Raw genomic sequence first — 55000 nt, forward strand, 5'->3', positions numbered from 1 at the left:
GATCGCGACGACGATCGGCGTGGGGTCGGTGGCGCACCTCGCCCTGCCCGAGTTGTCGCTCCCGGCCGCGCTCGTGCTGGGCGCGGTGGTGGCGCCGCCGGACGCGGTGGCGGCGGTGGCGATCGGGCGGCGGCTCAACCTGCCTCGGCGGACCATGACGTTGCTCACCGGGGAGAGCCTGATCAACGACGCGACCGCGCTGACCGTCTACAAGGTCGCGGTCGCGGCGACGCTCGGGGTCACGGCCACCTGGGTCGACGGGCTGCGGACGTTCGTGATCGGCGCGGGCGGCGGTGTGGTGATCGGGTTGGCCATCGGGATGGGGGTCCGGTGGGTCCGCGCCCGGCTCGACGACGGCGTGATGGAGAGCGCGCTGGGCATGTTGGTGCCCTTCGGCGCGTACCTGTTCGCCGAGGAACTGGGCTCGTCCGGTGTGCTCGCCGTGGTGGTGGCCGGGCTCTACATCGGTCACTACGCGCCGCGCAGCTCGTACTACACGCGCCTCCAGGACACGGCCGTGTGGCGCTCGGTCGACATCCTGCTGGAGTCGTTCGTGTTCGCCTTGATCGGTCTCCAGCTGAAGACGACCGTGGGCGATGTCGACGTGACCGCCGGGTTGGTCATCGCCGCCGCATGGATCCTCGCGGCCACGATCCTGGTCCGGTTCGTGTGGATGTACCCGGCCGCGTACATCCCGCGCTTCCTGTCCCCCCGCATCCGCGCCCGTGAGAAGGCACCGGGCTGGCGTGGGATCACCGTTTTGTCCTGGGCGGGGATGCGGGGTGTGGTGTCGTTGGCCGCCGCGGCCGCGTTGCCGCTCGATCTCCCCGGCCGGGACGTGATCGTGTTCTGCGCGTTCGTCGTGACGGTCGGCACGTTGCTGCTCCAAGGCCTCACCCTGCCGTGGGTCATCCGGAAGTTGGGCGTGCGGGGCGACGAGGAGCGCGAGGACGCCCTCGCGGAGGCGCAGGTGCAGCACGCCGCCGCGCAGGCCGCCGTGGACCGCCTGGACGAGCTGATCGGCGGGGGCGACAACACCCCCGACCACATCGTCGAACGGCTGCGCGTCATGGCCGAGCACCGCGGCAACGCGGCCTGGGAGCGCCTGGGCCGCCAGGAGGAGGAAAGCCCGGCCGCGTCCTACCGCCGACTCCGCCGGACCATGCTGGAAGCCGAGCGCCAGGTCTTCATCGAAGCCCGGGACAGCGGGCGGATCGACGACGAGGTCCTGTTCCGGGTGCTGCGCGAGTTGGACCTGGAGGAAGCGGCCATATCCCGTGAGTGACGACCCACCACGCGTTCACCGTGACGCCGCCTTCCCTTCACCCTACGGTGACCGGGAGGTCGCGGCGCGCAACGAGGCTGCGCCGCGTCTGGTTCGCGAACAGGGAGGTCGGCGATGGTGCGGACGAGGATCTTCGGAGCGGCGCTCGCGGCGCTCGCGGTGGCCGGGGTGGTGACCGTGTCGTCGGCGTCGGCGCAGAGCGACGTGGCCGGGGCGCACAAGCCGAAGGGGCCGATCGTCATCGGGCACCGGGGCGCGTCGGGCTACCGCCCGGAGCACACGCTGGCGGCCTACGAGCTGGCCGCGCGCATGGGTGCCGACTACATCGAGCCCGACTTGGTGTCCACAAAGGACGGTGTGCTGGTCGCCCGGCACGAGAACGAGATCGGCGGCACCACCGACGTCGGCGGCAAGCCGGAGTTCGCGGGCCGCAAGACCACCAAGGTCATCGACGGCTCGTCGATCACCGGCTGGTTCACCGAGGACTTCACGCTCGCCGAGCTGAAGACGTTGCGCGCCAAGGAGCGCATCCCGGAGATCCGCCCGCGCAACACCCTCTACGACGGCCGCTACGAGGTGCCGACGCTCCAAGAGGTCATCGACCTCTCCCGCCGGCTGTCCCGCGAGCTGGGCCGCGACATCGGCGTCTACCCGGAGACCAAGCACCCCACCTACTTCCAGGACATCAAGCTCGCCTTGGAGCCCGAGCTGGTCGACGTGCTCAACCGCAACGGCCTCAACCGGGCCAACGCCAAGGTCTACGTGCAGTCCTTCGAGGTGGCCAACCTCAAGGAGCTGCGCAAGTCGCTGCGCGTCCCGCTGGTGCAGCTGATCAACTCCTCCGGCGCGCCGTACGACTTCGTGAAGGCCGGCGACAAGCGCACCTACAGCGACCTGGTCACGCCGGACGGCCTGCGCGAGATCCGCACCTACGCCAACGGCATCGGCGCGGCCAAGGACCGGATCATCCCGCGCAACGCGGCGGGCTTCCTCCAGACCCCGACCACCCTGGTCCGCGACGCCCACACCCGCGGCCTGATCGTGCACGCCTGGACGTTCCGCAACGAGAACGCGTTCCTGCCGGCCGACTTCCGCACCTCGACCGACCCGGCCGCGTACGGCCGCGCGTTCGAGGAGTACGCGAAGTTCTACGCGACCGGCCTGGACGGCCTGTTCGCCGACAACCCGGACACCGCCGTCGAGGCCCGTTCAGCCCGCTGACGTGAGCACCGGCGCGGCCTGCCCGACCCCGAGCAGGCCGCGCCGCGCCAACTCCGGCCGGACCCCTTCGCCGAACCGGTAAGCCTCTTCCAGGTGCGGGTACCCGGACAGCACGAACTCCTCGACCCCCACCGCGTGGTACTCCTCGACCAGGCCCGCGACCTCGGCGTGGCTGCCCACCAGAGCCGTCCCCGCCCCGCCGGGCACCAGCCCGATCCCGGCCCACGGCCCCGGGGTGCACCTCCAGCCCGCGCACCCCGTCACCCAGCGACCCGCCGTGCAGGGCCGGCATCCGCCGCTGCCCCACGGACCGGCTCTCCCGAAGCTGAGCCCGCGCCCGCTCAAACCCGAGTTTTCGGCGTCCGCCGGGAGGCGTCAACGCGTCCCGGATGGTGGCGAACGGTCCGTCTGCGCCACAACCGGCCAGGTGGATCAGGCCAGCATGTCGTGGCGCACGATCGTCTGGTCGCGGCCCGGGCCCACGCCGATCGCCGAGATCCGGGCGCCCGAGATGGACTCCAGGTGCTCGACGTAGGCGCGCGCGTTGGCGGGCAGCTCCTCGAACGTGCGGCAGTGGCTGATGTCCTCGAACCAGCCCGGCAGCTCCTCGTACACCGGCACGGCGTGGTGCACGTCGGTCTGCGTCATCGGCATCTCGTCGACGTGCTCGCCGTCGATCGTGTAGCCCACGCACACCGGCACCTTCTCCAGGCCGGACAGCACGTCGAGCTTGGTGAGGAAGTAGTCGGTGATGCCGTTGACCCGCGAGGCGTAGCGGGCGATCACCGCGTCGAACCAGCCGGTGCGCCGCGAGCGGCCGGTGGTGACGCCGAACTCGCCGCCGGTCTTGCGCAGGTGCTCGCCCATGTCGTCGTTCAGCTCGGTCGGGAACGGGCCGGAGCCGACGCGGGTGGTGTAGGCCTTGAGGATGCCGATCACGGTGGTGATCCGGGTCGGGCCGATGCCCGAGCCCGCGCTCGCGCCGCCCGAGGTCGGGTTGGACGACGTGACGAACGGGTAGGTGCCGTGGTCGACGTCGAGCAGGGTGCCCTGCGAGCCCTCCAGCAGCACCGTCTCGCCGCGCTCCAGCGCGTTGTTGAGCAGCAGGCGGGTGTCGGCGATGCGGTCGGTGAACTTGGCGCCGTGCTCCAGCACCGCGTCCACGACCTGCTCGGGGTCCAGCGCCTTGCGGTTGTAGACCTTGACCAGCACCTGGTTCTTGAAGTCCAGGGCGGCCTCGACCTTCTGCCGCAGGATCTTCTCGTCCAGCAGGTCCTGCGCGCGGACGCCGACGCGGGCGATCTTGTCCTGGTAGCACGGGCCGATGCCGCGGCCGGTGGTGCCGATCTTGGCCTTGCCCAGGTAGCGCTCGGTGACCTTATCGATGGCCACGTGGTAGGGCATGATCAGGTGCGCGTCGGCGGAGACCAGCAGGCGCGAGGTGTCGACGCCCTGCTTCTCCAGGCCGTCCAGCTCCTCCAGCAGCACACCGGGGTCCACCACGACGCCGTTGCCGATGACGCTGGTCACACCCGGCGTGAGGATGCCGGAGGGGATCAGGTGCAGGGCGAACTTCTTGCCGTCGGGCAGCACGACGGTGTGACCGGCGTTGTTGCCGCCCTGGTAGCGGACGACCCACTGGACCCGTTCGCCGAGCAGGTCGGTCGCCTTGCCCTTGCCCTCATCGCCCCACTGGGCGCCGATCAGCACTACGGCCGGCATGTGAAACTCCAAGCGGTTCGACGGGTCAAGAGCGTGACGGGCCAGCCGTCACTTGCCGGTGGTTGAGGGTAGACCAGGAGATGAACGTGCGCGGAATCGTGTTGGCCTGCGGAAACTCGCAGTCGCCAATGATCACGGACGGTGACCGGTTCGAGGTGCGCGCGGTGGGTGCGCGCCCGGGAAAGGCCGAGGTAGACCCGGTTCTGGCCGAGTTGGGTGACCGTCGTCTCATCGTCCACGGTACGGACGCCGACCTCAACGCGGTCGTCCTGCGCCTGCTGCGGACCGAGCGGCTCGCCGAGGTCCCGGTGGCCTACGTGCCGGCGTCGCCGTCCTCGGACGTGGCCCGCCTGTGGAACCTGCCCACCGACCCGGGCCGCGCCCTCGACCTTGCCCTGTCGGGTGACGCCGACCGGGTGTCACTCGTCCGGGATGACGTCGGCGGGGTGCTCGTCGGTCTCGGGTCGCTGGGCCCGGTGCGCGGCGTCGGCTACGCGGACGACACGGTCGTGCTGCGCGGCCAGGCGAGCCGCATCGAGGTGGTCCCGGACAACGAATTGGGCCTCGCCGTGAGCGTCATCCACAAGCGCCTCTTCAGCAAGAAGGTGACCACGACGGCGGGCCGCGCGTTCCAACTCGGCTGCCTGCCCGTGCAGGTGAACCTCGACGGCATCGCGCACCCGCGCCCGATGAACAAGTGGACCTGGTACCGCCACACGGAGGATCTTCGCCTGGTGCGCGGATTGCAGTAACAAAGGGTTTTCCCTTCCGCCACAAGGGTGTCACTCGAAGGCATTGTGACAGCCGGATAATTGCCCCAAGGTAATTCCGACAGCTTCCAACTAGGAAGGTCGGAATTATGTCAACGGTCAACAAAGCCGCGCGTTTTTCGATCCCCCTGCTCCTGGCCGGCGCACTCACCCTCGGCCTGACCGCCCCCGCCCAGGCCACCCCGCCCGACATCCCCAGCGCCACCCAGGCAGGCGCCGAACTGGCCGCGCTCACGGTCGCGTCCGAGGGCTCCATGACCGGGTACTCGCGCGACAAGTTCCCGCACTGGATCACCATCTCCGGCACCTGCAACACCCGCGAGACGGTCCTCAAGCGCGACGGCTCGAACGTGGTGACCGACTCGTCCTGCGCCGCCGTCTCCGGCCGCTGGTACAGCCCGTACGACGGGGCGACGTGGTCGGCGGCGTCGGACGTCGACATCGACCACATCGTGCCGCTGGCCGAGGCGTGGCGCTCCGGCGCGTCGTCGTGGACCACGTCCCGCCGCCAGTCCTTCGCCAACGACCTGTCCGGCCCGCAGCTGATCGCGGTGACCGACAACGTCAACCAGGCGAAGGGCGACCAGGACCCGGCCCTGTGGAAGCCGCCGCTGACCTCGTACTGGTGCACGTACGCGAAGATGTGGGTACACACCAAGTACCGGTGGGGCCTGAAGGTGAACTCCGCCGAGAAGTCCGCTTTGCAGTCGATGCTCGGAAGGTGCTGATGGCCGACTACTCGTCCCCTTTCACCGCGGGCCCCGGCGGCGTGATGACCGATGAAGTCGGCGTCGTCACCGGCCAATTGGAATTGCGCACCACCTTCGCCAACGGGGTGGTCCGCGCGAAGGTCCGCTACGAAGGCGCAGACGAGTGGTACGCCATCACCGGCGCTTCCTGCCGCTTGGCCGACCAACGCGACCACGCGGCGGTCCACCAGGTCTTGTTGGGCGTGCTGAACCGCCCGCTCGGCTGACCGCGCCGGGGTCACCGTGGTGCCCCCGGCGCTTCAGCTCTCGCTCCTGCGGGTCAACGGGGGCAGCGCCTCGGCCGCCTCCGCCCGGGTCAACCCGGTGGCCTGCAACAGGTCCACCGCCACGGACCGCACCTGGGCCAGCACCACCTTGGTGGAGAACCCCTCGCCGCCCAGCTGCCGGGCCGTGGCCGCCGCCGCCGCGTCCCGCACCGCCGCCCGCGCCCGCCGGGGTTCCTCGCCCTTGGCCAGTTCGGCCCGCAAGATCTCCACCGCGGACGCGTACTGCCGCAAGACATCCGGCAGCACGACGGGCATCTTCTCGTTGTCCCGCAACGCCGCCAGCGCCCTTCGGGCGAGCACCCTGGTGTTGCGCAAGGCGTAGTCCACGGGTGCCGCGACGGCCTCGTACCGGGCCAGGTCGCCGCGACTGCGCCACCGGATCGGCGCGATGGTCGCGATCTCGCCCCCGGTCTGCAACGCGGTCTTGAAGTCGTCCACGGCCTCCTGGCTGCCGCGCAGCTTCGCCAGGACGCCCGCGGCCTGCACCGCGTCACCGTCGGCCACCGCGTCCGCGACCCCGCGCAACGCCGTCGCCAGCTCGCCGAACACGGCCTTCGACTGCCGGTGCGCCACGGTCAACGGGTTGGCCGGCAGCAGCGCCGTCACGGCCAACCCGACCAGCCCGCCGACCAGCGCGTCCACCATCCGGTCGAGCCCGCCGCCGGCGCTGGGCGGCAGCAGGGTGGCCACCAGCACGGCCGACGACCCCGACTGCAACGCGATCACCGCGCCGCCGTCGAGCAGCACCGCGGTCGACATGGCCAGCGCCACGACCAGCGCGATCTGCCACGGTCCGGAGCCGATCACGGAGATCAGGACGTCGCCGACGCCGACCCCGACCGACACGCCGACGACCAGTTCCACGACCCGCCGCAGCCGCTGCCCGAGCGACACGCCCAGGCACACCACGGCGGCGATGGGCGCGAAGAACGGGTGCGCGTGGCCGACCACGGACGTGGCGACCAGCCACGACAGCCCGGCGGCCAGCGCGGCCTGCACGATCGGCAACGCCGTGCTCTGCCACCGCTTCAGCCGCCGCACGACCTCCGCACGCACCCGCCCGCCGGACCCACCGGCAGCACCGCCCCCGGCCCTGCCGGCAGAACCACCGGACTTGCCGGCAGAACCACCGGACTTGCCGGCAGAACCACCGGACTTGCCGGCGGAACCACTACCGGACCCACCGGAAGACCCGCCGGGTGTCGGACCAGCCACGCGCCCGACCCGTCGTCAGGACAGGCCGAGGGCGGCCGGTGCGGCCGGATCGCTGTCGGCGAGGAACTTCTTGCAGCGCTCGTACTCCTCGGTCTCGCCGATCTCGTCGGCCGCCCGGGCCAGCGCCGCCAGCGCGCGCAGGAACCCCTGGTTGGCGCGGTGCGACCACGGCACGGGGCCGAAGCCCTTCCAGCCGGCGCGGCGCAGCTGGTCCAGGCCGCGGTGGTAGCCGGTGCGGGCGAAGGCGTAGCCGGCGATCGGGTCGCCGGTCTGCAGCGCGCGTTCGGCGAGCAGCGCCCACGCCTCGCTGAAGTCGGGGTAGGCACGGACGATCTTGGCCGGGTCGGTGCCCGCCTCGGCGGCGGCCTGCGCCTCGGGCCGGTCGGGCAGCAGCGTCGGGTCAGGACCGAGCAGGTTCTCCATGCGCTCAGGATAGGAATACCCGGGCCACGGCAGCGACCAGTGCCAGCACGAGCGCCGACACGACGACCGCGGCGACGACCTTCTTGCCCATCCCACCCACTCCTCGCGCTCTCAGCGAACTCTCAGGCCCGCACTGTTCCGTGTTACCCCGACCAGAGCAACGATCCTCACCCTTTCGCGCTAACCGAAGAGCGAACGTGCTGGTCGCCACCACCCCTTAGGGGACAAATCGGTAAAGACCAGGGTGGACCCCGCTTCCCGACCGTCCAGATGAGACGCATCATGTCCGGGTGAAAACGGGGGTTGTCGAACGCGTCGCGCGGTTCCGCGACCAGTACTGGGAGCGGGGCGAGCCGGGGCGCCGGACCCCGCCGGCGCTGGCCGCCGGCCTGTACCGGCTCTGGCTGTGGGGCCTGCTGTTCAAGCTCATCGGGTCGTCGTGGGACGTCGCCTGGCACTTCAAATGGCTGCGCGACGAGCTGGCCCCGCCGCACATGATCAACACGGTCGGCACGGTGATCGTGGTCGGCCTGACGATCTTCCACACCTACACCGGGTACGGCGCCGACAAGAACGCGCTGCGCCTGATGCAGTGGGGCACCGGGATCTTCCTGATCGCGCTGCCGATCGACCTGATCAACCACCGGATCAACGGCCTGGACATCACGTCGTGGAGCGGTTCGCACGCCCTGCTCTACCTGGGCACCGCGATCATGCTCGCGGGCGCGGTGCGCGGGTTCGCCCGGCAGACCGAGCCGGGCCGGTGGCGGCTGTTCGGCCTCACCGCGCTGTGGTTCTTCTTCCTGGAGAACGTGTGGTTCCCCAACCAGCACCAGGAGTACGGGGTGCTGGAGATCGCGTCGTGGGACCGCGGCGACCCGTACGCGGAGCCGATCCTGCTCCAGTTCGCCGCCGACCAGATCGGCCGGCCGGTGGACCGCGAGTCGATCGTGCAGTTCTCGCTGCCCATCCCGGACTGGGTGTACCCGGTGTGGGGCCTGATCGCCGCCGCCCTGGTGCTCGTGGTGGCGCGGCGCAGCATCGGTCGCCGGTGGGCCGCGACGGCGGTGGCCGCCGGGTACGTGGCGTACCGGTGCGTGATCTGGCCGCTGCTGGCGGGCGCGGACTTCCCGCTGTCGACGGTGCCGCTGTTCCTCGTGCTGGTCGGTCTCGCGGTGGACGCCGCGCACCTGGGCCGGGTGCCGGAACCGGTCGCGGCGGTGCTCGGCGCGGCGGCGGTCACCGGCCTGGGCTACGGCGGGATCTGGGCGCTGCAGCGGGTCGACGCGGCGCCGCCGATCCTGTTCCCGTCCGCGGCGGTGACGTTCGTGCTGCTCGCGGTGCTGTGGACGGCCGCGGGTCCGGCGGGCCGCAGGATCGGGGTGGGGCTGTCCCCACTGCGGTCCCGGGTGGCGGCCTGATTCTTCGCAGTCCCGAATCCCCCGAAGATCGTTCGTGTCGCAACCGACCGATCTTCGGGGGACTTCTTTCATGAGTGGACGTTTCCGCCGCCCGCTGCGCGCCGTGGTGGCCGCGGCCGTGGTGCTGGGCCTCGTCACCGCCACCGCTTCCACCGCCTCGGCCGCCACGTCGACCGCCGACGTGCACCGGGCCGCCCAGCGGTGGGTCGAGGCGGGCGCGCCGGGCGTGGCCGTGCGGATCGACGACGGCCGGCGGACCACCGAGCTGGTCCGCCAGAACTCGTGGTCGCGCCGGGACCACCGGCTCCGCCTCGGCGACGAGCACAAGTTCGCGTCGAACACCAAGGTCGTCACCGGTGTCCTGGTGCTCCAGCAGGTCCAGGAGGGCAGGCTGAGCCTGGACGGCCCGGCGAACAAGTGGCTGCCGCAGATCCCGGACGGCATCACCGTGCGGATGCTGCTCAACCGGACCAGCGGCCTGTTCGACTTCCTCAACGACCCGCGCCTGACGCCCATGCTGCTGGGCCGCGACCCCAAGCGCTGGTCGCCGCGGGACCTGCCGGCCGTCGCGTTCGAGCACCCGCCGCTGTTCCCGCCCGGTGAGCGGTGGAACTACAGCAACACCAACTACATCTCGCTCGGCGTGATCCTGGAAGCCGTGTCCGGCAAGCGTTACGCGGACCTGGTGCAGGAGCGGATCATCGACCGGCTGGGGATGGAGCACACGTACCTGAGCGACGCCAACGGTTTCCGCGGCCGGCACGCCCACGGCTACGAGCCCGACGCCGCGCACCTCGGCCCGCTGCTGCCGCCCGGCACGCCCGTCGGCGACGGCTTCGCCGGTCCGCAGCTGCACGAGCACGTGCAGACCGAGGGCATCGACTTGAGCGCTTCCTGGGCGGCCGGTGGCCTGATCTCCACCGCCGAGGAGTGGCCGAAGTTCCTGCGCGCCCTGTTCGGCGGGCGGCTGCTGCCCGCGGAGCTGCCGGCGGAGATGACAGAAGCCGTGCCGCAGGGCAACGGCGACGGCTACGGCTTGGGCCTGATGGAGATCAACACCCCGTGCGGCACGGTGTGGGGCCACTCGGGCGGCTTCCCCGGCTACCGCAGCCACAACTACGTCGACGCGACCGGAACCCGGACGGTGACTGTCCTGGCGACCACGACGTTCAAGCTCCACGCCCCGGAGGCCGCGAAGGCGCAGCGGGAGATGGTGAACACCGCCGTCTGCAAGCTGCACGGCCGGTGATCTCGTGAGGACGGCCCCTCCCGATTCACCCGGGAGGGGCCGTTGTTCACTCGGAAGCGTCAGCCGGCGATCATCCGACCGGAGGACTTCAGGTGCTCGCACGCCTGGGCGATGCGGGCGGCCATGCCCTGCTCGGCGGCCTTGAGGTAGGACCGCGGGTCGTAGGCCTTCTTGTTGCCCACCTCGCCGTCGACCTTCAGCACGCCGTCGTAGTTGGTGAACATGTGCGCCGCGATCGGGCGGGTGAACGCGTACTGCGTGTCGGTGTCGATGTTCATCTTGATCACGCCGTACGAGACCGCCTCGTGGATCTCCTCCAGCAGCGAGCCCGAGCCGCCGTGGAAGACCAGGTCGAACGGCTTGGAGCCGGCCGGCAGGCCCAGCTTCTCGGCCACGACCTCCTGGCCCTGCTTGAGGATCTCCGGGCGCAGCTTGACGTTGCCCGGCTTGTAGACGCCGTGCACGTTGCCGAAGGTCGCGGCGACCAGGTAGCGGCCCTTCTCACCGGCGCCGAGTGCGTCCACCGTCTTCAGGTAGTCCTCGGGGGTGGTGTAGAGCTTCTCGTTGATCTCGGCGACGACGCCGTCCTCCTCGCCGCCGACGACGCCCACCTCGATCTCGAGGATGATCTTCGCCTTGGCCGCGAGGTCGAGCAGCTCGGTCGCGATCTTGAGGTTCTCGTCCAGCGGCACCGCCGACCCGTCCCACATGTGGGACTGGAACAGCGGGTTCAGGCCGCGGTCGACGCGCTCCTGGCTGATGGCCACCAGGGGGCGGACGTAGCCGTCCAGCTTGTCCTTGGGGCAGTGGTCGGTGTGCAGCGCGATGTTCACCGGGTACTTCTCGGCGACGACGTGCGCGAACTCCGCGAGCGCCACCGCGCCGGTGACCATGTCCTTCACCTTGGTGCCCGAGGCGAACTCGGCGCCGCCGGTCGAGATCTGGATGATCCCGTCGCTCTCGGCCTCCGCGAAGCCGCGCAGCGCCGCGTTGAGCGTCTCGGACGAGGTGACGTTGATCGCGGGGTAGGCGAACTCGTTCGCCTTCGCCCGGTCAAGCATCTCGGCGTAGACCTCAGGGGTTGCGATGGGCATCGGTGGTCCTCCTCGGGTGCCCGGAACGCGGTGTCGGGGGCATCCTACGGCCACGCCCCGGTGGGAGAAGTTGATCACCGGCATAGTGGGGGCATGGCGATCGCACGGTGGAACGGCGAGATCATCGCCGAGAGTGACGACACGGAGATGGTGGAGGGGAACCACTACTTCCCCCTGGAGTCGGTGCACGCCCACTACCTGAGGCCGTCGGACACCACTTCGGTGTGTCCGTGGAAGGGCACCGCGAACTACTACAACCTGCACGTCAACGGCAAGGACAACCCGGACTCGGTCTGGTACTACGCCGAACCCAAGGAAGCGGCGGCCGGCATCAAGGGCCGCGTCGCCTTCTGGCGCGGCGTCGAGGTGACCGACTAGCCCGCCGGGGTCTGGGCGGCGGCTGCCCTCCGGCACGCCGACGCGCTCGTCGGTCCCGACCGGCGGATTCCGCTCTTCCGGTGGTCGACCGGCGGGTTCACGAGTGGTCAACCCGGTGGCGCGGGTCTTGCCCGATCGTGGGGTCGGGTTGGGCTGCGCCCCCGGTTTCCATTGTCCCACGAGGTACCGACAACCAGGGCCGAGCGCCCCCTGGGGCTCATTGTCCCAGGGGGCACCGACAATTCACCCGAACCGGGCGGTGGTCACCCGGAGCCGGCCGCCGTCAGCCGGAGTCGGCGGCGGTCATCCAGAGTCGGCCGCCGCCAGCCAGAGTCGGCCCCCGTCAGCCAAGAGTCGGCGGCGGTCATCCGGCGAAGGCGGCATCACCCGAAGCGGGCGGCGGTCACCCGAACCGGTCACCCGGCCAGGCCAGCGACCGCCCGGAGCGGTCACTTGGCGCGGGCGGTGGTCACCCGAAACGGGCCGCGACCGGTGGTCACTCGGACAGGGCGGCGGCGAGGTCCTTGAAGGCGGGGGAGGCGTCCTTGTTGTCGCCGAGGAGTTGGACCGAGACGTGGTCGGCGCCTGCGGCCACGTGGGCGCGGAGGCGGTCGGCCACGCGGTCGGCCGGGCCCCACGCCACCACCGCGTCCACCAGGCGGTCGCTGCCGCCGTCGCGGAAGTCGTCCTCGGTGAAGCCGTTGCGGAGCCAGTTGTTGGTGTAGTTCTCCAGCCGGAGGTAGAGGGCGAGGTTGCCGCGGGCCACCTCGCGCGCCTTGGCCGGGTCCTCCTCCAGCACGACGTGCTGCTCCGGGGCCAGGACGACGCCCGCCCCGACGACCTCCCGCGCCTGCGCGGTGTACTCCGGCGTGACCAGGTACGGGTGGGCGACGCTGGTCCGGGCGGCGGCCAGGCGCAGGACGCGCGGGCCGAGGGCGGCGAGGGCCAGGCGGTCGCGCGGGACGTCCAGTTCGTCGAGGTAGCGGACCAGCTTCCGGTACGGGCTGTGGTACACCTCACCCGCCTGCTCCCGGTGCCCCGCGCCCACGCCGACCAGGAAGCGGTCGGTCCAGGCCAGGTCGCGGTACCCGGCGTTGACGACGTCCGCCGGGGTCGTCCACACGTTGAGGATGCCGGTCGCGACGACGAGCCGGTCGGTCGCCTGGAGCAGCTCCCCGACGAGCCCGAGCACGCCGCCGTCCGGGGCCCCACCCAGCCACAACGTGCCGAAACCCAGCTCTTCCAGCCGTGCGGCGGCGTCCGCGCGGCCCTCCCAGCCGGTGTAGTGGCTCCAGACCCCGTAGCGCCCCAGCTCCACCGTCATTTCGACTCCTCTCGAAGACAACTCCGTCTGGGCCAACCGGCGCGTCCCACGATTTAGTCCTGGCTGTGAGATTCGCGGCCGGACCGGCGCGGCGGGTTGGGTTCGCGCCATGACGAACTTGGGAACCAGCGACCTCGACGTGTCCCGCCTGGCGCTGGGCGGGAACGTGTTCGGGTGGACGGCCGACGAGGAGTCGTCCTTCGCGGTGCTGGACGCGTACACGGCGGCCGGCGGCAACTTCGTGGACACGGCGGACGTGTACTCGGCCTGGGCGCCGGGGCACGCGGGTGGCGAGTCCGAGGCCGTGATCGGCCGGTGGCTGAAGTCGCGCGGCAACCGGGACCGCGTGGTCGTGGCGACGAAGGTCGGCATGTTGAGCGGCCTGGACGACCTGAGGGCGACCACCATCGCGACCGCGGCGGAGAACTCGCTCCGGCGGCTGGGCGTGGACCACATCGACCTGTACTACGCGCACAAGGACGATTTGGAGACCCCGCAGGAGGAGACGCTGGCGGCGTTCGACGCGCTGGTGCGGTCGGGCAAGGTCCGGTACATCGCCGCGTCGAACTTCACCGCCGAACGCCTCACCTCGGCCCTGGAGACGTCCGACCGCGAAGGCCTGTCCCGGTACGTGGCCCTCCAGCAGCACTACAACCTTGTTGAACGATCCTACGAGGGCGAACTGGCGGCGGCTGTCACGGCGGGCGGCCTGTCGACCGCGCCGTACTGGGCCTTGGCGAAGGGCTTCCTGACCGGCAAGTACCGACCGGGGGTCGAGGTCGAGAGCGTCCGCGCCGCCGCCGCGTCGAAGTACCTGGACGAGCGCGGCCTGCGCATCCTCGCGGCGTTGGACGAGGTCGCGGCGGCCCACGACACGACGGTCGCGGCGGCGGCCCTGGCGTGGCTCGCGGCGCAGCCGACGGTGACGGCACCGATCGCGAGCGCCCGGACCGTGGAGCAGTTGTCGGACCTGCTGCCGGCGCTCGAACTTGAGCTGAAGACGGACGAGGTCGAGCGCCTGACCGCGGCAAGCGCCTGACCAGCCGACCGACACTTAACTCTCCAGTAGCTTACTGGCGGTAAGTTGCGTTACGGTGGCCTCCGGAGAACCCGTTCGAGGAGGTCACCGTGGACGTTGCGGGCAAGGTTGTCCTGATCACCGGCGCGGCTCGGGGTATCGGCGCCGAAGTCGCCCGGCGGCTCGCCGCCAAGGGGGCGCGAGTCGCGCTGGTCGGGCTCGAAGGGGAACAGCTCCGCCGGGTCGCCGACCAGTGCGGTGGCAAGGCGTGGGAGGCCGACGTCACCGACTGGCAGGCGCTGGAGACCGCCGTCGACGGCGTGGTCGAGCACTTCGGGGGGATCGACGTCGTCGTGGCGAACGCGGGCATCGCGGCCACCGGCTTCATCCGCTCCATGGACCCGGCGGCCTTCGAGCGCGTGATCGAGGTCAACCTGCTCGGCGTCTGGCGCACCGTCCGCACGGCCCTGCCGCACCTGATCGCCAGCCGCGGCTACTGCCTGGTCGTCTCCTCGCTCGCCGCGATCGTCCACATCCCCGGCAACGCCGCCTACTCCGCCGCCAAGGCCGGCTGCGAGGCATTCGCCGACAGCCTGCGCGCCGAGGTCCGCCACCTGGGCGTGGACGTCGGCGTCGCCTACTTCTCGTGGATCTCCACCGACATGGTCAACAGCGCCGACCAGCACCCCGTCTTCGGACCGCTGCGCAGCGGCATGCCCGGCCTGGCCGGCAAGAAGTACCCGGTCTCCGACGTCGGCAAGGCCGTGGTCCGCGGCATCGAGAAGCGCGCCAAGGCGGTGCACGTGCCGGGCTGGGTCGGCGGGCTCAAGGTCTTCCGGGCGTTCACGCCCAAGGTCGTCGACCAGCAGGCCGCGCGGCAGGTGCCCGCCGCCGACCGGGAGATGGCCGCGAAGGACCTGTCCGGCCTCGTCGGGCCGGGTGGGCAGGCGGCGGGCACGCGCAAGACGGCCCAGAAGAAGCGCTAGTCGGTCAGCCAGGTACCCATCAGCGGCAGCCACTCGTGCACGCGCGTCTCGGCGACCACGCCGGCGGGCGTGTACGGGTCGGCCGCCAGCACCGACTTCAGCTCGGCCTCGTCGGCCACCTCGTACACCAGGATCGCGCCGGACTGGTCCGCGTACGGGCCGGAGACCAGCAGCTTGCCCTGCTCGACCAGGGTCGCCAGGTACTCCCGGTGCGCCGGGCGGACGGCCAGCCGCGCCTCCTGGTCCTCCCCGAACACCAACTCGACCGCGTACCGAGCCACCGCCCACCTCCACGAAGAACGTCAACGCCGGCACCGAAGCTACCCGCGAACCGGGTACCGTCTTTTCCGTGGTCGGTTCGGAACAACACAGCGGCGGCATCGCGCGTGTGCAGGACACGCTGACGAACCTGCGCATCCAGGACGGCGTCGCGCCCGCGCCGACCGGTCCCCTCACGCTGGAGGACCTGTACCGGCAGCACCGGATGCGGCTGGTCCGGCTGGCCCTGCTGCTGGTCGACGAGCCCTCCACGGCCGAGGACGTGGTGCAGGAGGCGTTCACCGGCCTGTACCGGAACTGGTCGCGCCTGCGGGACGCCCAGGCCGCCGTCGGCTACCTGCGCACCGCCGTGGTCAACGGCTCGCGCAGCGTCCTGCGCCGCCGCAAGACCGCCCGCGACTACACCCCGCCGCACGTGGCCAACGCCCGGTCGGCGGAGAGCCTGGCCATGCTCACCGCCGAGCACCAGGCGGTGGTGAAGGCGCTTTCCCAGCTGCCGCCGCGCCAGCGCGAGGTCCTCGTGCTGCGCTACTACGGCGACCTGTCCGAGGCCGAGATCGCCGAGGCCACCGGCATCTCCAAGGGCACCGTCAAGAGCACGGCCAGCCGCGCGCTGGACGCCCTCCAGAAGATCATGGGCACCGCCTGACGCAGGGCGCGGAGGCGGTCCGGTACCTCACCGGACGGCCTGCCGCGACGCGCGACGGGCAACCGGCCGCATCGCGACGAAACTGGCACAACATCGCACCACACCCAGCGGGAAAGCGCTTACCAAGCCGCGTCCCGCAGCGTGGGAGAACCGGGGTGCGGAGGGTGGGCGGATGTGTACCGGGTGGGGGAATCGGGCACTTGGTATAGACCAATGGCGGCTCGATGCCGCACTATCGGTCCTCGTGGCACGCACAAGACACGTGATAGCCGTCGACGTCGGCGGCACCGAGACCAAAGCCGCCCTGGTGGCGGGCACCGCCTCCGACGTGCGCGCGGTGCGGCAGCGGCGGCGGGCGACGACCCGGGACGCCGACGCCGTGGTCGACGATGTGGCCGCCCTGGTCGACGAGCTGCGTGCCGGCGCCGACGACGTCGAGGCCGTGGGTCTCGTCGTGCCCGGCGTCGTGGACGAGGAGGACGGCGTCGGGGTCTACTCCGCGAACCTCGGCTGGCAGGACTACCCGTTCGTCAAGCAGGTCGAGGCCCGCACCGGCCTGCGCACCGCGTTCGGGCACGACGTGCGCGCGGGAGGGCTCGCCGAACTCCGCATCGGCAACGCCAAGGGCCTGCGCGACGCCGTGATCATGCCCATCGGCACCGGCATCGCCGCCGCGCTGGTGCTGGACGGGCGGGTCTACCGGGGCGACGGCAGCGTCGGCGAGATCGGCCACGTCGACGTCGGCCACGGCGACCCGTGCGGCTGCGGCCAGACCGGCTGCGTGGAGGCCCGCGCGTCCTCCGCCGCGATCGCGCGCCGGTACACCGAGCGCTCCGGCAACCCGGTCACCGGGGCGGCGGACGTGGCGCGGCTGGTCCGAGCAGGCGAGAACGACGCGGTGGTCGTGTGGCGGGAGGCGGTGGACGCGCTCGCACGGGGCATCCTGCTCGTGGCGGCTCTGCTGGGTCCGGAGGCGGTGGTCCTCGGCGGTGGTCTCGCGCTGGCGGGCCCGCTGCTGGTGGACCCGCTGCGGGACCGGCTGGACGGCTTGATCACCTTCCAGCGGCGCCCGGAACTGCGGCTGGCGGCGCTGGGCGACGAGGCGGGCTGCCTCGGTGCCGCGCTGCTGGCCATCGACATGCTGGAGGAGAGATGAGCACGTGGGGTGGACCGGTGGACGTGACCCTGACGGGAGGTCGGGTCGTCACGCCCGGCGGGGTGCTCGACCGGGGCTGGGTCGCCGTGCGCGACGGCCGGATCGCCGCCGTCGGTGACGGTGCCGCGCCGGACGGCCCGACGACGGACCTCGGTGGCGCCTGGCTGGTGCCGGGCTTCGTGGACGTCCACTGCCACGGCGGTGGCGGCGAGGCGTTCACCAGCGCAGATCCCGAGCGCGTGCGCCGGGCCGCCGCCGCGCACCGCCGGCACGGGACGACGACCATGCTGGCCAGCCTGGTGTCCCGCCCGATCCCGGAGCTGGCCGACCAGGTGAAGGCGCTGGCCGAGCTGGTGGACGACGGCGTGGTGGCTGGCATCCACCTCGAAGGCCCGTTCCTGTCCGCCGCGCGGTGCGGGGCGCACGACCCGGCGATCCTGTGCCCGCCGGACGCCGCCTCGGTCGACGCGCTGCTCAAGGCCGGTCGCGGGACCGTCCGCATGGTGACCGTGGCCCCCGAGCTGGAGCACGGTGTCGACGCGGTCCGCCGCCTCGTCGACAACGGCGTGCTCGCCGCCATCGGGCACACGGACGCGACCGAGGCCCAGATCCGGCCCGCCGTGGAGGCCGGAGCGACCGTCGCGACCCACCTGTTCAACGGGATGCGCCCCCTGCACCACCGCGAGCCCGGCCCGATCGGCGCCCTGCTGGACGACGAGCGGGTCACCGTCGAGCTGATCTGCGACCTGGTCCACCTGCACCCGACCGCGGTCCGCCTGGCCGCGCGGCACGCGGGGACCGGCCGGACCGTCCTGGTCACCGACGCCATCGCGGCGGCGGGCGTGGGCGACGGCGTGTACGACGTGGGCGGCCTGGAGGTGCGGGTGGTGGACGGCGTGCCGACGCTCGCGGGCGGGGCGTCGCTGGCCGGCAGCACGCTCACGATGGACGCGGCGTTCCGCAACGCCGTGCAGTCGTGCGGGCTGACCGTCGAGGAGGCCGTGCACGCCACCGCCACGCGTCCCGCGCGGCTGCTGGGCGTCGAGGCGGGCGAGATCCGGGCCGGTCTGGCGGCCGACCTGGTCGTGCTGGACGCCGAGTTCCGGCCGCGCGAGGTCATGGCGCGCGGCGAGTGGGTGAAGGAGTAGTGCGCCGCGCCGCCCCCGACGACGTGGGCGGCGCGCGATACTGGGCACCATGTCCGACGAGCACGAGCGGCTGGTGGTCGACGCGCTGCGCGCGCAGGTCGCCGGCACCGGCGGGCACCTGCCCGCCCCGACGCCCGACCCGGCCCGCCCGGCGCTGGGCGCGGGCTGGGTGCTGCTGCTCGCGGTGCTCCTCGGCCTGGCCGCCGGCACGGTCGTGGCGGTGATCACTCTCCGTTGAGCCTGTACCGTGGTCCGCGTGACGGTCGCGCTCACCACCACCACCCACGCCCTCGGCCCGGACTGGCTCAAGCCCGAGGTCCTGCTCCAGGGCCTCGGCCCGTACATGCTGGTCGGCCTGTGCTTCATCATCTTCGCCGAGTGCGGGCTGCTGGTCGGGTTCTTCCTGCCCGGCGACTCGCTGCTGTTCACCGCGGGCCTGTTCGTGGCGACCGGCGTGATGGACTACCCGCTGTGGCTGGTGTGCGTGCTGCTGACCGCGTGCGCGATGATCGGCAACGCGGTCGGGTACTGGATCGGCTACCGCGCGGGGCCGGCGCTGTTCAACAAGCCGGACTCCAAGATCTTCAAGAAGGAGTACGTCGACAAGACGCACGAGTTCTTCGAGAAGTACGGGCCGCGCGCGATCGTCCTGGCCCGGTTCGTGCCGATCGTCCGGACCTTCATCACCGCGATGGCCGGCGTGGGCCGCATGGACGCCAAGAAGTACTTCACGTACTCGTTCATCGGCGGCGTGGCGTGGGCGGCCGGCCTGACCGTCCTGGGCTACTTCCTCGGGCAGATCGAATTCGTGCGTAACAACCTCGAAATGATCCTGCTGCTGATCGTCTTCCTGTCGATCGTGCCGATCATCATCGAGGTGATCAAGGCACGCCGGGAGAAGAAGGCCCTGCTCGCGCAGGAGGCCCAGGACATCACCCAGCAGTTCGACCGCACGGACGACGCCACCCAGCAGTTCAAGCGCATCGACTGACCCGGTAACGGGTGTCGATCACTCCTCGATAGGTCGTGGGGCGCCATCAGGCGCCCCTTTTGACCTTTGGGGCTTTCATGAGCCGCTTGAAGCGTGCCCTCGGCACGCTCCTGGTGGCCCGGCACCGCGCCGGCCACGCCCGCCGTCGGCGGCCCAGCCGCCGACGAAGACCCCCGCACGTCGAACGACTACACCGACCTGCGGACACCGCACGACACTCTCCCGTCGAACAACGACTCCCCGGTCGGCATGTGGCGCAACACCGACGGGAAGCTTCGCCTCGACCACGCCGCAGGTCGTCGAGTGCGAGTACGCCCTGGGTTCCGGCGAGTGGGTGGCCGTGCCAGCTGTGGACGGCACGGCATCCATCACGTACACGCCGACCGCGACGGGCTTCCACAACTTGCAGGTGCGGGCACGGACGTCCTCGGGCTTCGGCGGCCGGGCGAGCGTGACCATCGGGTCGGACCGGCCGGGCCTCAACGACGTGCGGGTCTTCGGGGTCACCGCGGACGGCATCCGGACCGCCGAACACCTCCGCAGCTACGAGGCGGTGCTGGGGTACGCGTGGGCGCACAGCTCCGACTACCCGTACGAGACCGAGGCCGGCGGGGTGGGCGACGCGCCGCGTTTCCCGACGATCACGCTCTTCGATGGGCGGGAAACGCGGCGCGACGAGCCCCAGGGCGGCCTCGCCGCCGCGACGAAGTCGCGGCCATCAGGCACTGAACATCGAGCCGGGGTTGAACAGGTTCTCCGGGTCCAGTGCGCGTTTGATCTCGCGGTGGACCCGGAGGCCCACCGGGCCGATCTCGGTGGCCAGCCACTCGCGCTTGATCTTGCCGATGCCGTGCTCGCCGGTCACCGTGCCGCCCAGCGCGAGCCCGACCGCCAGGATCTCGTCGAACGCCCGCTGCGCCCGCGCGAACTCGTCCGCCGAGGTCGGGTCGTACACGATCGTCGGGTGCATGTTGCCGTCGCCGGCGTGCCCGACGACCGCGATCCGCAGTCCCACCTCCGCGCCGATCCGCTCGCACCCCGCGATCAGCTCGGCGATCCTGGTCCGCGGCACGCACACGTCGTCGGTCAGCCACGCCCCGTAGACCTCCAGGGCGTTGAGCACGGCGCGGCGGGCGGTGAGCAGGTCGCGGCCCTCGTTGAGGTCGTCGGTGGCGTAGGTGAGGTCGGCCCCGGAGTCCTTGCAGACCTGTTCGATGACCGCCAGCTCACGCCTCGCCGCCTCGCCGCCGGCGTCGGACTGGCAGATGAGCAGGGCTTCGTCGGCGTTCAGGTCCGTCTTGAGGTACTGCTCGACGGCCCGGATGGACGTCCGGTCCATGATCTCCATCAGCGAGGGGACCACCCCCTCCCGCACCACGCGCGCCACGGCGGTGCCCGCGTCGGCGGTGTTGGAGAACGTCGCGACCAGCGTCGACGGGGCCTGTGGCAGGGGGCGCAGGGCCAGGGTGGCGCGGGTGATGACGCCCAGCGTGCCCTCGCTGCCGATGAACAGCTTGGTCAGGTCGTACCCGGCGACGCCCTTGACCGTCCGGCGGCCGGTCTTGAGCAGTTCGCCATCGGCCAGTACCACCTCCAGGCCGAGGACGGAGTCCGTGGTCACGCCGTACTTCACGCAGCACAGCCCGCCCGCGTTGGTGGACAGGTTGCCGCCGATCGTGCACCAGTCGTAGCTGGACGGGTCCGGTGGGTAGAACAGCCCGTGCTTCTCGACCGCGCCGCGCAGGTCGAGGTTCACGACACCGGGCTCGACGACGGCCAGCCGGTTGTCCGGGTCGATCTCGACGATCCGGTTCATCTTGGTTGTGACGAGCACCACACAGCCGTCAATGGCGTTGGCGGCCCCGGACAGCCCGCTGCCCGCGCCGCGCGGCACGATCGGCGTCCGGTGGGCGGCACAGGCCCGGACGACCTCCTGCACCTGGTCGGCGGAGGTCGGCAGGACGACAGCCAGCGGTTGGCCGTGCGGGGCGAGCGGCATCATGTCGCGCCGGTACGCGGCGGTGACGTCCGGATCGGTGAGCACGGCATCCGGTCCGACGGCGGCGCGCAACCGCGTGAGCAGGGCCTCCATCCCCTCAAACTAGCGCCGTTCGGCACGTCTCAACCCGAACCTTTCAACACCAGTTCGCCCGGAGTCGCCCTAACGGCTCTGAAGCGCCACGTAGGCTGGCCCCCGTGGTGTTGTCCGCAACGTCCGAAACACTCGCATTCGCCCCGCTGGAGACCGCAGGCCCGTTGGCCGTGTGGCTCATCACGCTGAGCTTCGTCTTCTTCGAGTGCGCGTTCATCTTCGGCCTGTTCCTGCCCGGTGACTCGCTGCTGTTCGCGGCCGGTGTCGTGCTCGCGCAGCACGACGGCGAGCTGAGCGCGTGGCTGCTGTCGGTCGCCGCGATGATCGTGGCCGTGGTCGGCAACCAGATCGGCTACTACATCGGCCGGCACACGGGCACCCGCCTGCTGGCCCGCCGCGGCGGCAAGGTCCTCAACAAGGAGAACCTGGCCAAGGCCCGCGACTTCCTCGACCGCCGCGGCTTCTGGGCGATCGTCCTGGCCCGCTGGATCCCGTGGGTCCGCACGCTGGCCCCCATGGTCGCCGGCGCGGCCCGGATGGACCCGCGCAGGTTCATGCTCGCGACCACCATCGGCGCGCTGGCGTGGGTCCCCACGCTGGTCCTGGCCGGGTACTACGGGGCCGGGCTGCTCACGTCGATCCCGTGGCTCCAGACGGTCGCGGTCATCGCCAGCGTGGCGTTCTTCGTGATCGGCACCGTCTACGGCCTCGTCCGGTACCGCCAGGAGATGCGCAAGCCGGTCGAGGAAGAGGTCGGCGCCCAGCAGTAGGCCGGGCTCAGAGGACTTCGCGGATCAGCAGGTCGGCGGCGGCCGTGGAGGCGTTGACCATCAGGGCGTTGACGTGGTCGGTGCCGTTGAGCACGCGTTCCCGGGCGTCCTCCACCGACCGGCCGTAGCGGACGTGGCGGTCGATCAAACGGGACACGCGCAGGTCCTCGTCGATCATCAGGAACCACGCCTCGTCCAGCACCACCCGCACACGCTTCCACTTGTCGTACTGCATGAGCAGGTAGTTGCCCTCGGTCACCACCAAGGGCACGTCCGGCGGCACGGGCACCGCGCACGCCACCGGTTCCTCGATCTCCCGCCGGAACTCCGGCGCGTACACCACGTCCGGTCCGCACGCCTTGAGCCGGCCCAGCAGGTCCACGTAGCCGGGGATGTCGAAGGTGTCCGGCGCGCCCTTCCGGTCGGCGATGCCCAGCCGGTCCAGTTCCTTCTGGGCCAGGTGGAAGCCGTCCATCTCGACCAGGACCGCCGACGTGCCGAGGGCGTCGACCAGGCGGCGGGCCAGGGTGGACTTGCCCGAACCCGGGGCGCCGCCGATGCCGAGCAGCCTGCGCTCACCCGGTTCGGCCAGGCGTCGTGCCCGGTCGACCAGGTCGTCGAACCTCACCCGCTGTCCCGCCACCGCTCCAGCTCCTCAACCCAGTCCCACGCGGTGTTGCGCACGCGCACCGCCGCCACCTCGTTCGCCCACCGCACGGCGTCCGCCACCGCGAGGCCGCGGGCGACCGCGACCGCCAACGCACCGTGCCACACGTCCCCGGCGCCGTTGGTGTCGCGCACGGGCACCGCGGGCACCGGCACCGCACCCGTCGCGCCGTCGGCGCGCGACCAGGTGACCGGCTCCGGGCCGCGGGTGCGGATCACCAGCGGCACGCCGTGCGCGTGCACCTCGGGCTCGGGCAGCTCGAAAGCGGCCGAGCACGCGGCGACGTCGACGAGGGGCAACAGGTCGTCGAGCACAGGTTTCCAGCTCCCCGCGTCCAACACCACAGGCACGCTTGCACGTTTCGCCAGGCGGGCCGCGGCCAGCGCCGCCGGGCCGAGGTGACCGTCCACCAGCACGACGTCGCACCCGGCCAGGTCCACCTCGTCCCGCAACTCGAACCCGGCGGCGTTGCGGGACACGACGGTCCGCTCGCCGTCCCGTTCCCGCACGACGACCATGCTCACCGCCGGCCCGCCCGGACCCAGCGACCGCACCTCGACCCCGCCCAGCATCCCGGCCACCACGGGCCCCAGCTCGCCGCCCAGCGACGTCAGCAGCACCGCCCGGTGCCCCAGCGCCGCCACCGCCCGCGCCGCGTTCGCCGCCGGACCGCCGGGCGCCAGGTGCACCCCCAGCGACCGCACCTTCTCGCCCGGCGCGGGGAACTCCGCGACCACCTGAGACACGTCCAGGGTCGTCAGCCCGACACACAGGACGGCTGCCACGACGTGCACCTCCAAGCCGGTATCGTCCCCCGCAATCGCTTGCGCACGGCCGAACGGGGACGGGTACATGGTCACCATGAAGGAGGTCGCCGCGCTGGCCGGCGTCTCCATCACCACGGTCTCACACGTGATCAACGAGACCCGGCCGGTGGCGGCGAGCACGCGCGAACGGGTGCTCAAGGCGATCGAGGAGACCGGGTACACCGGCGACGCCATCGCCCGCTCCCTGGTCACCGGCGGCACGAAATCCCTGGGTCTCGCGGTGTCGCTGGTGTCGCACCCGTACTTCGCGGAGCTGATCGCGGCCATCGAGAACGAGGCCACCCAGGCCGGGTACTCGCTGGTGCTGATCGACACGCGCGAGTCGGCCGAGTCGGAGCAGGCCGCGGTGCGGATGCTGCGGTCGCGCCGGGTGGACGGGGTGCTGCTCACGCCCACGTCGGGCTCGGCGGCCCTGTCCGAGCTGCGCCGGCTGGGCGTGCCGACCGTGCTGGTGGACCGGCTGACGCTGGCCCAGGACACCGACCAGGTGGGCCCGGAGAACGTGCAGGCCACGTCCAGCCTCGTGCGGCACCTGGCGGACCTCGGGCACCGGCGGATCGGCCTGGTCACCGGGACGCCCGGCGTGCCGACCACGGACGAGCGCGTCCTGGGCTACCGGCTCGGCCTGGGCCGGGCGGGGCTGAAGTGGGACGAGGAGCTGGTCGCCCAGTCGCTGGAACCGCTGCTCGGGAAGGCGTCCGGGCTGGTGGTGAGCGACCACCAGGTGCTGATGACGGTGCTCGGCGCGGCGCGGGCGCACGGCGTTCGGATCGGGACCGACCTGGCCCTGGTCACCTACGGCGAGGTGGAGTGGGCCGAACTGGTCGAGCCGCCGCTGACCACGATGGCGCAGCCGGTGGAGGAGATCGGGCGGACGGCCGTGCGACTGCTGCTGTCCCGCATCGCCGACCCGGAGCGCGCCCCGGAGACGATCAGGCTCGCGCCCGCGCTGAAACACCGCCAATCGTGCGGGTGTCACTAGTAGCGTGAGGCCCGTGCTGGTACCCGGCCTGGTTTCGGTGACCTTCCGCGCGCTCCCCGTTCCCGAGGTGGTGGACCTGGCGCGGTCGTGCGGCCTGTGGGCCGTCGAGTGGGGCGGCGACGTGCACGTGCCGCTGCACGACCTGCCGGCCGCGCGCGACGCCCGGGACCGGTGCGCGGACGCGGGGCTGAGCGTGTCGGCGTACGGGTCGTACTACGGGGCCGGCGTGACGGACCCCGACGAGTGGCCGCGGGTGCTGGCGACGGCGGCGGAGTTGGGCGCGCCGCGGATCCGGGTGTGGGCGGGGAACAAGGGCTCGGCGGAGACGCCCGCGGACCAGCGGGCGCGGGTCGTGGCGGCGATCCGGGACGCGGCGGTGCGTGCGGAGGACTACGGCATCCGGATCGCGGTGGAGCACCACCGCAACACGTTGACCGACACGCTGGAGTCGGCGAACCGCCTGTACGCGGAGGTCGGGCACGGGTCGGTGGTGCCGTACTGGCAGCCGCGCGGCGGTCAGGACGTGGCCAGCGCGGTGGAGGAGGTGCGCACGCTGCTGCCGCGCCTGACGACCGCGCACGTGTTCTCGTGGGGTCCGGGCGGGGGCACGGACCGGCTCCCGCTGGTGGCGCGGGAGGACCTGTGGCGGCCGGCGCTGGCGGAAATGGCGCGGGACGGCGTGGACCGGCACGTATTGCTGGAGTTCGTGGCCGACGACTCGCCGGAGCGGTTCCGGGAGGACGCTGCGGTGCTGCTGGGGTGGATCAGCGCCGTAGCGGCGTGAGGTCGTTGCGCTCCAAGAGGGCCGCGGCTTCCAGCGCCATCCAGCCGCCGAGTTGGACGGAGAGGTCGCGTTCTGCTTTGGTGCGGTCCGGGTCGCCCGCCGGTTCGTTCCACTGTGGACCGAACAGCGGTCCGCTGACGGCGCTGCTCCGGTTGGCCCACAACGCTTCCGCGGACGTGAACACGAGGTCCGCCGCCTTGGCCGCTTCGGGCCGGTCGAGCCGCAGCGCGGCCTGCGCGAGGTAGCGGACCAGGATGCCGGTGAACAGCCCGCCGTCGCCGCCGCCGTGGCCGCGCAGGACGCCGTCGTCGGCGAGGTGCTTGTCCACGGCGGTGATGATGCGGGCGGCGCGCTCCTGGTACTGCCCGGTGCCGAGTTCGACGCACGCGCCGAGGACGACGCCCTGGCAGTAGGTGTAGAGGTTGCGCTCGACCTCGCGGACCGTGCCGTCGGGGTGGACGTGCAGGCCGTCGAAGAACAGCCCGGTCTCCTCGTCCCGCAGCCACTCCTCGATCCAGTCCACAGTGGACCGTGCGCGGCCGAGGTCCCCCTTGCCGCCGAGGCGGGCGAGGAAGATGGCGGCGGGACCGTTGGCGGGGACGTTCTTGAAGTCGTCGTTGCGCTTCCACCAGATGCCACCGCCGCCGTGGTCGGTCCAGCCGTCGCGGAGGCGTTGGGCGATGGTCTCGATGGCGTGCGGCTTGTCGACGCCGGCGTGCGCGGCGCGTTGGAGGGCGAGGCCGAGCCAGGCGATGTCGTCGTAGTAGTCGTTGGTCCAGCCGAGGAGGTTGCGCACGCGGATGCCGCGGACGAGCCGGCGGATGAGCTGGAGGCGGGCTTCGCGCGGGGAGCGGAGTTGGGCGTCGAGGACGCAGTCGAGGAGGTGGGCCTGCCACCAGTAGCCGAAGCGGAGGTGCAGCCGGGCGGGCCAGTCGACCGGCCAGGCGACCGAGCCGAGCGCGGTGCCCGGCAGCCCCCAGACGCGGCGCAGGTGCCGCGACTCGACGGCACGTTCGGCCACGCCCGCGCGGGCGGCGAGGAGCTTCGGCGTCGTCACGGATCAAGCTTCTCGACTTTATCGTTCAAGAAGCGCGTCGGAAGAGTTCCCAGTGGTAGAGCGCCATGGCGACGCTGGTGGTCAGGTTGTAGCTGGACACTTTCGGGCGCATCGGCAACGACACGACCCGGTCGGCGCGCCGCCGAACGACCTCCGACAACCCGTGCCGCTCGGACCCGAAGGCGAGAACCGCGTCATCGGGAATCCGCGCGTGCCTCAGTTCTTCCCCTCCCGCGTCAAACGCAATGACCGGCCCTTCCAGCTCGTCCACCCCATCCAACCGTCGTACCGGCAGGGCGAAGTGCAGACCCGCACTCCCCCGCAACACGTTCGGGTGCCACGGGTCGACGTCCCCCACGGACACCACACCGCCGGCCCCCAACCCGGCGGCGACCCGGATCACCGCCCCGAAGTTGCCGAGGTTCCGCGGGTTGTCGAGCAGCACGAGCGGAGAGGACCGCTCGACAACCCCCCAATCCGGCCGTTCGGCAGTCCCCCCGACCCCGGTCGGATGCGCCTTCCCGACCACCCGGACGAACTCGTCACCCCCAACCTCGACCGCCCGCTCCTCGAACCACCCGACGAGGTCCGGCGCATGCGACCGCGCAAGGGCCAGGGCCTTCCCCCGGTCCAAGACGACCACGGCCTCCACCACAGCCCCAAACCGAACCGCGTGCTTGACCGCGTGGAACCCCTCCAGCACAACCCGCTCACCCACGAGCCGGGATGGTAGTCACGCGGACAACGGAGGCCGGTCCATCCGGAGACCGACCTTCCGGTACGCCGGCACGTCCCGAACGGTGAGTGACACTTCGACCTCCCCCTCGACACCGCTGCGCACGACGAGCGCATAACTGTCCTGACGCGGATCGAGCCCGACATGGTCGAGCTTCGCCGTGAACCCCGCCGGCAGCACAACGGTGTAATTGATCAGATCAGCGGTGTCGCCGAAGGACACGAGGAAAACGTCCGGCTCGTGACCCCGCACGAACGGGAGGCACATTTCCGGCCAGAACACGTCGACGACGAAAGTGAACTGCTCACCGCGGGTCAATGGACTCTCGAGGTGCACGAAAGTCTTCACCGTGCCGATTCGGATCCAGTGATCGGTGCTGATGAGCCGCGTGCCACCGATACCGTTGGTCTCGGGCGTGCGCACATCGACGGTGACCCGCTCGCGGTACTGCTCCGGCCAATCCCAGTTGACGCGGTTGGTGAAGCTCACGAAGGTCATCCGATCGCAGGCGGCGGCGATCGTCACCGCCAACTGCTGACGGACGTCCCCGTTCCGGCTGATCGTCGACTTCTGCGACCACGCGAGGACCCGCCAGCGGTGATCCAACTCCTTCTCGAGGACATCGCAGTAGTCCCTGAGGAGGCGCGAGTGAGGCTCTTTGTCCCAGTGTCTTGCCTCGATTTCTCCAGTCATGCCGAAGAATAAGTCGTCGAGTGCACTGAAAGGACCAGGTGTAGCTCGAACAGCGCAAGCCCGTCTTTACGCCACTTCAGCGACAGGCCTCCGGGTGGTGGGACGCGGTTTGTTCGGCCCGCCGCTTGACGTAGTACCCCGCCCACGAGACGACCACGCACAGCGCCACCACCAACTGCACCGTGCGCGCCGCCGACTCCGGGTACAGGACCCCGTCGATGTAGGTGTCGATGAACCCGCTCGCGAGCGGTTCGCCGCCGTACGACGTGCGGAGCGCGTTCTCCAGCCACGTCAGCGGGCACGCCAGGGGGAAGGTGACGATCAGGACGCCCCACGCCGCCATCGCCGCGTGGTACCAGACGAGCCGGGGCCAGCGCCACGCCAGGAAACCGCCGACCACCAAGAAGATCAGAACGCCGAAGTGGAGCACCATGACCAGTTCGGCGAGCGCCCGCGCGACCATCACGACCTCCCCCCACCAGGGTAGGCCGCGCTCGAAGCGGACGCCCGCCAAATATCAACCGCGCGGCAGCGCCTGCCAGGGCACCCGGCCAGCGATGTCCAGCAGCAGGTCCGCCAGGTGGCCCAGCGGCGCCTGCAACAACGGCACCGGCACCGCGGCGGCCAGGTTGTGCTCGTCGAACGCGATCGCCACGCCCGCCGCGCGCGGGTCGGCCAGCAGCGCCTGGGGCAGGCCCGAGCCGAGCAGGGCGCCCGCGAAGGCCGGGTTCTTGCGGCGCACCTCGTAGCGGGCGTCGAAGGCCGGGTCGCCGGTCGCGGTGAACTGCTCGAAGATGCCCCACACGCTGTCCTCGCGCGGGCTGATCAGGACCCACGGGCCGGGCATCGGGCGCGGCACGACGACCACCGAGTACGTGCGGTACTCGGCGGTCACCACGTTGTCCGTGCGCAGCAGCACCTCGACCGCCAGCACGGGCACCCCGCGCCAGTGGCCGACCAGCTGGAACCGCACGCGGCTCCGGTCGGCCTCCAGCATCCGGCCGATCTGCGGGACGCGTTCCTGGAAGCCCTGGTCCTCGGCGACGAACCGCCAGCCCAGGGCCGCCTCCAGGCCCCGCATCCGCTGCTCCCACTGGTTCACGAACTGCGGGTTCGTGAACGGGTTGCGCTTGCGCCGCGCCAACCCCACGGCGACGCCCACCCCGAGTATCGCCACGATGACCAGCAACAACACCACCGCGGAGGACATCTCAGGCCAGGCCGAGGTCCGCCAGGTCGAGCAGGTAGCGGTAGGACAGGCCCTGCGCCTCGATGACCTCGCGGGCCACCGTGCCGCGGTCCACGACCGTCGCGACGCCCACCACGGTCGCACCGGCCTCGCGCAGCGCCTCCACCGCGGTCAGCACGCTGCCGCCGGTGGTGGAGGTGTCCTCGACCGCGAGCACCCGCTGGCCCGCGACCTCGATGCCCTCGATGCGCCGCTGCATGCCGTGCTTCTTGGTCTCCTTGCGCACGACGAACGCGTCGAGCACCTCGCCGGCCGCCGCCGCGGCGTGCATCATCGCGCACGCCACCGGGTCCGCGCCGAGCGTCAGACCGCCCGCCGCGACGTAGTCCCAGTCGGCGGTGAGCTGCCGCAGGAGCTTGCCGATCAGCGGCGCGGCGGCGTGGTGCAGCGTCGCGCGGCGCAGGTCGATGTAGTAGTCGGCCTCCGCGCCGGAGGACAACGTCACCTTGCCGTGCACCACGGCCAGTTCGCTCACCAACCGGGCGAGTTCGGCCTTGGCACCGGCGTCCAGAACCACTTCAGTTCGCACGGGGTCCAAGACTGTCATACACGTCCGTACGCTGGCACACCGTGAACCTGTTCGGCACCGACACGCTCGTCATCGAGCAGCCCTGGGGCGCAGGCCGGCACCTGTTCGGGACGCGCTACCAGACCACCGCCCTGACCGAGCACGGCGTGCCGCTGGCGACCGCGGCCGACCGCAAGTTCCTCGGCCCGCTGCGAAAACTGCTGCGCGCCACCGGGTTCTCCGGGCGCACCGTCTACGACCTGGCCGTCACCTCGCCGCAGGGCCAGGTGCTGCTGCTGGTGCACAAGGGCGCCGGCAAGCCGCCGACGCGCGTGTCACGGCCCGACGGCACGCCGGTGGGGTCCGTGCGGCGGGAGGGGCGGGGGTCGTACGCCCTGCTGGACCCGAACGGGCAGCGGCTGTGCGCTTTGACGGACGTGGCGACCTTCAGCCCGGGCGCGCTGGCGAAGGGTCCGAGCGGGCGGGTGCGGCGGGACGTGCTGCGGCTGCGGCCGGGCACGCCGGAGCCGGTGCGGTCGCTGGCGCTGGCGACCGCGCTGGCGTTCGACGTGGTGCGGGGGATCGGCACGAACCACACCAGTGGCGGCGGCTTTGACTTCCCGACCAGCGCGTGACGCGAGCCGGCGCTTGAGCCGCCCGAGGCGAGCCGGCGGTTGAGGTGTCCGAGGCGGGGCGTGCCCGAGGCGGGGCGTGCCCGAGGCGGGGGCGTGTGTGAGGCACGGGCACTTGAGGTGGGAGCGCGCCGTAGGCGGGGCGCGCGTCCGAGGCGAGGCGCGCGTCCGAGGCGGAGGCACGCCCGAGGCGGGAACGCGCGTGAGGCGGGGTGGGGCTGGGCGGGAGCGTGCCTGGGGTGTGGGCGCGAAGGCGCGGGTGCCGGCCTCCGGCCCCCGCTTCCATCGTCCCACGCACCACCGACAATTCCGCTCGATCCGCTGCGCGAGCAGATCCGCCGCACCGGCCGACCCGCCGCACCCGCCGCACCGGCCGACCCGCCGCACCCGCCGCACCGGCCGACCCGCCACACCCGCCGCACCGGCCGACCCGCCACACCCGCCGCACCGGCCGACCCGCCACACCCGCCACACCCGCCGCACCCGCCGCACCCGCCACACCCGGCAGACCCGCCACACCCGGCAGACCCGCGGCAGCGGCGAACCAGGAGTGGCGGTGGGGCGCGCAGGTCGGCCGATCCGCGGGTCGGGTGTGAGGGGGCTTACCAGGCGTCTTCGGTGAAGCTGCTCGGCTCGTCGTCGTCACCGCCGCCACGCCGAGGACGGCCCGACTCGACGACGTCCTCCGGGTCGTTGCCCTCCTGGAGCTGGGTGTACGCCCGCTGGAGGTCCGGCACGCCGGTCGCCAGGGCCGCCTGCACGCCCGGGTCGTTGACCGCCCGGCCGGACGCGATGTCCTCCCACGACATCTCGCCCGCGTCCACCCGGCGGGCCAGTTCGCGCAGTTCACGCGGCGCGTTCGGGCCGTGGGCGGCGCGGTTGATCTCGGCGAGATCCGCTTGGGACAGGCCCGAGGAGCGCAGTTGGACCTGGCTCGCCTCGCGCGAGACCTTGTCCACGTTCTCCAGGCGGGCGTCCACCTCGGCGACCAGCGCGTTCAGCCGCTCGCGGTCGTAGGGGAAGGTCACTGGCCACCTCCGGACGGTGCGGGTTCGGGTGCGGGCGGCGGGGCCTGGTTGTAGCGGGTGCCCGCGGAGTGGCCGGCCTTGCCCAGCTTGTAGCCGTTCCAGGCGACGCCGAAGGCGCCGGACTTGGCCGCGGCCATGCCGTTGTCGAACTTCTCCTTGCCGTCCTGGTAGCCGTCGACGACGTCGAGCAGGTCGTTGACGTCGCGCACGTCCTTGAGCTTGGACAGCGCGGTGCCCATGGCGACGATGCCGTCGATCATGCCCTGGACGCCCTCGATCAGCGTCTGGATGGAGATGATGATCTTGCGGATGGCGTCCACGATCTGGATGGCGTCGTAGACCATCCACACCGCACGGCCCCAGCCGACCACCGGGATCCACGCCGTCATCGCCGCTTCGAGCAGCTTGCTGATCAGCATGTCCAGCAGGGTCAGCGCCAGGCCGCACGCCTTGCGGCACGTGTTGGCGGTGGACCGGAACTTGTTGCCGATGATCCGCGCGATCTGCGAGTCGGCCTCGATGGCCAGCGCCCACATGGTCTTCATGCGGGCCTCGAACGCCTGCGCGGCGTCGCCGTTCCAGTGCGGGTTGAGCTGGTCGACGCCCGCGTCCACGTTGTGCCGCACGGAGTCCAGCGCCTTGGCGGTCCGGTCCCACGCGTTGGCGTTCTCGTCGATCTTCTCGAAGTCGCCGAGCAGCGGCTTGATCAGGGCGTCGAGCAGGTTCTCGCCGGTGACCTTCTCGTAGATCCAGTTGACGCCCTGGATCTTCCAGCCGGCCTTCTCGATCAGCTCCTTGGTGGACTGCCGGCCCGGCCGGTCCTCGGCGGCGGCGTTGAGGGCGACGGAGGGGTCTTCGACGTCGGCGTACGCGGTCACTTGCCACCACCCAGGGTCGGCGCCTCGGCGGCGTTGGCCAGCTCCGCGAGGACCCGGTCGAGGACGCTCATCGCCATCTCCTCGCCCTTCTGGTACATGTCGGCGGCCTTGGCCAGCCCTTCGGCTTCCTTGGTCATCATCTGGTTCGCGAAGTCGAGCGTCTCCCCGTACAGGTTGGCGACGCCGGTCACGATCGGCTGGAGCAGCGAGAGCAGCCCGGTGAAGCCCGAGGTGTCGCCGCCCTTCGTGACCGCGTGGTCCTTGATGGTCATGAAGTGCTGCGCGTTGCGGGTCAGCAACTCGCTGTAGCCCCGCAACTCGGCCGGCTCGACGTGGAAGCCTTCACCCATGGACGTGTCCCTCCTCCTCCAGTTCGGGGAGTGGGACGGACCGGACGGGTGCCCGGTTCCCGGTGATCTTGGCCGATTTCACCGGCCTTGATCAGGAGCTTCCCTCAGGTCCGGTTGCGCCCTCCGCTGGCCCGCGAGGCGATGCGGCGCAGCAGCGTGCGGGGGATCAGCCGGCTGATCGTCGCGATGGCCTTGTACTGGAAGCCCGGGATGGACAACTGCTTGCCGGCGCGCAGGTCGGCCAGGCAGTCGTGCACCACGCGGTCGGCGTCGAGGTACAGGAACGGGGGCGTCTTCGACATGTCGATCTGCGCCCGCTGGTGGAACTCGGTGCGCACGAAACCGGGGCACAGCGCCAGCACGCGCACGCCGGTGCCCGCCGTCGCCTGCGCCATGCCCTCGGAGAACGCCGTCACCCACGCCTTGTCCGCGCTGTAGGTCGAACCGCGCCCGGGCAGGAAGCCCGCGATGCTGGACACGTTCACCACGTCCCCGCGGCGGCGCTGCACCATGCCGGGCAGCGCGGCCCGGGTCAGCCGCAGCACGGTCTTCACGTTGACCGCGAGCTGGCTCTCCAGCCGGTCGGCGTCGGAGGAGAAGAACTCGCCGGACAGCGCGAACCCGGCGTTGTTGACCAGCAGGTCGAACGGCCGCTCGGCGAGGACCTGCTCGACCTTCGCGCGGGCGGTGTCGTCGGCGAGGTCGGCGGGCAGCACCTCGACCTGCACGCCGTGGCGTTCGCGCAGCTCGGCGGCGTTGCGTTCGAGCCGCTCCACGTCCCGGGCGACCAGGACCAGGTCGTGCCCCTCGGCGGCCAGCCGGCGCGCGAAGGCGGCGCCGATGCCCGCGGTCGCCCCCGTGACCAGGGCCAGCGGCGGGGTCACGGCTTGCGGCCGAACTGCGGGCGGTGAACCTCGCCACCGGCGTCGGTGTCCGGATCGGCGTCGAACGGGTCGACCACGTCAGCCAGCTCCCCCAGGTCGCGCAGGAGTCGTTCCAGTCGGGCGGGTGAGGAGTTCGGCGGGGCCGCCGCCATCACCCAGTCGTTCTCCAGCCACACCACGGTGACGTCCGCGCCGATCTCCTCGGCGGCGTCCACCAGGTCGGGTGTGATCAGCTTGCGGGCGGCGGGCAGCTCGCCGACGAACGCGTACCGCGAGCCGACCGGTCCGAGCAGGTCGGGCATCTGGTCGCGCTGGAACGGCACGCTCGGCAGCCACAGCTCGACCACCACGTTCACCGGGCGGCGGCAGCGCACGCCGACCAGCACGGAGTTGACCTTGCCGCCGGTCTCGTGGTCGAGCACGTAGACCTGGCGGCGGCCGTCCGCGGTGAACGTCGACCCCGCCACCACGTCCTTCGCGACGCCCGTGCCGTAGTAGGCGATCGCCCCGCTCTCCCACCGTGTGGGCAGCACGTGGTCGGTCTCCTCGAACTGCCAGCCACGGAGAGCGGCCCACCTGCGCCGCTCCCGGTTACGCGCGGTTCGCTGCGCCCGGTCGGTGGCGAGCAGGGCGAACCCCGCCACCCCCGCGACCGCGGCGACGGTGAACCAGACCCACGCCGGTATGCCCACGGGTGCGAGGGTAGCGGCAGACACCGACCAAACGAAGATCACTTGGGGCGTGGCTCGCGCGATCGGACCAACCCGTTACCGGGAAGGTGGCCCACGCGGTGCTGGATGGCGCGCCTCCGGCGCGCGGCTCGGCCGGCCTAAAGTCGGCTCGTCACACCGCCTTTCCCGCCGACCGAAAGCATGATCGTCGGCAAAGGCGACGCGACAAGCCGACGGCGGCTGCGTTGGATGGCCGCGACCCCGTCGCGGCGGCGAGGCCGCCCTGAGGGTCGGCGGCCTCGCGGGAAAGGACTAGGCCCTGCCGACGATGAGCCCCGATTGGTCGTCGACGACGTCGACCTTGACCGTGTCGCCGTCACGAACCTCGCCCGACAACAGTTCCTTGGCCAACTGGTCACCGATGGACGACTGCACCAGCCGCCGCAACGGCCGCGCGCCGTACACGGGGTCGAAGCCGTTCAGTGCCAGCCAGTCGCGGGCCGAAGGCGTGACCTCCAGCGACAGCCGCCGCTGGGCCAGGCGCTTGCCCAGCCGCCCGATCTGGATGTCCACGATCGACGTCAGCTCCTCGGTGGCCAGCGAGTGGAACACGACCACGTCGTCCAGCCGGTTCAGGAACTCCGGCTTGAAGTGGCGGCGGACCACGTTCATGACCGCGTCGTTGCGCTGCCGGTCGTCCAGGGCCGGGTCGGCGATGGACTGCGAGCCCAGGTTCGAGGTCAGCACCAGGATGGTGTTGCGGAAGTCCACCGTCCGGCCCTGGCCGTCGGTCAGCCGGCCGTCGTCCAGCACCTGGAGCAGCACGTCGAACACGTCCGGGTGGGCCTTCTCCACCTCGTCGAGCAGCACCACGCTGTACGGGCGCCGGCGCACCGACTCGGTCAGCTGGCCGCCCTGGTCGTAGCCGACGTACCCGGGGGGCGCGCCGACGAGCCGGGCCACCGAGTGCTTCTCGGAGTACTCGCTCATGTCGATGCGGACCATCGCCCGCTCGTCGTCGAACAGGAACTCCGCCAGCGCCTTGGCCAGCTCGGTCTTGCCCACGCCGGTCGGCCCGAGGAACAGGAAGCTGCCGGTCGGGCGGTCCGGGTCGGCGACGCCGGCGCGGGTGCGGCGGACCGCGTCGGACACCACGCGCACGGCCTCGGCCTGGCCGACGACCCGCCGCGCCAGCTCCTCCTCCATGCGCAGCAGCTTGGCCGTCTCGCCCTCCAGCAGCCGCCCGGCCGGGATGCCGGTCCACGCCGACACCACGTCGGCCACGTCGTCCGGCCCGACCTCCTCCTTGAGCATCACGGCCGCGTCCTGCGTGGTGCGGGTCGCCGCCTCCAGCTCCTTCTCCAGCGCCGGGATGCGCCCGTACCGCAGCTCGGCGGCCCGGCCCAGGTCGCCGTCCCGCTCGGCCCGCTCGGACTCGCCGCGCAACTGCTCCAGCTGCTCCTTGAGGTCGCGGACCTTCTCGATCGACGTCTTCTCGTTCTGCCAGCGCGCGGTCAGCGCGGCCAGGGTCTCGCGCTTCTCGGCCAGCTCGGCGCGCAGCGCGGCCAGCCGCTCCATCGAGGCCGGGTCCGACTCCTTGGCCAGCGCCATCTCCTCGATCTCCAGCCGGCGCACGGCCCGCTCGACCTCGTCGATCTCGACCGGCCGGGAGTCGATCTCCATGCGCAGCCGGGACGCGGCCTCGTCGACCAGGTCGATCGCCTTGTCCGGCAGGAACCGGGCGGTGATGTAGCGGTCGGACAGGGTGGCCGCGGCGACCAGCGCGGAGTCGGTGATGCGCACGCCGTGGTGCACCTCGTACCGGTCCTTGAGCCCGCGCAGGATGCCGACGGTGTCCTCCACCGACGGCTCGCCCACCAGCACCTGCTGGAACCGCCGCTCCAGCGCCGGGTCCTTCTCCACGTGCTCGCGGTACTCGTCCAGGGTGGTCGCGCCGACCATGCGCAGCTCGCCGCGGGCCAGCATCGGCTTGATCATGTTGCCCGCGTCCATCGCGGAGTCGCCGGTCGCGCCCGCGCCGACGATGGTGTGCAGCTCGTCGATGAACGTGATGACCTGGCCGGCGGAGTCGGTGATCTCCTTGAGCACGGCCTTGAGCCGCTCCTCGAACTCGCCGCGGTACTTCGCGCCCGCCACCATCGCGCCCAGGTCCAGCGCCACCACGCGCTTGCCGCGCAGCGACTCGGGCACGTCGCCGGCCACGATCCGCTGGGCCAGGCCCTCCACGATCGCGGTCTTGCCGACGCCGGGCTCGCCGATCAGCACCGGGTTGTTCTTGGTGCGCCGGGACAGCACCTGCACGACCCGCCGGATCTCGGTGTCCCGCCCGATGACGGGGTCGAGTTCGCCCTTGCGGGCCCGCTCGGTCAGGTCGACGCCGTACTTCTCCAGCGCCTGGTAGGTGCCCTCCGGGTCCGGGCTGGTCACCCGCGCCGACCCGCGCACGCGGCCGAACGCCTCGCGCAGCGCCTCGGGGGTCGCGCCGTGCCGCCGCAGCAGGTCGGCGACCTGGCCGCCGTGCTGCGCCAGGCCCACCAGCAGGTGCTCGGTGGACACGTACTCGTCGCCCATCTCGGTGGCCAACTCCTGCGCCCGCCCGAGCACGCGCACGGCGTCCCTGGAGAACTGCGGGGCGGACACGCTCGACCCGCTGGCCGCCGGCAGGGCGCGGCTGAGCTGTTCCAGCTCCTTGTGCACCTGCTTGGGGTCGGCCCCCACGGCGGACAGCAGCGGCGCGGTCAGCCCGTCGCCCTGCGCGAGCAGGGAGCCCAGGAGGTGGACCGAGGTGACGTCGGGGTTGCCCGCGATCGTCGCCGCCTGCACCGCCGCGGACACGGCCTGCTGCGTCTTCGTGGTCGGGTTGAAAGCGTCCATTCCTCACCTCGGTCGCGTGTTCCGGCGCACCACCGGCTACCACTCACCTCAACGTCAGAAAAGTTGAGTCCGTTCCACTCAACCTAGCCCAAGTGGTGTGACCCCCGCCACGACCACCCTTGACCTCGACCGAACTCGAAGTCCTAGCGTCGGTGCCATGACCGTCAAGCTGAACCACACGATCGTGTCCGCCCGGGACGCCCGCGCCACCGCCGACTTCCTCACCGAGGTCTTCGGCTTCGCCCCCGCCACGCCCTACGGCCCGTTCCTCGTCGTGACCACGGACAACGAGGTCTCCCTGGACGTGATGACCGTCGAGGGCGACATCACCCCGCAGCACTACGCCTTCCTGGTCGGCGACGAGGACTTCGACGCCATCTTCGGCCGCGTCAAGGAGCGCGGCCTGCCGTACTGGGCCGACCCGTTCCACCACCAGCCGAACCGGATCAACACCCACGACGGCGGCCGGGGCGTCTACTTCGACGACCCGAACGGGCACAGCCTGGAGATCATCACCGTCCCCTACGGCGGCTAAATCGGCGTGCGCCCGTCCGCGCGCCCCCTTGAAGATCTCCCCATGAGTTCACTCGTGCACCACATCACCGTCGACTGCAAAGACGCATACGCCCTGGCCACCTTCTGGAGCCAGGTCACCGGCCACCCCGTCTCGGACGAGGACGAGCCCGGCGACCCGGAGTGCCTGGTCGCCCTCCCCGCAGGCCCCGACCTGCTGTTCATCGAGGTCCCCGAGGGCAAGACGGTCAAGAACCGCATCCACCTCGACCTCCAGCCCGACACCACCCGCGACGCCGAGGTGGAGCGGCTCCGCGGCCTCGGCGCCACCCTGGTGGACGACCAGCGCCGCCCCGACGGCACCGGCTGGGTCGTGCTCGCCGACCCCGAGGGCAACGAGTTCTGCGTCGAACGCAGCGCGGCCGAACGGGCCGCCACGTCCTGACCGCGTCACCCACATGTCGCAGCGCGGTTGTCCACACGCGCACCCCTGTTATCCACAATCCCCAGGTGTGAATCCACAGGCCGAAGCGGATCTCCGCACCGGTGCGGGGAGGGTGCGTCTAAGAGGGTGAGACCCCCGCCTCACGCGATCTCCGGGACCCGTTAAAGGCGTGCTCGGGCGGGGCACTCGCCTCACGGTTGGACGCAATCCGCAGACCCGGTACAGGTCATCACGAATGTTCGCTCGATGGGACGAACGCACGGCGACCGCCCGTGATCGCACTGCACTCGAAGGTGGCATCAAGGAGTCAACCGGCCAGTTGACGGGTTAGCCTCGGTTCGTCGGGGATGGAAGCTTGACGAGGACGATGCGCCTTGCTGACGGCGCTGGAAACGTGGAGACTGCGCCCGGACCATGACTGCGAACGCTGTGTTGAGCCCCATCCCGAGCCCGCCCCACCGAGAACCCCCACCGGGTGTCACCGCAATGGTGCGCCTCATCAGGGAGAGCTGGGCGGTCGTCGAGCCGCGCGCCGAAGAGGTCGCCAAGTTCTTCTACGGAATGCTCTTCAGCCTCGCGCCGGCCACCCGCGAGATGTTCCCGGCGAACATGGAGGTGCAGCGCAGCCGCCTGCTGCGCGCACTGGTCCACGTCGTCCAGATGGTCGACCGACCGGACGACCTGATCCCCTTCCTGCGCCAACTCGGCCGCGACCACCGCAAGTTCGGCGTGGTCAACGTGCACTACGAGTCGGTCGGAACGGCCCTGCTCGCCGCCGTGAAGAAGCACGCCGGCGGCGCGTGGACCCCCCAGGTCGAGATGGCCTGGGCCGAGGCCTACACGATCATGGCCCGCGCCATGCAGGAGGCGGCGGCCGCCGACGAGGGTCCCGCGTACTGGCACGCCACGGTGCTGGAGCACCAGCGCGTGAGCTGGGACCTGGCCGTCGTGCGCCTCCAGCCGGACCACCCGATCGGCTACCGCGCCGGCCAGTACGTGAGCGTCGAAACCCCGCAACGGGCACGCCTGTGGCGCTACTTCTCCCCGGCCAACGCCCCGCGCGACGACGGCATCATCGAGTTCCACATCCGCTCCGTCGAGGGCGGCTGGGTGAGCCGTTCCATCGTCGGCCACACCCAGCCCGGCGACGTGTGGCGCATCGGCCCGCCCATGGGCCGGCTGCACGTGGACCGGAAGTCCGGCAACGACGTCCTCATGGTCGCCGGCGGCACCGGCGTGGCCCCCATGCACGCGATCATCGACGAGATGGCGCAGTGGGGCGAGAACCCGAGGACCCACCTGTTCGTCGGCGGCCGAACCCGCGAGGACCTGTACGACCTCGACAACCTCCAGCGCTTCGCCATGACCAACCCGTGGCTCACCGTGGTCCCGGTCCTGGAATCGGACCCGGGCGCCCGCGGCGTCGAACAGGGCACCCTGGCCGACGTGGTCACCCGCTACGGGGCGTGGGAGGACCGGGACGTCCTGGTCTGCGGTTCACCGTCGATGATCCGCGCAACGGTCTCCCGCATGCTCGTCGCCGGCACCCCTTTGGACCGCATCAAGTACGACCCTTTCACCCTGGACTGACCGTCCGCCAGGCACTTCCAGGGCGGGGAAGTCCTGGAACACCACGCAACAAGTTCCTCCCGCGCGCAACGCTTCGTCCTGTCCTCCCGCGCGCAGCGCCCGCTTTTCGGCGCGGAGCGCCGTGGGGAAGTGCCGCCGGGCACACACCTCAACTTGGGCTTCTTGCTTGTGTCATCCCCGTATGGCCCACCCGAAGGGCTACCACATTTTTGGCCGGGTGCAGCCGAAAATTTTGCGAGGAACGAGCAAAATTTTTAGCGGAACCCGGCCAAAAATGTGGTCGGCTTTGCCGGGTGATGCGGGGATGGCACAAGCAAGAAGCCCCCCGCAGTTGTAGTTGTGTCATCCTTGGCGGCTCGCCCGCCGGCGAGGCGCTTTTGATCTTCAGACCGACACTGACCTGCTCAAGTCCACGCTTCGCGCGTGGCCACGCAACACGCTCCGCGCTGCCGGAGGATGAACGGTCTTCGCGCTCTTGAACCGCGCTGACGCGCTCGCAAGCTCCAACGCGCTCACAAACTCCAACGCGCTCACAAACTCCAACGCGCTCGCAAGCTCGAACGCGCTTCGCGCTCTCAAGATCAAAAACGACCTGGAGAACAACCAGCCACTGCACGACGAAAGGGGAACCCTAACGCTTCCGGTTCGGCTTCCAGACCACCAAAGCGGTCTCCTGGCGCACCGGAACCAAATCCCGCCGCAAAGACCGGTGCACCGAAGCCGCCGCGTGCTCCGCCGCCGCCAACGCCTGGGCCAACTGCTCGGTCAACTCGGACACCTTCGCCCGCAGCGCCCCGACCTCGTTCTCCAGCTCGATGATCCGCTTGATGCCCGCCAGGTTCACGCCCTCCTCCTGGGAGAGCCGCTGCACCTCGCGCAGCAGGACGATGTCGCGCATCGAGTACCGGCGACCGCCGCCCGACGTCCGCCCCGGGGACACCAGGCCCATCCGGTCGTAGGACCGGAGGGTCTGGGCGTGCAGGCCGGACAGCTGGGCCGCCACGGAGATCACGAAGAACGGGGTGTCCTCGTCGGTCCCCGGCGGGAACGGGAACGTCATGTCGACCTCTTCTCCACCAAGGCGTTGAGGTCCGCCCTCGGGTCGTGCTGGGCGGTGGCCGAGGCGTAGGCCTCCAACGCCTCGCGCGCTGCCGAGTCCATGTTGTTCGGGATCGCCACCTGCAACGTGATGAGCAGGTCGCCGACCTGCCCGTCGCGCTTGGCGATGCCCTTGCCCTTGGCCCGCAGCACGCGGCCGGACGCCGTGCCCGCGGGCACCTTCAAGGTCACCTTGCCGTCCAGCGTGGGCACCGTCAACGTGGTGCCCAGCGCCAGTTCGGGGAACGTCACCGGCACGGTCACGGTCAGGTTGTTGCCGCTGCGGCCGAAGACCGGGTCGGGGTTGACGTGCACCCGCACGTACAGGTCGCCGCTCGGACCGCCGTTGCGGCCCGGTTCACCCTGGCCGGCCAGCCGGATGCGCTGGCCGTCGTCGACCCCAGCGGGGATGCGGATGGTCAGCGTGCGGGTCTTCGTGGAGACGCCGTCGCCGCCGCACTCGGGGCACGGGTCGTCCACGATCCGGCCGGTGCCGCGGCAGTCCGCGCACGGCTCGGAGAACGCGAACGCGCCCTGGCTGCGGGTGACCAGGCCGGCCCCGCCGCAGTTGGTGCACGTGCGGGGCGCGGTGCCCGGCCGGGCGCCCGACCCCGCGCACGTGCCGCACGTGGACGGGCTGGACAGCCGCATGGGCACGGTCGCGCCGCGCACCGCCTCGGTGAAGTCGATCCGCACGTCGGTCTCGACGTCCTCGCCCCGCCGAGGCCGGGTCGCCGAGGCGGAGGTGCCGCCGGCGCGCCGGTTGAACAACCCGCCGAGCAAGTCGCCCAAGCCGCCCATGCCGCCGGTCTGCTGCCCGGCGCGGCCGAACAGGTCGCCGACGTCGAAGCCGCCGCCCTGCCCGAACCCGCCCGGGAACCCCCCGCCGCCCGCGAACAGGCGGCGGGCCTCGTCGTACTGCTTGCGCTTGGAGGCGTCCGACAGCACGCCGTACGCCTCCGAGACCGCCTTGAAACGCGCCTCGGCCTTGGCGTCACCGGGGTTGGCGTCGGGGTGCAGCTCCCGCGCCAACTTCCGGTACGCCCTCTTGATCTCGTCGGCCGAGGCGTCGGAGGAGACGCCCAGCTCCCGGTAGAAGTCCTTCTCGATCCAATCCCGAGCACTCACCGGACGCCGCCCCCTCTCACTCAGTCCTGCTGTTCTTCGGTCGGTTCTTCGGCCGCGGGCTCGTGGTCGGTCACGGCGACCAGGGCCGGCCGCAGGACCACGCGCTCGCCGAGCCGGTAGCCGCGCCGGAGCACGGCCGTCACCGTCGGACCGCTCACGTCGGGGGACGTGCTGTGCTGGACCGCCTCGTGCACGGTGGGGTCGAACTCCTCGCCCTCGTGCCCGAACGGCTCCAGCCCGGACTTGGTCAGCGTGGCGACCAGCTTGTCCGCGACCGCCTTGAACGCGCCGGTCAGGTCGCCGTGCTTGTCGGCCCGCTCGACGTCGTCGAGCACCGCCAGCAGCTCGTTGATCACCTGGGCCTTGGCCGAGGCGGTCACCAGCTCCCGGTCCCGCTCGACGCGCTTGCGGTAGTTGGCGTACTCGGCGGTGAGCCGCTGGAGGTCCGCGGTCCGCTCGTCGAGCTGGGCCTTCAGCTCCGCGGCCGGGTCCACCTCGGTCGGCCCCGCGTCGGGGGCGGCGTGGCGGCCACCCCCGTCCGCAGGCTCGTCCTCGCCGGCGGCGTGCCGACCGCCCTCCACGGGAGGCTCGTCCACGGGCCCGTCGGCGTCCGCGGCCGGCGGGCGCACCTGGCCCGTCTCCGGGTCGATGCGACGGCGGTCGCGCACCACCACGTGCGGCTGCTCCTCGGGCTGGGTCACTTCTTCTCGTCCTCGTCCACGATCTCGGCGTCCACGACGTCGTCGGCCTTGGCGTCGCCCGCACCGGCGCCCGGCGCCGCGCCGTCACCGGCCGCGGCACCCGCGGTCGGGGCGGCGTTGGCGTACATGGCCTGGCCGATCGCCTGCGACTCGGTGGCGAGCTTCTCCACCGCGGTGCGGACCTTGGCGATGTCGCTGCCCTTCAGGGCCTCGTTGGTCTCCTCGATCGCGGCCTTGACCTTGTCCTTGACCTCGGCCGGGATCTTGTCGTCGTTCTCCTTGACGACCTTCTCCGTCTGGTAGACCAGCGTCTCGGCCTGGTTGCGGACCTCGGCCTCCTCGCGGCGGCGCTTGTCCTCCTCGGCGTGCGCCTCGGCGTCCTTGATCATCCGGTCGATGTCGTCCTTCGGCAGCGCCGAGCCGCCGGTGATCGTCATCGACTGCTCCTTGCCGGTGCCCATGTCCTTGGCGGACACGTGCACGATGCCGTTCGCGTCGATGTCGAAGGTGACCTCGATCTGCGGGACGCCGCGCGGGGCCGGCGGCAGGCCGGTCAGCTCGAACATGCCGAGCTTCTTGTTGTCCGCCGCGAAGTCGCGCTCGCCCTGGAAGACCTGGATCTGCACGGACGGCTGGTTGTCGTCGGCCGTCGTGAAGATCTCGGACCGCTTGGTCGGGATGGTCGTGTTGCGCTCGATGAGCTTGGTCATCACGCCGCCCTTGGTCTCGATGCCCAGCGACAGCGGGGTCACGTCGAGCAGCAGGACGTCCTTGACCTCGCCCTTGAGCACACCGGCCTGCAGCGCCGCGCCGACCGCGACGACCTCGTCCGGGTTCACGCCCTTGTTCGGCTCGCGGCCTCCGGTCAGCTCCTTGACCAGCTCGGCCACGGCCGGCATGCGGGTGGAACCGCCGACCAGCACCACGTGGTCGATGTCGCCGACGGAGATGCCGGCGTCCTTGATCACGTTGTTGAACGGGGCGCGGGTGCGCTCCAGCAGGTCGTTGGTGATGCGCTGGAACTCGGCCCGGGACAGCGTCTCGTCCAGGAACAGCGGGTTCTTGTCCGCGTCGACCGTGATGTAGGGCAGGTTGATGGTGGCCTGCGACGAGCTGGACAGCTCGATCTTGGCCTTCTCGGCGGCCTCGCGGATCCGCTGGAGGGCCATCTTGTCCTTGGTCAGGTCGATGCCGTTGGACTGCTTGAAGCGCTCCACCAGCCAGTCGACGATGCGCTGGTCCCAGTCGTCACCGCCGAGGTGGTTGTCACCGGAGGTCGCCCGGACCTCGACCACGCCGTCGCCCAGCTCCAGCAGCGAGACGTCGAAGGTGCCGCCACCGAGGTCGAAGACCAGGATGGTCTGCTCCTTCTCGCCCTTGTCCAGGCCGTAGGCCAGGGCGGCGGAGGTCGGCTCGTTGACGATGCGCAGCACGTTGAGGCCCGCGATCTGGCCGGCCTCCTTGGTGGCCTGGCGCTGCGCGTCCTCGAAGTAGGCGGGCACGGTGATCACGGCGTCGGTGATCTCCTCGCCCAGGTACGCCTCGGCGTCGCGCTTGAGCTTCATCAGCACGCGCGCGCTGATCTCCTGCGGCGTGTACTTCTTGCCGTCGATCTCGCTCGTCCAGTTCGTGCCGATGTGCCGCTTGACCGACCGGATGGTCCGGTCGACGTTGGTCACCGCCTGGTTCTTGGCGGGCTGACCGACGAGCACCTCGCCGTTCTTGGCGAACGCGACGATGGACGGGGTCGTCCGCGAACCCTCGGAGTTGGCGATCACCGTCGGCTCGCCACCCTCGAGAACCGCGACGACGGAGTTGGTCGTCCCCAGGTCGATGCCGACCGCTCGCGCCATTTGGATTCCTCCTGGTAGTGCGTCTGTGAGAGCCCCGCGTTGAGCGGCGTGCGCTCAAGTTTGCCAGGATCTGCGGACTTGAGTCCACTGGGCTCAATTTCTCTGCCTGTCCAACGGACGGGGCCGTTCGAGTGTTCCCTCCCCGACGTGATCCGGGACACTCGGGCCATGGAGACACCCGCCGACATGATGGCCGCCGTCGCCGCGTCCATGAAGGAGCGCACCGGCCGCACGCTGGACGAATGGGTCGAGCTGGTCGAGGCGTCCGGCGTCGACCCGCTGGACCAGAAGGCCGTCCGGGCGTGGCTGCGCGACGCGCACGGCGTGAAGCAGAACTCGCAGTGGACCATCGCCGACGCCGCCGCCCGCCGCGCCGGCTGGGTCGAGCCCACGCTGGAGGAGTACGTCGACTCCCAGTACACCGGCGGCAAGGCCGCCCTGCGACCCGTCTACGACCGGATCGCCGTGCTGGCGCTGGGGCTGGGCGAGGACGTCCGGGTCGAGGGCCGGTCGACCTACGTCCCGTTCGTCCGGGGCCGCCAGTTCGCCGCCGTCCAGGCCCTGGCCAACCGCGTGGACCTCGGCCTGCGCTTCACCGACGCGCCGGCGAGCGACCGCCTGACGCCCGGCGGTCCCGGCCAGGCGACCCACAAGGTGTCGCTGACCGGGACCGACGAGGTGGACGGCGCGGTGGAGGCCCTGCTGAGGGCGGCGTACGAGCAGAACGCCTAGAGCGCCGGCTCCACGCTCACGTCCCCGCTCCCGGACTTCACCACCACGGACACGGACGCGGCCGGATCGGTCGGCACTCCCACCTGCCGGTCACCGCTGCCGGTCTCGGCCTCCACCCGGTACGCGCCCTTCGGCAGCCGCACCACCACGCCCCCGGAGCCGGACTCGGCCCGCACCGGCTGCACGGCCGCCATGTTCACCTCGACGTCCCCGGAGCTGTCGATGACCGAGACCTCACCCCGCATGTCCGACAGCTTGGCCCGACCCGACCCGACGTCCCCCTTGAACGGGCCGCCGACGTTGGCGACGTCCACGTCCCCCGAGCCGTTCTGGACCCGGACCGACCCGGTCACGTCCCGCACGGTCACGTCCCCCGAGCCCAGCTCGATGTCGACGCTCGCGACCCGCTCGAACGTCGCGTCGCCCGACCCGTTGTTCCCCAGCACCCGCACGTCCTTGCCGGGCACGGTGACCTCGTAGTTCACCGAGCAGCTCCGGCCGCAGTCGTCGAGCACCAGCGTGTCCCCCTCGACGCGGTGGGTCTGCCCGGTCGGCTTGTCGACGTTGCGGGAGTACTCGACGGTCCGCTTGACCTCGACCGACGTCGCCCCTTCACGCCCGCGCACGGTCACGTCCCCCGAGTCGTTCTGCACCCGGACCGCCACCACCTTCTCGGTGACGCTGCCCTGGTCCGAGAACGACTCCTGCACCAGCCGCACGCACCCGGTCATCCCGGCGACCCCCACGAGGACCCCGAGCACCGCCACCACGACCCGCTTACCCACCACAGCCCCCTAGCTCCAGCCCGTGAACGCCCCGAACCTATGCCGCCACGGCCGCGCCGGAACACCAGGAAGACCCCCGAGCCGTACTGGGGTTGTCCCTACCCCCTACGCCAGGGACTCGACGACGGTCCGCAGCGCGGGGGCGCACCGGGCCGGGTCGCCCAGGAAGCGCTCGGAGGCGATGACGTGCGACTCGGTCATCCGCTCCCACACCAGCCCCTGCACCGACACCACCGTGATGACCAGCCGGAACGGCTTCACGTACCGCCCGATCCGGTTCTCCACCCCGCGCACCACCTCACCGATCGGCAGCGCGCCCGGCGTCCGGTTCGCGTGCCGCCGGTCGTACTCCGCGGCGGCGTCCTGCAGGGCGATCACGGCCGCCCGCAAGCACGGCCGCACGGTCAACGAGGGTCCGGACGGGTCGATGGGCGCCACCGACGGCACCTCGGCCCGGGCGTGGTCGAGGACGTCGGCCCACCAGCCCAGCCACTCCTCCGCCGCGCCCGCGCGGTCCACGCCCGGCGGCACGAACACCGGGACCGACGGGTCGAGGCCGGGGAGTTCCGGGACGGTGTCGACCGACAGCGCCAGCGTGTCCCGCAGGAACAGAGCGGTGTTGACCGTCTGGTTCGTGCCGTGGGACACCTGCCACGACTCACGCCCGGCGAACCTCATAACACACAGTGTCCCTCCTGAAGGTCATCGAGGAGGCATCAGAAGGGACACGACAGGCTCCAACTGTTCCGCCGTTGGGGGGAAATCGGCGATCAGACCCTGGATCAGCAGCCCGTCCAGGGCCGCCACGAACCCGAGGAACGCCGCCGGCTGCATCGTGCCGAACACCGACGACAGCAGCGTGATCCACCGCCGGGCCGCCGGCCGCAGCTCGGGCCGCCGGGCCGCGAACAGGTACAGCTCGTACTCGGCGAGCGTCCGGCCCCGGTTCGGCCCGACGGCGTCGGCCAGGAACTTGGCCACCGACGACGGCGTGGGGCTGACCGACCCGAACGCCACCGCCATCTCGCTCGCCGACCACTTCAGGCAGGCGATCAGCAGGTCGTCCAGGGTGGCGTAGTAGTACACGGTGGAGGACACCGGCACGTCCGCCTCCCGCGCCACCGACCGGTGCGACACCCCCGACACGCCCTCGCGCTCGATCACCCGCAGCGTCGCCGCGAGGATCGCCCGCCGCCGCCGGTCGCCCCGGGCGCGCCGCCCGTCAGCCGGCGTGCCCCGGCCCCGGCTGCCGTCAGCCGGCGGCACTGCCCACCTCGATGGCGACCACACCGGCCACCACCAGCACCAACCCGGTGATCACCATCGGGTTCAACGGCTCCTTGAACAGCACCACCCCGATCCCGGCCACGGCCGCGATGCCGAACGCGCACCAGATCGCGTAGGCGACCCCGATGGGCATCCCCAGCTTCAGCACGTACCCCAGGGACGCGAACGCCACGACGTACCCGACGACGACCGCCACCACCGGCAGCGGGCGGGTGAACCCGTCGCTGAGCTTCAGCGAGACGGTGGCGGTCACCTCGCCCACGATGGCCAGTGCGAGCAGCAGATACACCACGGCGAGCCCTCCGACTAGTGGAACGAACGTTCAACTAGTTTATGTGATCGGCCACGCTCGAGTGGTTACCGACGAGTAATCCGGCGTAGTCTGCCCAGCCAGGAGACTGACGAGAAAGGCCGCCACCACATGGGAGCCCTCCAGCTCACACTCGGCGCCATCGGCGTCGCCGTCAGCGTGTACGCCTGGGGTCTGTTCGTGGCCGGTGTGGTCCGGATGATCAAGATCATCCGCCTGGGCCAGCCGGACTCGACGCGCAACGGGCCGTTCCTGCCCCGCCTGCGCACCCTGATCGTCGAGTTCGTCGCGCACACCCGGATGGCCAAGTTCCGCAAGGTCGCCCCCTGGCACTGGATGGTGATGTGGGGCTTCCTGATCGGCTCCGCGGTGCTGTTCGAGGCCTACGGCGAGGTGTTCTACCCCGGGTTCCACTGGCCGGTCATCGGCACGTGGTCCGTCTGGGCGCTGCTGATCGAACTGCTCGGCCTCGGCACCGTCGTCGGTGGCGTGGCGCTCGCGGTCATCCGCCAGCTCAACCACCCGCGCCGCGCCGACCGCGTGTCCCGGTTCGCGGGCTCGAACTTCCGCGCCGCCTACTTCGTCGAGGCGGTCGTCATCATCGAGGGCCTGGGCATCCTCGGCGTGAAGGCGTTCAAGCAGGCGTCCGGCCTGGAGGACCCGCCGCTGTGGTCGTCCTTCGTCACCGGGCCGCTGGGCAACGTCCTGCCCGCGAGCCCCGACTGGGTCTCGATCATGGCGTTCATCAAGCTGGCGTCGGCGATCATCTGGCTCATCGTGGTGGCGAAGAACCTGACCATGGGTGTCGCGTGGCACCGGTTCAGCGCGTTCTTCAACATCTACTTCAAGCGCGAGGACGACGGCGGCGTCGCCCTGGGCGCGCTCAAGCCCATGATGAGCGGCGGCAAGGTCCTCGACCTGGAGGAAGCCGACCCGGACAAGGACACCTTCGGCGTCGGCAAGGTCGAGGACTTCACCTGGAAGGGCTGGCTGGACTTCAGCACCTGCACCGAGTGCGGCCGCTGCCAGTCCCAGTGCCCGGCGTGGAACACCGGCAAGCCGCTGTCCCCGAAGCTCGTCATCACCCAGCTGCGCGACCACGCCTACGCCAAGGCCCCGTACCTGCTGGCCGGCGGACGGCGGGACATGGCCGGCGACGAGGTCGGCATCACCGAGGACAAGTACGAGGACTACAAGAAGCGCCTGGAGTCCATCGACGTCCTGGCCATGGCCGAGGCGGACCGGCCGCTGGTCGGCGGCGTGGACGAGTTGGGCGTCATCGACCCCGAGGTGCTGTGGTCCTGCACCACGTGCGGCGCGTGCGTCGAGCAGTGCCCGGTGGACATCGAGCACGTCGACCACATCGTCGACATGCGCCGCTACCAGGTGCTGATCGAGTCGAACTTCCCGTCCGAGCTGGGCGGCATGTTCAAGAACCTGGAGAACAAGGGCAACCCGTGGGGCCAGAACGCCAAGGACCGCCTGGCGTGGACCGAGGGCCTGGACTTCGAGGTGCCCGTGTTCGAGGGCGAACTGGGCGACACCGAGTACCTGTTCTGGGTCGGCTGCGCGGGCGCGTTCGAGGACCGGGCGAAGAAGACGACCCGCGCGGTGGCCGAACTCCTGCACACCGCGGGCGTCAAGTACACGGTGCTCGGCCCGGAGGAGACCTGCACCGGCGACCCGGCGCGGCGCGCGGGCAACGAGTTCCTGTTCCAGATGCTGGCGCAGCAGAACGTCGAGATCCTGAACACGGTCTTCGAGGGCCGTGAGCCGGGCAAGCGCAAGATCGTCGTGACCTGTGCGCACTGCTTCAACACGCTGGCCAACGAGTACCCGCAGGTCGGCGGCCAGTACGAGGTCGTGCACCACACCCAGCTGCTCAACCGCCTGGTGCGCGAGCGGCGGCTGGTGCCGGTGGCCGAGGTCGCGGAGGACGTCACCTACCACGACCCGTGCTACCTGGGCCGGCACAACAAGGTCTACGAGGCGCCGCGCGAGCTGGTCGGCGCGTCCGGTGCCACCCTGCGCGAAATGCCCCGCCACGAGGAACGCTCGATGTGCTGCGGCGCCGGCGGCGCGCGGATGTGGATGGAAGAGCGCATCGGCAAGCGGATCAACATCGACCGCGTGGACGAGGCGCTCGGCACGGCCCCGTCGAAGATCGCGACCGGCTGCCCGTTCTGCCGCGTGATGCTGACCGACGGCGTCACGGCCCGGCAGAACGAGGGCGTGGCGGGCGGTCACGTCGAGGTAGTGGACGTGGCGCAGCTGCTGCTGACCGCGGTGCGCCGGGGGCAGGAGCAGGAGCGCCAGGACGTGCCCACCGACGAGGTCGGCTCCGGCACCCCGCTCACCGAGGAGGACAAGGCGGGGACGCAGAGCTAGGTTGTGCGAAGAAGGCCCCGGTCCACTGTGGACCGGGGCCTTCTTCGTTTCGATCAGTCGTTGCCGCGGACCCGGTCCCAGACGATGTTGAGCGCCCAGCTCGTCAGGGCCACGATGATCGCGCCCCAGAACGCGGGCCAGAACCCGGTCACCGTGAACGGCAGGCCCAGCTCGCCCGCCAGCCAGCCGGTGAGCCAGAACAGCAGGCCGTTGACGACCAGGCCGATCAGGCCGAGCGTCACGATGTAGAACACGCAGCCGAAGAACTTCACCAACGGCTTCACCACGGCGTTCACCAGGCCGATCAGCAGCGCGACGCCGATCAGCGTGCCGATCTTCGCGGCGGTCGAGCCCTCGCCCAGGTCGATGCCCGGGATGACCGTGGAGACCCAGACCGCGATCGCGGTCACCAGCACCTGCACCAGAATGCCCATGCCGCGCAAGGCTAGCCGCCGGTGTGCTCCGAACGGGTCAGGCGCGGCCTGCGGATGTCCCGGTGCCGCCCTACCGTCGGACCATGGTCGCTTCCCCGGAGCCGGTGAAGAGCGAGAGCAGGCTGACCGTGCTGCTCGCCCTGGCGGTCAACCTCGCCATCGCGGTGATGAAAGCGGTCGCGGGCGTGATCACCGGCTCGGCCGCGCTGCTCGCCGAGGCCGGGCACTCGGTGGCGGACACCTTCACCGAGGGCCTGCTGCTCACCGCGTTGCGGAGGTCGAAGCGGCCCGCGGACCGGCGGCACCCGTTCGGTTACGGCAAGGACCGGTACTTCTGGTCGCTGCTCGCCGCCGTGTCGATCTTCGTGTCGGGCGCGGTGTTCGCGTTCTACGAGGGGTTCAGCACGGTGTTCGGCGAGCCGACCGAGCAGACCAGCCCCGGTGTGGGGTACGCGGTGCTGGCGATCGCGTTCGCGCTGGAGTCGGTGTCGTGGGCGCAGGCCGTGCGGCAGGTGCGGCGGGAGGCGCGTTCGGAGGGCCGGTCCGCCATCGCCTTCCTGCGGATGTCCGACGACCCGACGGTGAAGACGGTGTTCATGGAGGACTCGGCCGCGCTGGTCGGTCTGCTGCTGGCGTTCGCCGGTCTGGGGCTGCACCACCTGACCGGGTCGTCGGTGTGGGACGGCGTGGCGTCGCTGCTGATCGGCCTGCTGCTCGCGGTGGCGGCGTTCGTGCTGGCGGGCACCAACCGGGGGCTGCTGATCGGGCGGCAGGCCGACCCGAAGCTGGTGCGCGCGGTGTGGGCGTACCTGCGGGAGGTGCCGGAGGTCGAGCAGGTCGTGGACCTGCTGACCATGGCCGTCGGCACGGACCGCGTGCTGCTGTGCGCCCGCCTCGACTTCGACGACGGTCTCGGCGCCGCCGACCTCGAACGCGCGTGCGTCCGCATCGATGCCGAACTGCGCGCCCGCTGGCCCGACCTCGACGAGGTGTTCCTGGAACCCGTCCCGCGCACCGACCCGGAACTGAGGTCCCGCGTCCTGGCCCGGTACGGCAACCTGCTCTAGCGGCGGGTCCGGCGTCTCCAGCGGCGGGTCTGGCGTCTCTAGCGGCGGGTCTGGCGTCTCTAGCGGCGGGTCTCGGTCCGGTGGAAGTTCAGGTAGGCCCGCGACGGCGTCGGCCCCCGCTGCCCCTGGTACCGGCTGCCCGCCTGCTTCGACCCGTACGGGTGCTCGGCGGAGCTGGTGAGCCGGAAGAGGCAGAGCTGCCCGATCTTCATGCCCGGCCAGAGCGTGATGGGCAGGTTGGCGACGTTCGACAGCTCCAGCGTGATGTGCCCGGAGAACCCGGGGTCGATGAACCCGGCCGTCGAGTGGGTGAGCAACCCGAGCCGCCCGAGCGAGGACTTGCCCTCCAGCCGGCCGGCGAGGTCGTCGGGAAGGGCGACCAGCTCGAAGGTGGAGCCCAGGACGAACTCGCCGGGGTGCAGGACGAACGGCTCGTCGTCGGGGGTCTCGACGATCGAGGTGAGGTCGTCCTGCTGGATGGACGGGTCGATGTGGGTGTAGCGGGTGTTGTTGAACACCCGGAAGAACCGGTCGAGACGGACGTCGATGCTGGAAGGCTGCACCATGACGTCGTCGAACGGCTCCAGCACCAGGCGGCCCGAGTCGACCTCTTCGCGCAGATCTCGGTCACTCAACAACACGGGGCACAGCCTATGTGTATGATCGGTGCCGCAGCACGCGGGTGTAGTTCATTGGTAGAACGACAGCTTCCCAAGCTGTAGAGGCGGGTTCGATTCCCGTCACCCGCTCGGAACGCCGAAGGCCCAGGTCAAGCCCGGTTCACCGGACCGACCTGGGCCTTCGGCGTGATCGGGCCCGAGGCCCACCCGCACGGTCGGCCGACCGACACAGGCGCTCCCGAGGATCCGTCATCTTCGTCACCCCTCGTCCGCCTTGGTCGAGGCCGAGCCACCGCCACCGCGACTTTCGTTTTTTTCGGATAGACTGTGTGACAAGTCGAAGGACCGGAAGGAACGACGATGACAGCGGCGCCGCGGCGGCACACCCTGTTCCCCTCTGGTGACAACCAGGGCGAGTTGGCGCACGCGGCCGAGGCCCTGCACGGCCACACCAGGCTCGTCGGCCCGGACGGCACGGAGATCAAACTGCCCGGCGAGGTGTTCGCCGCACTGCGCGAGGTGGTCGAGGCACTGTCGAACGGGCTCGCGATCACGATCGCGCCACAGACGACCCAGCTGACCACGCAGCAGGCCGCGGACATGCTCAACATCTCCCGTCCCACTCTGGTGCGACTCCTGGAAGAGGGCGAAATCCCGTTCGAGATGCGCGGGCGTCACCGGCGGGTCCGGTTGACCGATCTGCTGGATTACCAGGAACGCGCGCGCGTCCGCCGCCGCACCGCGCTGGACGAGATCGCGCGTGAAGCTGTCGAGGACGGTTCCTACGACGCCGTGGATCAGTTCACCCGGACCCGCTAGTGCCCTTTCCCGCATTCCTCGACGCCTGTGTGCTCATCCCGTACCGCCTGGCAGACCTGTTGCCGCGGTTGGCGGAGCGAACACCTACCGTCCACTCTGGTCGGACGAGGTGCTCGGCGAAGTCGAGCGCAACCTCCCGCGCGTGGGACACCGCACGCCGGAGGAGTTCCTGGACCGCTTGACCAAGCTCGTTCCCGACTTCGCCGCGGAAGTGCGCACTCCCGTGCTGCAAGCCCGGTGGCGACAGCGCCGCCTCTGATCGGCTTCGAGGCCAACGCGGTCGGCCAGGTGCTCGGCGCGCTCATCGGCGCAGTCGGGCGGCTTCCTCGGCTGTCCCCGACGCAGCCGGGACGGGTACCACTGCGGCGCGCGGCGGCACCACCGTGGCGGACGGCGGCGCAGCCGTGGCGGACGGCGGCGCAGCCGTGGCGGGCGACGGGACCGCCGCGCAAACCACGAGCGCGATCGCGGACATGGACTTCCAACGCAAAACTTCCCCCTGGGGTCCGGATCCGGCCCATCCGAACACGGCGGCGGAAGGTTTCCGGCCCCTCACCGGGTGGTTCACCGGCCAGGGGTACGACGAAAGTGGATCGCCCGTACCGAGGAAAGTGGGGAAAGCTCAAGGCTTGATCAGGGCGTGTCGCTCAAGCGGTTCCCAGCCGCGTCGAACAGGCTCCCGATCAACCTCTGCGGAATCCCGTCCTATTCGGCCGAACGCCAGGCCGCGTCGTACCGGCGCTGCCGCTCGCGATCCGTTTCGGCGGCGCGTTCCTTGCGGTACGTGCTGGCGGCGGCGCGTGGGTAGCCGTACTTCGTCATGCGGTGGTCGGTGCTTTCGATCGCGTACGACACCGCGAAGTACACGCCGACCACCAGCCCCAGGGAGCCGCACGCGATGGCCAGTGGCAGGGGCGAACCCAGGCCCCAGACCAGTCCCAGGGTGATCAGCACGGTCAGCGGCAGGACCTGGAGGAACGCGCGAACCACGAACCACGCCAGCCAGGACGGCTTGGTGGCCTGGTGGAAGACCCACTCGCGGTGGCGGACCGGGAGGCGGCCGCCGAGGAGGTACCAGGCGCGCAGCGCGAGGGGCGGCCTCCCGCCCCCGTCTCCCGCGAGGGGCGGCCTCCGGCCCCCGTCTCCATTGTCCCACTGGGGTACGACGTTTTCGTGGGCCGCGTGGTCGGGGGAACTCATGGGGTTCGCTCCGTCGCTGCGATCACGCGGGTGAGGACCTTGTGGAGGGCTTCCAGCTCGTCGAGGGTCATGCCCAGCTTCTCCACCACGGCCGGCGGGATGGCCAGGGCCTGCTCGCGCAGGGCGGCACCGGCCGCGGTCAGGGTCACGGCCAACTGGCGCTCGTCGGCGGTGTCGCGGGTGCGGTTGAGGTAGCCGATCGACTCCAGGCGCTTGAGCAGCGGGGACAGGGTGGCGGGCTCCAAGGAGAGCATCCGCGCTAGCGCCTTCACCGACAGCGGCGCCTTGCCCCACAGCGCCAGCATCACCAGGTACTGGGGGTGGGTCAGGTTCATCGGCTCCAGCAGGGGCCGGTACAGAGCCACCACGTTCCTGGACGCGATGGACAGGGCGAAGCAGACCTGCCGCTCCAGGGCCAGCGGGTCGCCCTCGATAGTTTGTGCACTAATCATTAGCACGCAGACTACTACACGAGTTCGGCCCAGCCCCCGCCCTCGGCCAGCACCGTCCGCACGCCCGCGAAGTGCTCGACGACCCCGGCCAGGTCGCTGTGCAGCAACGCCGCGCGGTCCGCGTCGACCGGCAGGTGGTCGTCCCGCCACAGCTCCAGCGGCAGGCTCAGCACGAACACCACCGAGTCGACGAGCCGCAGCACGGGCGCGTCACCCGGGCAGGCCGAGCGCAGCGCGGCGCACTCCCACGCGATCTCGTGCAACCCGGCGACCGCCGCGGCCGGCGTGCCGTCCCACGACTCGTCCGGCCACACCCGCGCGCTCAGCGCCATCCACAGGCGCCACCCGGCCCCCGACTCGACCTCGTCCCGCGGCTGCCACGCACCCATGTCTCCACTGTGGGTCCGACAAGCCGGACGAACCGCATGAGACTGCCCACAAGTGTGATCCCGCCCCCACGCAAGGGGGCGGGACCACGGAACGTCACGCGCGCGCCCGCTCCGGTTCAGC

General features: G+C 71.0%; 61 protein-coding genes, 1 tRNA gene and 1 pseudogene (2 of these 63 running past the window's edge). 27 read left to right on the top strand and 36 right to left on the bottom strand.

Annotation, left to right across the window (positions count from 1 at the left end):
- Positions 1-1285 carry the 3' portion of a Na+/H+ antiporter gene (locus RIN75_RS01060; protein WP_309109816.1) on the top strand. 299 nt of this gene lie to the left of the window's left edge, so only the last 1285 of its 1584 coding nucleotides appear in the window; its start codon lies off the left edge, out of view; its stop codon occupies positions 1283-1285.
- Between the two features lie 114 nt (positions 1286-1399).
- Positions 1400-2506, top strand: a complete 1107-nt coding sequence (locus RIN75_RS01065; protein ID WP_309109817.1) for a glycerophosphodiester phosphodiesterase — start codon at positions 1400-1402, stop codon at positions 2504-2506.
- Here RIN75_RS01065 and RIN75_RS01070 read toward each other — a convergent pair.
- Positions 2495-2846 (bottom strand): annotated as a pseudogene (locus RIN75_RS01070) (alkanesulfonate monooxygenase); the annotation flags it as partial. The gene RIN75_RS01065 and the pseudogene RIN75_RS01070 overlap by 12 nt on opposite strands.
- Before the next feature lie 92 nt (positions 2847-2938).
- Positions 2939-4228 (bottom strand): adenylosuccinate synthase, encoded by a 1290-nt coding sequence (locus RIN75_RS01075; protein ID WP_309109818.1) that lies wholly within the window; start codon positions 4226-4228, stop codon positions 2939-2941.
- 128 nt (positions 4229-4356) lie between these two features.
- Here RIN75_RS01075 and RIN75_RS01080 point away from each other — a divergent pair, with 128 nt between their 5' ends.
- The 3 genes from RIN75_RS01080 (at position 4357) to RIN75_RS01090 (ending at position 5974) form a co-directional block, all read left to right on the top strand.
- Positions 4357-4980 (top strand): hypothetical protein, encoded by a 624-nt coding sequence (locus RIN75_RS01080; RefSeq protein WP_309109819.1) that lies wholly within the window; start codon positions 4357-4359, stop codon positions 4978-4980.
- Between the two features lie 107 nt (positions 4981-5087).
- Positions 5088-5726 (top strand): HNH endonuclease family protein, encoded by a 639-nt coding sequence (locus RIN75_RS01085; protein WP_309109820.1) that lies wholly within the window; start codon positions 5088-5090, stop codon positions 5724-5726.
- On the top strand, positions 5726-5974 hold the full coding sequence (locus RIN75_RS01090) for a hypothetical protein (protein WP_309109821.1): 249 nt from the start codon (positions 5726-5728) through the stop codon (positions 5972-5974). The genes RIN75_RS01085 and RIN75_RS01090 overlap by 1 nt, the downstream gene beginning before the upstream one ends.
- A gap of 33 nt (positions 5975-6007) precedes the next feature.
- Here the strand turns inward: RIN75_RS01090 and RIN75_RS01095 are convergent, their stop codons facing one another.
- Both RIN75_RS01095 and RIN75_RS01100 read right to left on the bottom strand, forming a co-directional pair.
- Complete coding sequence (locus tag RIN75_RS01095; RefSeq protein WP_309109822.1) at positions 6008-7090, bottom strand: FUSC family protein; 1083 nt, start codon at positions 7088-7090, stop codon at positions 6008-6010.
- A 174-nt stretch (positions 7091-7264) separates the two neighbouring features.
- Entirely contained in the window at positions 7265-7672 is a 408-nt protein-coding gene (locus tag RIN75_RS01100) for a DUF3151 domain-containing protein (RefSeq protein WP_121224264.1), read from the bottom strand.
- A gap of 290 nt (positions 7673-7962) precedes the next feature.
- Between RIN75_RS01100 and RIN75_RS01105 the strand changes: the two genes are divergently transcribed.
- Together RIN75_RS01105 and RIN75_RS01110 are read left to right on the top strand one after the other, a co-directional pair.
- Positions 7963-9093 (top strand): hypothetical protein, encoded by a 1131-nt coding sequence (locus tag RIN75_RS01105; RefSeq protein WP_309109823.1) that lies wholly within the window; start codon positions 7963-7965, stop codon positions 9091-9093.
- A gap of 70 nt (positions 9094-9163) precedes the next feature.
- On the top strand, positions 9164-10342 hold the full coding sequence (locus RIN75_RS01110) for a serine hydrolase domain-containing protein (protein WP_309109824.1): 1179 nt from the start codon (positions 9164-9166) through the stop codon (positions 10340-10342).
- Positions 10343-10401: 59 nt separating this feature from the next.
- Here RIN75_RS01110 and fbaA read toward each other — a convergent pair whose 3' ends face one another.
- Entirely contained in the window at positions 10402-11436 is a 1035-nt protein-coding gene (gene fbaA / locus RIN75_RS01115; RefSeq protein ID WP_309109825.1) for a class II fructose-bisphosphate aldolase, read from the bottom strand.
- Between the two features lie 93 nt (positions 11437-11529).
- On the opposite strand from fbaA, the gene RIN75_RS01120 reads away from it, so the two are divergent.
- Entirely contained in the window at positions 11530-11814 is a 285-nt protein-coding gene (locus RIN75_RS01120; RefSeq protein WP_309109826.1) for a DUF427 domain-containing protein, read from the top strand.
- 496 nt (positions 11815-12310) lie between these two features.
- On the opposite strand, the gene RIN75_RS01125 is transcribed toward RIN75_RS01120, so the two are convergent.
- A complete protein-coding gene (locus tag RIN75_RS01125; protein ID WP_309109827.1) occupies positions 12311-13138 on the bottom strand; it encodes an LLM class F420-dependent oxidoreductase in 828 nt (275 codons plus the stop codon).
- Between the two features lie 109 nt (positions 13139-13247).
- Here RIN75_RS01125 and RIN75_RS01130 point away from each other — a divergent pair, with 109 nt between their 5' ends.
- Both RIN75_RS01130 and RIN75_RS01135 read left to right on the top strand, forming a co-directional pair.
- A complete protein-coding gene (locus tag RIN75_RS01130) occupies positions 13248-14177 on the top strand; it encodes an aldo/keto reductase (RefSeq protein WP_309109828.1) in 930 nt (309 codons plus the stop codon).
- Between the two features lie 89 nt (positions 14178-14266).
- Positions 14267-15142 carry an SDR family oxidoreductase gene (locus RIN75_RS01135; protein ID WP_309109829.1) on the top strand — a complete coding sequence of 292 codons (876 nt, stop codon included), beginning with the start codon at positions 14267-14269 and terminating at the stop codon, positions 15140-15142.
- On the opposite strand, the gene RIN75_RS01140 is transcribed toward RIN75_RS01135, so the two are convergent.
- The gene (locus tag RIN75_RS01140) at positions 15139-15423 is read right to left on the bottom strand and encodes a muconolactone Delta-isomerase family protein (RefSeq protein ID WP_309109830.1); all 285 of its coding nucleotides are present in this window, start codon (positions 15421-15423) and stop codon (positions 15139-15141) included. The genes RIN75_RS01135 and RIN75_RS01140 overlap by 4 nt on opposite strands.
- Before the next feature lie 68 nt (positions 15424-15491).
- Here RIN75_RS01140 and RIN75_RS01145 point away from each other — a divergent pair, with 68 nt between their 5' ends.
- From RIN75_RS01145 to RIN75_RS01165, 5 genes are all read left to right on the top strand, one after another.
- Complete coding sequence (locus tag RIN75_RS01145) at positions 15492-16070, top strand: SigE family RNA polymerase sigma factor (RefSeq protein WP_309109831.1); 579 nt, start codon at positions 15492-15494, stop codon at positions 16068-16070.
- A 262-nt stretch (positions 16071-16332) separates the two neighbouring features.
- Positions 16333-17226 carry an ROK family protein gene (locus RIN75_RS01150; protein WP_309110415.1) on the top strand — a complete coding sequence of 298 codons (894 nt, stop codon included), beginning with the start codon at positions 16333-16335 and terminating at the stop codon, positions 17224-17226.
- A complete protein-coding gene (gene nagA, locus RIN75_RS01155; RefSeq protein ID WP_309109832.1) occupies positions 17223-18374 on the top strand; it encodes an N-acetylglucosamine-6-phosphate deacetylase in 1152 nt (383 codons plus the stop codon). Before RIN75_RS01150 ends, nagA begins: the two co-directional genes overlap by 4 nt.
- A 49-nt stretch (positions 18375-18423) precedes the next feature.
- The gene (locus tag RIN75_RS01160) at positions 18424-18612 is read left to right on the top strand and encodes a hypothetical protein (protein ID WP_309109833.1); all 189 of its coding nucleotides are present in this window, start codon (positions 18424-18426) and stop codon (positions 18610-18612) included.
- 9 nt (positions 18613-18621) lie between these two features.
- Positions 18622-19365: a VTT domain-containing protein gene (locus RIN75_RS01165; protein WP_309109834.1), complete on the top strand. Its 744-nt coding sequence runs from the start codon at positions 18622-18624 to the stop codon at positions 19363-19365.
- A gap of 718 nt (positions 19366-20083) precedes the next feature.
- Here the strand turns inward: RIN75_RS01165 and RIN75_RS01170 are convergent.
- Positions 20084-21457, bottom strand: a complete 1374-nt coding sequence (locus RIN75_RS01170) for an FAD-linked oxidase C-terminal domain-containing protein (protein WP_309109835.1) — start codon at positions 21455-21457, stop codon at positions 20084-20086.
- A 104-nt stretch (positions 21458-21561) separates the two neighbouring features.
- On the opposite strand from RIN75_RS01170, the gene RIN75_RS01175 reads away from it, so the two are divergent.
- Entirely contained in the window at positions 21562-22227 is a 666-nt protein-coding gene (locus RIN75_RS01175) for a DedA family protein (RefSeq protein WP_309109836.1), read from the top strand.
- Between the two features lie 7 nt (positions 22228-22234).
- Here the strand turns inward: RIN75_RS01175 and RIN75_RS01180 are convergent, their stop codons facing one another.
- Together RIN75_RS01180 and RIN75_RS01185 are read right to left on the bottom strand one after the other, a co-directional pair.
- Positions 22235-22855, bottom strand: coding sequence for a nucleoside/nucleotide kinase family protein (locus RIN75_RS01180; RefSeq protein WP_309109837.1), 621 nt, complete (start codon positions 22853-22855; stop codon positions 22235-22237).
- On the bottom strand, positions 22852-23679 hold the full coding sequence (locus tag RIN75_RS01185; RefSeq protein ID WP_309109838.1) for a PfkB family carbohydrate kinase: 828 nt from the start codon (positions 23677-23679) through the stop codon (positions 22852-22854). Before RIN75_RS01185 ends, RIN75_RS01180 begins: the two co-directional genes overlap by 4 nt.
- A gap of 67 nt (positions 23680-23746) precedes the next feature.
- On the opposite strand from RIN75_RS01185, the gene RIN75_RS01190 reads away from it, so the two are divergent.
- Positions 23747-24703, top strand: a complete 957-nt coding sequence (locus RIN75_RS01190; protein ID WP_309109839.1) for a LacI family DNA-binding transcriptional regulator — start codon at positions 23747-23749, stop codon at positions 24701-24703.
- Between the two features lie 13 nt (positions 24704-24716).
- The gene (locus RIN75_RS01195; protein WP_309109840.1) at positions 24717-25487 is read left to right on the top strand and encodes a TIM barrel protein; all 771 of its coding nucleotides are present in this window, start codon (positions 24717-24719) and stop codon (positions 25485-25487) included.
- On the opposite strand, the gene RIN75_RS01200 is transcribed toward RIN75_RS01195, so the two are convergent.
- The 6 genes from RIN75_RS01200 to pyrE form a co-directional block, all read right to left on the bottom strand.
- Positions 25468-26544: a glycoside hydrolase family 76 protein gene (locus RIN75_RS01200; protein ID WP_309109841.1), complete on the bottom strand. Its 1077-nt coding sequence runs from the start codon at positions 26542-26544 to the stop codon at positions 25468-25470. The genes RIN75_RS01195 and RIN75_RS01200 overlap by 20 nt on opposite strands.
- Before the next feature lie 25 nt (positions 26545-26569).
- On the bottom strand, positions 26570-27262 hold the full coding sequence (locus tag RIN75_RS01205; RefSeq protein WP_309109842.1) for a TrmH family RNA methyltransferase: 693 nt from the start codon (positions 27260-27262) through the stop codon (positions 26570-26572).
- Positions 27263-27277: 15 nt separating this feature from the next.
- Positions 27278-27973, bottom strand: a complete 696-nt coding sequence (locus tag RIN75_RS01210; protein ID WP_309109843.1) for a hypothetical protein — start codon at positions 27971-27973, stop codon at positions 27278-27280.
- 76 nt (positions 27974-28049) lie between these two features.
- Positions 28050-28436 (bottom strand): DUF2784 domain-containing protein, encoded by a 387-nt coding sequence (locus tag RIN75_RS01215; RefSeq protein WP_309109844.1) that lies wholly within the window; start codon positions 28434-28436, stop codon positions 28050-28052.
- 54 nt (positions 28437-28490) lie between these two features.
- Positions 28491-29183 (bottom strand): hypothetical protein, encoded by a 693-nt coding sequence (locus tag RIN75_RS01220; RefSeq protein ID WP_309109845.1) that lies wholly within the window; start codon positions 29181-29183, stop codon positions 28491-28493.
- Position 29184: 1 nt separating this feature from the next.
- A complete protein-coding gene (gene pyrE / locus RIN75_RS01225; RefSeq protein ID WP_121224223.1) occupies positions 29185-29739 on the bottom strand; it encodes an orotate phosphoribosyltransferase in 555 nt (184 codons plus the stop codon).
- Positions 29740-29792: 53 nt separating this feature from the next.
- Here pyrE and RIN75_RS01230 point away from each other — a divergent pair, with 53 nt between their 5' ends.
- Positions 29793-30365 (top strand): hypothetical protein, encoded by a 573-nt coding sequence (locus tag RIN75_RS01230; protein WP_309109847.1) that lies wholly within the window; start codon positions 29793-29795, stop codon positions 30363-30365.
- Between the two features lie 599 nt (positions 30366-30964).
- On the opposite strand, the gene RIN75_RS01235 is transcribed toward RIN75_RS01230, so the two are convergent.
- The 6 genes from RIN75_RS01235 to clpB all read right to left on the bottom strand — a co-directional run bounded on the left by RIN75_RS01235 (position 30965) and on the right by clpB (position 37068).
- Positions 30965-31390: a hypothetical protein gene (locus RIN75_RS01235; protein ID WP_309109848.1), complete on the bottom strand. Its 426-nt coding sequence runs from the start codon at positions 31388-31390 to the stop codon at positions 30965-30967.
- Positions 31387-32268 (bottom strand): WXG100 family type VII secretion target, encoded by an 882-nt coding sequence (locus RIN75_RS01240; protein ID WP_309109849.1) that lies wholly within the window; start codon positions 32266-32268, stop codon positions 31387-31389. Before RIN75_RS01240 ends, RIN75_RS01235 begins: the two co-directional genes overlap by 4 nt.
- A complete protein-coding gene (locus RIN75_RS01245; protein WP_309109850.1) occupies positions 32265-32618 on the bottom strand; it encodes a hypothetical protein in 354 nt (117 codons plus the stop codon). The genes RIN75_RS01240 and RIN75_RS01245 overlap by 4 nt, the downstream gene beginning before the upstream one ends.
- 104 nt (positions 32619-32722) lie before the next feature.
- Positions 32723-33502 (bottom strand): SDR family oxidoreductase, encoded by a 780-nt coding sequence (locus RIN75_RS01250; RefSeq protein WP_309109851.1) that lies wholly within the window; start codon positions 33500-33502, stop codon positions 32723-32725.
- Entirely contained in the window at positions 33499-34194 is a 696-nt protein-coding gene (locus RIN75_RS01255; protein WP_309109852.1) for a hypothetical protein, read from the bottom strand. Before RIN75_RS01255 ends, RIN75_RS01250 begins: the two co-directional genes overlap by 4 nt.
- A gap of 291 nt (positions 34195-34485) precedes the next feature.
- Complete coding sequence (clpB, locus tag RIN75_RS01260; protein WP_309109853.1) at positions 34486-37068, bottom strand: ATP-dependent chaperone ClpB; 2583 nt, start codon at positions 37066-37068, stop codon at positions 34486-34488.
- 157 nt (positions 37069-37225) lie between these two features.
- Between clpB and RIN75_RS01265 the strand changes: the two genes are divergently transcribed.
- The 3 genes from RIN75_RS01265 (at position 37226) to RIN75_RS01275 (ending at position 39616) form a co-directional block, all read left to right on the top strand.
- Entirely contained in the window at positions 37226-37603 is a 378-nt protein-coding gene (locus RIN75_RS01265; protein ID WP_309109854.1) for a VOC family protein, read from the top strand.
- Positions 37604-37645: 42 nt separating this feature from the next.
- Positions 37646-38026: a VOC family protein gene (locus RIN75_RS01270; protein WP_309109855.1), complete on the top strand. Its 381-nt coding sequence runs from the start codon at positions 37646-37648 to the stop codon at positions 38024-38026.
- Positions 38027-38512: 486 nt separating this feature from the next.
- Positions 38513-39616: an FAD-binding oxidoreductase gene (locus RIN75_RS01275; protein ID WP_309109856.1), complete on the top strand. Its 1104-nt coding sequence runs from the start codon at positions 38513-38515 to the stop codon at positions 39614-39616.
- A 631-nt stretch (positions 39617-40247) separates the two neighbouring features.
- Here RIN75_RS01275 and RIN75_RS01280 read toward each other — a convergent pair.
- The 4 genes from RIN75_RS01280 to dnaK are packed head-to-tail and all read right to left on the bottom strand — an operon-like array spanning position 40248 to position 44396.
- Positions 40248-40676, bottom strand: a complete 429-nt coding sequence (locus RIN75_RS01280) for a heat shock protein transcriptional repressor HspR (RefSeq protein WP_309109857.1) — start codon at positions 40674-40676, stop codon at positions 40248-40250.
- Positions 40673-41842 (bottom strand): molecular chaperone DnaJ, encoded by a 1170-nt coding sequence (gene dnaJ / locus RIN75_RS01285; RefSeq protein ID WP_309109858.1) that lies wholly within the window; start codon positions 41840-41842, stop codon positions 40673-40675. Before dnaJ ends, RIN75_RS01280 begins: the two co-directional genes overlap by 4 nt.
- Positions 41843-41862: 20 nt before the next feature.
- Positions 41863-42543 carry a nucleotide exchange factor GrpE gene (gene grpE / locus RIN75_RS01290; RefSeq protein ID WP_309109859.1) on the bottom strand — a complete coding sequence of 227 codons (681 nt, stop codon included), beginning with the start codon at positions 42541-42543 and terminating at the stop codon, positions 41863-41865.
- Positions 42540-44396, bottom strand: a complete 1857-nt coding sequence (dnaK, locus tag RIN75_RS01295; RefSeq protein WP_309109860.1) for a molecular chaperone DnaK — start codon at positions 44394-44396, stop codon at positions 42540-42542. The genes grpE and dnaK overlap by 4 nt, the downstream gene beginning before the upstream one ends.
- A 168-nt stretch (positions 44397-44564) precedes the next feature.
- Here dnaK and RIN75_RS01300 point away from each other — a divergent pair, with 168 nt between their 5' ends.
- A complete protein-coding gene (locus RIN75_RS01300; RefSeq protein ID WP_309109861.1) occupies positions 44565-45128 on the top strand; it encodes a DUF5655 domain-containing protein in 564 nt (187 codons plus the stop codon).
- Here RIN75_RS01300 and RIN75_RS01305 read toward each other — a convergent pair.
- The 4 genes from RIN75_RS01305 to RIN75_RS01320 all read right to left on the bottom strand — a co-directional run bounded on the left by RIN75_RS01305 (position 45125) and on the right by RIN75_RS01320 (position 47492).
- The gene (locus RIN75_RS01305; protein ID WP_309109862.1) at positions 45125-45913 is read right to left on the bottom strand and encodes a DUF4097 family beta strand repeat-containing protein; all 789 of its coding nucleotides are present in this window, start codon (positions 45911-45913) and stop codon (positions 45125-45127) included. The two genes, RIN75_RS01300 and RIN75_RS01305, sit on opposite strands and share 4 nt — an antisense overlap.
- Before the next feature lie 105 nt (positions 45914-46018).
- Entirely contained in the window at positions 46019-46591 is a 573-nt protein-coding gene (locus RIN75_RS01310) for a hypothetical protein (RefSeq protein ID WP_309109863.1), read from the bottom strand.
- Positions 46592-46615: 24 nt separating this feature from the next.
- Positions 46616-47179: a TetR family transcriptional regulator gene (locus tag RIN75_RS01315; RefSeq protein ID WP_309109864.1), complete on the bottom strand. Its 564-nt coding sequence runs from the start codon at positions 47177-47179 to the stop codon at positions 46616-46618.
- A complete protein-coding gene (locus tag RIN75_RS01320; RefSeq protein ID WP_309109865.1) occupies positions 47166-47492 on the bottom strand; it encodes an SMR family transporter in 327 nt (108 codons plus the stop codon). The genes RIN75_RS01315 and RIN75_RS01320 overlap by 14 nt, the downstream gene beginning before the upstream one ends.
- Positions 47493-47621: 129 nt before the next feature.
- Between RIN75_RS01320 and RIN75_RS01325 the strand changes: the two genes are divergently transcribed.
- Positions 47622-49898: a (Fe-S)-binding protein gene (locus RIN75_RS01325; protein WP_309109866.1), complete on the top strand. Its 2277-nt coding sequence runs from the start codon at positions 47622-47624 to the stop codon at positions 49896-49898.
- 53 nt (positions 49899-49951) lie between these two features.
- On the opposite strand, the gene RIN75_RS01330 is transcribed toward RIN75_RS01325, so the two are convergent.
- Positions 49952-50332: a phage holin family protein gene (locus RIN75_RS01330; protein ID WP_309109867.1), complete on the bottom strand. Its 381-nt coding sequence runs from the start codon at positions 50330-50332 to the stop codon at positions 49952-49954.
- Between the two features lie 83 nt (positions 50333-50415).
- Here RIN75_RS01330 and RIN75_RS01335 point away from each other — a divergent pair, with 83 nt between their 5' ends.
- Positions 50416-51399 (top strand): cation diffusion facilitator family transporter, encoded by a 984-nt coding sequence (locus tag RIN75_RS01335; protein WP_309109868.1) that lies wholly within the window; start codon positions 50416-50418, stop codon positions 51397-51399.
- Between the two features lie 59 nt (positions 51400-51458).
- Here RIN75_RS01335 and dcd read toward each other — a convergent pair whose 3' ends face one another.
- Positions 51459-52040 carry a dCTP deaminase gene (dcd, locus tag RIN75_RS01340; RefSeq protein ID WP_309109869.1) on the bottom strand — a complete coding sequence of 194 codons (582 nt, stop codon included), beginning with the start codon at positions 52038-52040 and terminating at the stop codon, positions 51459-51461.
- A 37-nt stretch (positions 52041-52077) separates the two neighbouring features.
- Here dcd and RIN75_RS01345 point away from each other — a divergent pair.
- A tRNA-Gly gene (locus RIN75_RS01345) sits at positions 52078-52148 on the top strand.
- 231 nt (positions 52149-52379) lie between these two features.
- Entirely contained in the window at positions 52380-52838 is a 459-nt protein-coding gene (locus tag RIN75_RS01350) for a helix-turn-helix domain-containing protein (protein WP_309109870.1), read from the top strand.
- Positions 52839-53543: 705 nt separating this feature from the next.
- Here RIN75_RS01350 and RIN75_RS01355 read toward each other — a convergent pair.
- The 4 genes from RIN75_RS01355 to RIN75_RS01370 form a co-directional block, all read right to left on the bottom strand.
- Positions 53544-54038: a DUF5313 family protein gene (locus tag RIN75_RS01355; protein ID WP_309109871.1), complete on the bottom strand. Its 495-nt coding sequence runs from the start codon at positions 54036-54038 to the stop codon at positions 53544-53546.
- Complete coding sequence (locus tag RIN75_RS01360; RefSeq protein ID WP_309109872.1) at positions 54035-54490, bottom strand: MarR family transcriptional regulator; 456 nt, start codon at positions 54488-54490, stop codon at positions 54035-54037. Before RIN75_RS01360 ends, RIN75_RS01355 begins: the two co-directional genes overlap by 4 nt.
- A 14-nt stretch (positions 54491-54504) precedes the next feature.
- Positions 54505-54879, bottom strand: a complete 375-nt coding sequence (locus RIN75_RS01365) for a hypothetical protein (protein WP_309109873.1) — start codon at positions 54877-54879, stop codon at positions 54505-54507.
- 94 nt (positions 54880-54973) lie between these two features.
- A protein-coding gene (locus RIN75_RS01370) for a sodium:solute symporter family protein (protein ID WP_309109874.1) crosses the window boundary here: on the bottom strand, positions 54974-55000 show its 3' end. It continues 1482 nt past the right edge of the window; the window shows 27 of its 1509 coding nt (coding positions 1483-1509); its start codon lies beyond the right edge, outside the window; the stop codon is at positions 54974-54976.

This window comes from Saccharothrix sp., assembly GCF_031180885.1.
Lineage (GTDB): Bacteria > Actinomycetota > Actinomycetes > Mycobacteriales > Pseudonocardiaceae > Actinosynnema.

Bases quoted from the DNA above. Each gene is read 5' to 3' on its own strand.
- RIN75_RS01110 (WP_309109824.1), top strand. From the start codon at position 9,164: ATGAGTGGACGTTTCCGCCGCCCGCTGCGCGCCGTGGTGGCCGCGGCC.
- RIN75_RS01335 (WP_309109868.1), top strand. From the start codon at position 50,416: ATGGTCGCTTCCCCGGAGCCGGTGAAGAGCGAGAGCAGGCTGACCGTG.
- RIN75_RS01310 (WP_309109863.1), bottom strand. From the start codon at position 46,591: ATGAGGTTCGCCGGGCGTGAGTCGTGGCAGGTGTCCCACGGCACGAAC.
- RIN75_RS01270 (WP_309109855.1), top strand. From the start codon at position 37,646: ATGAGTTCACTCGTGCACCACATCACCGTCGACTGCAAAGACGCATAC.
- RIN75_RS01065 (WP_309109817.1), top strand. From the start codon at position 1,400: ATGGTGCGGACGAGGATCTTCGGAGCGGCGCTCGCGGCGCTCGCGGTG.
- RIN75_RS01265 (WP_309109854.1), top strand. From the start codon at position 37,226: ATGACCGTCAAGCTGAACCACACGATCGTGTCCGCCCGGGACGCCCGC.
- dnaK (WP_309109860.1), bottom strand. From the start codon at position 44,396: ATGGCGCGAGCGGTCGGCATCGACCTGGGGACGACCAACTCCGTCGTC.
- clpB (WP_309109853.1), bottom strand. From the start codon at position 37,068: ATGGACGCTTTCAACCCGACCACGAAGACGCAGCAGGCCGTGTCCGCG.
- RIN75_RS01330 (WP_309109867.1), bottom strand. From the start codon at position 50,332: ATGGGCATTCTGGTGCAGGTGCTGGTGACCGCGATCGCGGTCTGGGTC.
- RIN75_RS01075 (WP_309109818.1), bottom strand. From the start codon at position 4,228: ATGCCGGCCGTAGTGCTGATCGGCGCCCAGTGGGGCGATGAGGGCAAG.
- RIN75_RS01275 (WP_309109856.1), top strand. From the start codon at position 38,513: ATGGTGCGCCTCATCAGGGAGAGCTGGGCGGTCGTCGAGCCGCGCGCC.
- fbaA (WP_309109825.1), bottom strand. From the start codon at position 11,436: ATGCCCATCGCAACCCCTGAGGTCTACGCCGAGATGCTTGACCGGGCG.
- RIN75_RS01170 (WP_309109835.1), bottom strand. From the start codon at position 21,457: ATGGAGGCCCTGCTCACGCGGTTGCGCGCCGCCGTCGGACCGGATGCC.
- RIN75_RS01120 (WP_309109826.1), top strand. From the start codon at position 11,530: ATGGCGATCGCACGGTGGAACGGCGAGATCATCGCCGAGAGTGACGAC.
- RIN75_RS01350 (WP_309109870.1), top strand. From the start codon at position 52,380: ATGACAGCGGCGCCGCGGCGGCACACCCTGTTCCCCTCTGGTGACAAC.
- nagA (WP_309109832.1), top strand. From the start codon at position 17,223: ATGAGCACGTGGGGTGGACCGGTGGACGTGACCCTGACGGGAGGTCGG.
- RIN75_RS01300 (WP_309109861.1), top strand. From the start codon at position 44,565: ATGGAGACACCCGCCGACATGATGGCCGCCGTCGCCGCGTCCATGAAG.
- RIN75_RS01210 (WP_309109843.1), bottom strand. From the start codon at position 27,973: ATGACTGGAGAAATCGAGGCAAGACACTGGGACAAAGAGCCTCACTCG.
- RIN75_RS01360 (WP_309109872.1), bottom strand. From the start codon at position 54,490: ATGATTAGTGCACAAACTATCGAGGGCGACCCGCTGGCCCTGGAGCGG.
- RIN75_RS01215 (WP_309109844.1), bottom strand. From the start codon at position 28,436: ATGGTCGCGCGGGCGCTCGCCGAACTGGTCATGGTGCTCCACTTCGGC.
- RIN75_RS01085 (WP_309109820.1), top strand. From the start codon at position 5,088: ATGTCAACGGTCAACAAAGCCGCGCGTTTTTCGATCCCCCTGCTCCTG.
- RIN75_RS01125 (WP_309109827.1), bottom strand. From the start codon at position 13,138: ATGACGGTGGAGCTGGGGCGCTACGGGGTCTGGAGCCACTACACCGGC.
- RIN75_RS01355 (WP_309109871.1), bottom strand. From the start codon at position 54,038: ATGAGTTCCCCCGACCACGCGGCCCACGAAAACGTCGTACCCCAGTGG.
- RIN75_RS01090 (WP_309109821.1), top strand. From the start codon at position 5,726: ATGGCCGACTACTCGTCCCCTTTCACCGCGGGCCCCGGCGGCGTGATG.
- RIN75_RS01160 (WP_309109833.1), top strand. From the start codon at position 18,424: ATGTCCGACGAGCACGAGCGGCTGGTGGTCGACGCGCTGCGCGCGCAG.
- RIN75_RS01130 (WP_309109828.1), top strand. From the start codon at position 13,248: ATGACGAACTTGGGAACCAGCGACCTCGACGTGTCCCGCCTGGCGCTG.
- RIN75_RS01080 (WP_309109819.1), top strand. From the start codon at position 4,357: ATGATCACGGACGGTGACCGGTTCGAGGTGCGCGCGGTGGGTGCGCGC.
- RIN75_RS01325 (WP_309109866.1), top strand. From the start codon at position 47,622: ATGGGAGCCCTCCAGCTCACACTCGGCGCCATCGGCGTCGCCGTCAGC.
- RIN75_RS01220 (WP_309109845.1), bottom strand. From the start codon at position 29,183: ATGTCCTCCGCGGTGGTGTTGTTGCTGGTCATCGTGGCGATACTCGGG.
- RIN75_RS01280 (WP_309109857.1), bottom strand. From the start codon at position 40,676: ATGACGTTCCCGTTCCCGCCGGGGACCGACGAGGACACCCCGTTCTTC.
- RIN75_RS01365 (WP_309109873.1), bottom strand. From the start codon at position 54,879: ATGGGTGCGTGGCAGCCGCGGGACGAGGTCGAGTCGGGGGCCGGGTGG.
- RIN75_RS01100 (WP_121224264.1), bottom strand. From the start codon at position 7,672: ATGGAGAACCTGCTCGGTCCTGACCCGACGCTGCTGCCCGACCGGCCC.
- RIN75_RS01245 (WP_309109850.1), bottom strand. From the start codon at position 32,618: ATGGGTGAAGGCTTCCACGTCGAGCCGGCCGAGTTGCGGGGCTACAGC.
- RIN75_RS01190 (WP_309109839.1), top strand. From the start codon at position 23,747: ATGGTCACCATGAAGGAGGTCGCCGCGCTGGCCGGCGTCTCCATCACC.